This window comes from Flavobacterium cerinum (assembly GCF_024496085.1).
Lineage (GTDB): Bacteria > Bacteroidota > Bacteroidia > Flavobacteriales > Flavobacteriaceae > Flavobacterium > Flavobacterium cerinum_A.
In genome coordinates, this window is the sequence record NZ_CP101751.1 from 3,285,990 (window position 1) to 3,343,660 (window position 57,671).

Below are 57,671 nucleotides of genomic sequence, written 5' to 3' on the forward strand. Positions count from 1 at the left end.
TATCATTATTCTACTGATCAATATGTTTGGAGGCGAAAGTGCCCAACAATTGACACCCGTTTTAGAACAATTACAACAAGGCCAATCCACAGAGCAGGTACAACAACGGGAACTTACCCCTGAAGAAATAGAACTGGGTGATTTTGCCACTACCATCCTCGGATTTACCGAAACAACATGGGCTAAAGTTTTTCAGGAAAACGGTATGACCTATGAAAATCCCGGTATGGTCTTATTCACAGATAATGTTTCTACAGCTTGTGGTAGTGCAACTGCGGCTTCCGGACCTTTTTACTGTCCGGCTGATCGTAAAGTGTATATGGATCTGACTTTTTTCGAAGAATTAAGAACCCGATTCGGAGCCAAAGGTGGCGATTTTGCGATTGCTTATGTAATTGCCCACGAAGTTGGTCATCATGTCCAAACTTTATTGGGAACTTCCGGTAAAGTACGGAAATTACAACAAGGTCTTAGCCAAACAGCTGCAAATAAATTATCCGTTTCATTGGAATTACAAGCTGATTTTTATGCCGGATTATGGGCGCATTACAATCAGAAATATTTGGAGGAAGGTGACATTGAAGAAGCTTTAAGTGCCGCTCAGGCGGTTGGAGACGATGCTATTCAGAAAAAAATGCAAGGTCATGTTACCCCGGATTCTTTTACACACGGCACATCGGCACAACGAATTGAGTGGTTTAAAAGAGGCTATCAAACCGGTGATATCCGAAAAGGCGATACTTTTGCTGAATTAAACTAAAATCCGATTATCATTATACAATCCCGAAAATTAAACTATTGATTTTCGGGATTTTTTATTTTTACGAACCGCGTAACCATCCTTCTCTATCCAGACTGCGATATTGTATCGCTTCCGCAACATGAGCCGAATGTACGGCCTCAGATCCGTCAAGATCAGCAATAGTACGAGCGACTTTTAAAATCCGATCATAAGCGCGGGCCGAAAGTTGTAAGCGTTTCATCGCCAGCTCTAAAAAATGGAGTGATTCGTTATCCAAAGCACAGTATTCCCGTATTTGTCGGCTTCCCATTTGGGCATTATAATGTATGTTTTCATAACGTTCAAAGCGCCGGACCTGTATTTGTCGTGCAGCAGCAACTCTTTTCCGGATTTCCTGACTACTCTCGCTATTCCGGGTATCCGACAATTTTTCAAACGGAACCGGATTAACTTCAATATGGATATCAATCCGATCCAGTAAGGGGCCTGAAATTTTTCCTAAATAACGTTGCATTTCCATCGGCGAAGAAGCAATTAATGCATCCGAATTACTGAAATAACCGCCCGGACTGGGATTCATACTCGCCACAAGCATAAAAGAGGACGGATAGGTAATCGTAAACCGCGCTCTCGAAATCGTTACTTCGCGATCTTCCAACGGCTGCCGTAAAACTTCCAGTACTTCTCTTTTAAATTCGGGTAATTCATCCAGAAATAAAACACCGTTATGCGCCAGTGAAATTTCGCCCGGTTGCGGATAACTACCGCCACCAACAAGCGATACCGAAGAAGCTGTATGATGAGGTGCCCGGAACGGCCGTTGTACAATTAGTCCGAGATCTTTTACTTTACCGGCTACACTATGAATTTTGGTGGTTTCCAATGCTTCTTTCATTGACATGGGCGGTAAAATTCCCGGAAGTCGTTTGGCTAACATCGTTTTACCGGATCCCGGAGGGCCGATCAGAATGATATTATGACCACCGGCAGCGGCTATTTCAAGACATCGTTTGATACTCTCCTGCCCTTTTACATCGGCAAAATCAAATTCAGTAGTCGTTGAGGTACAATCTAATTCCCTTTCGTGGTCAATACGCTCCGGTTGTAATGTTGTAGTTCCCCGGAAAAAGTCGATGATTTCGGTTACATTTTCGATACCATAAACCGTAATTCCGTCAACAACAGCGGCTTCTTTGGCATTTTGTTTTGGAATAATCAGTCCTAAAAAGCCTTCTTCCTTAGCTTTAATGGCTATCGGTAAAATACCTTTGACAGGCAAAAGACTCCCGTCGAGAGACAATTCTCCCATGATCAGATAGGAAGCAATAGCATCTGAACTGATCTGACCCGAAGCTGCCAGAATCCCTATTGCGATAGGTAAATCGTAAGCAGATCCTTCCTTTCTTAAATCGGCAGGCGCCATATTGATTACAATCTTTTTTCCGGGTAACTGGCAACCGTTGTTTTTCAAAGCGGCTGCAATACGGTAACTGCTTTCTTTTATAGCATTATCGGGTAATCCGACCAAATGGTACCCGATTCCTTTATCAATATTTACTTCAATAGTGATCGTCGTCGCATCAACTCCAAATACGGCACTTCCAAAAACTTTTACTAACATGGCTTATAGATTATAATCTTAAATATAAGCTTTTTAATAAAACTTTGAAAATGGTTACTTTATCACTCTTGTTCTTCCTTTAACAGTTTTACCAATTTAAGTTTTTCTGTCAATTGAGTAAAACCATTCCATTTCGGGCAACTTTCTGCATAATCATATTGATGTTCACCATATCGGATTATATTCTGAGAGTAGGCCATACAAATCTTATACTCTTCGTACGTATCCAGATTGATTAATTCTATTTCATATGTTCGAATAAAATCAATCTCCCTTTTTGTAAGCTTCCGCCTGATCGTATTATAGTTCAAAAAAAACTTGTTATTGATACGTTCAATTACGATTTTCTCTTTTCCGGAATTAAAACACCCGCTATAATTATGTATGATCTCCAAACTTTCTCCGTTCTTCATTAAGTCGATCGCAAGATTATGATTTTCAATCGGTTTTACATTTACCTCATCAATACAAAAATCCAAATTGTAAATTACTTTATTAAAAAGTAAAAAGGAATTCGTTCTTTTCCAATCGAAATAGGTTTTGTATGTTATATAATATTTACCGTCGGGTAAATTGTAGTTATCTGAATGCTTATACTCCGTTATGATACTATCATTATAAACAATTTTATACTCATTATCATAAACCGAAGTAACTTCCTTTGCTTTACAGTATTCAAAGTTTATTACTAAGGTGTTTTGCGAAAAGATTGTATTCACATAGAACAGTAAAATAAAAATCAATATTCTAATCACTTTACTCCATTTTTACGATATACATTGATTTCGCTACCGGTTGCCGTGACAAAATAATTCCCGTCATACGAAAAACCATATGCTTTTAATTCATAATCATGGAAAATTCTAAAGCAGTCAACCGCGTCATCCTGATAGTAGATACTTTTAAATTTGGGTTCAAAAATCAAATCAACTATCGGCCATTCGGTTGCAAAAAAAGTAACCGAATCCCCATGTTTATTTAACAACGGAAGTCCGCCGCCATGAATACCGCTTACTCCTATTTTTTCGTCTTTCAGGATACCGATTCCCATTGCCCATAATTCATAAATATCCATCCATTCCCAGCTATCATCATTATCTCTTTCCTTTAATTCCAATGTAGCACAATCAATAACGCCCCGACCCTGACTCGAAATGACTAACAGCAATTCCGGATGATTTTTTGAAAAACCGACATTACTCAATCCACCAATTGCAAACTGTTTCATTTCCCATCCTGGTGGAACAGCAGTGATCTTTGTCCGATCAACTAATTTTTGAAGTCGCAATCTGTTTTCTGCTTCCGGGTTATTCTTATTCATATTACTTTTTTTATTCTTTAATTTAGATCCGAAACCTACTATTTCTTTTTCTCAATTTCAGGCAAATCTTTTTTATACTGTTCCGGATCCCATTTCATTTCCCAATAGGTAACATATTCGGCCAATGGCGGCAATCCGACTTGCGCTCTTCGCTTATCAACATTATCCGGATCTTCAAGCGGCAATACATAATGGTTGTTCGTTTTCATATTCCATCCTATCTGGGAACCGTAAATTTGTCGCTTTCCTTGTCGCAAAGCCACGCGATCTTCCAGTAAAGCCAGACTACTTCCCTTTGCTTTTTTATTTTTAACCGCTTTTCGCATAATCGGCAGGTATTTTTCCTGAATCGGTAAATCAGCATGTTGTACGACCAAAAACAAGGTACTGTTCGCGGCATCTCCGATTTCATCAGCGCCTAACCAACCATACCGATCTATAATGGCACTTACTTTTATGATGTTAACAGAATCACTCTGTCGCATGGATTTCCATAACGCTTTCATTTCGGCTGATTCACTACCGTATTTACTCTGAATATATTCAATCTGCGCTCTGTCTTTTTGATCATTTTCTCCGATGATTTGAAGTTCTTCCGACAATTCTTTCATCGATTTTGTTTGTGCCATAGACCACTGTGAAACTAACAATATAAGAAGCATAACTACTTTTTTCATAAACCTTTTCGAGTTTTTTATTATCAGATTAAAGACGTTTATTTCTAAAATTAAAAATACTACTATTTTTCTTATACTAATTTTGTTTAAACAGAATCTTACATTAAATACTATATTTTGATCATAATTATATCCATTACATTGTTTAAAATAAAATATCAAAAAAAATTACAAAAAATTAAATACATCGAACCAAATTTCTACATTTGGCCAGTTTTTATTCAATCATAATTATGGGATTATTTAACGCCATCATGGGCAATGCTTCAGAAGTAAGCACCGAAAAAATAGCTAACGAATTTGAGCCTATTTTAATTCAGGGAGAACACATTGAAATCGCTTTTAAAGTGATTCGCGATATGTTTGTTTTCACTAACAAACGTTTGATTCTTGTAGACAAACAGGGATTAACCGGTTCTAAAGTAGATTATCAGTCGATTCCTTATTCCAGTATCAAGAAATTTTCGAAAGAAAGTGCCGGTTTAATGGATCTTGATGCCGATTTAAAAATCTGGATTACCGGTGAAGCGGCTCCGATCAAAAAACAGTTTGGTAAAAACGATAATATCAACGCAGTTTACAAAATTTTAAGTCAGCATATTTTAAAATAAACAATATATCTGTATCATTCAAAACGATTGTAAAAAGCATTTACAATCGTTTTTTTTTGAAATAAAGAATTAGTCAGCCGTCCTCTCTATTTTTGACACATTAATTAATCATTCTTTTCCTGTCTGAAAAAGAGTGACGTTATAATCGGGATTTAATGTTAAATGATACTTTATGGCTTCTCCGAAAAAGGAATCATCCTCTACTAAAAATATTTTAAGAGCTTGCATAAACCGCTATTTAAAATGGCACATTTTGACAACAATTTACAAAATAATTCGCAAAAAGAAAGTTGTTTAATCAAAACATAATAATCTCTAAATATAAATGCCTCATTTCGGTTATTTAATAGCACATACTATCTTCATTAACCACCGTTCCGGCTCACTTAAGCTCAACCGTAACATCAAAAATTCTGAATCTTTTTATTAATCAAAAAACGATTATTTGTAATTTCTCTACGCTTTTACTTCAAAAGACAACGCTTGTTAATTTAACAAATTCGTGAGCCTTTTTTAATTTATATTTGAATATCTTTTAATTATTAAAACCCAAATAGTATATCGCATGAAAAAACAATTATGTATTACAGCTTTTGCTTTGTGCGCAATATTACTATTACATCAGGTAATCACAGCTACATAAATCCTAAAGACGAATGACGGAAGTATCTCTTACTTCCTGCTTCGAAAACAGGACTCGGCTGAATCTGATTAAAAAACCTATCCGCAAATCATCAACCAAACAAAATTATGAACACAAAAGCACAAGAATGGGCCGAAAGTTATTTTAGTCGATTAGAAAATGCGATTGAAACATTACGCGACCACGATCTGGTAAGCCAGGTTAATTTCATTAAATATCCCGGAGCTACAGATGAGCAAATAGCCGCGGCAGAAACAATAGTCTACGAAAAGCAGAAGGAAAACAGCGAAGACTATGATGCTCAGGAACCGGAAGAACCATTTGTTTTTAATCCCTATATGGCAGAATTTTACAAACGCAGTAACGGCCTTCATGTATCCTGGCATTCTGTTATTTTTCCGGAAGCCGAAGCTTTGGAATCCGACGGAGAAATTCCCGTAGCCAAAGATGATGATGACTTTAAAGAAGGATGGATATCCATTCTTCCGTCTGAAGCATTGGCCAGCCAAATGGGTTTTTACTTATACGGTGATCCGCAGGAAACGGAATTAGGTGAGTATTATACGGAAAACGGGGCATTATTTAACTATTTTGATGCTTTTAACTATTACCATGATTCCTGTATGGTACTTGAAAACGGTAATCCTACAATTGCTTTTGGTGACGACCACAGTGCTTCCTATGATACGCCACATGAATGTGACTTTGTTATCTATATGGAGTATGCGCTTTCTACGTTCTTCTCTGTGGAATGTCGTTCCCAGGAATTGTATTTTTCTGATACCAATACCGTACATCCCGAACTGGAAAAAATGGTAGCAACTCAGGATTACAGTAACCTTTTAGCCCTACTTAAAGATAATGAGCATACTGATATTGATGCGGTAATTGCTTTAGGCTATGAAGAAAAAGGCAATCAATATGTTCAGGAAGAGCATATGGAAAATTTACCGGAAGCCATTAAAGAGCGTTTAACTTTATTAATAGAATAATCATGAGTGCTAATTATCATGCAAGAGTCCGATCAATAGAAGAAAATATCATCACTTTTGAACTCTTTCTGGCGGATGATAGCTTTGCCAGTTTTGCCGATTTAGAATTTGCACTACGATTGCTGTGTAGTCCCGATAATATGTATAAATATGACGATGCATATAATCAGGTCGCGAATTGTCCGCTGGCCGAGGAAATAAGTTTAGACAACTACCTTGATGAAAACTGGATTGACAACAACTCCTATCGGTTTATAGCCGATGTTAAACTCGTAAGTCTTACTAATTTCCCGTTCGATGATTGGGATTATGACCGCTGGAGCAATGATATAACCATCGATCATAACGATACTCCTGATTTTACAGGAATGGAACAGGATCATCCCCGTGGCGTTGTATCCATAAAAGTTTTTAATCCCGAACACCTGCAACACTTTACACCGGGGACTACCTTTAGTACCGTAGCCTATTCCGTATTAAACATGGAACAAACACATTACGATTCTATCGGTGTCTGGATCTATGCCGATTAAAACAACCTTAACCCAAAAAACAAGATGAAAAATATACAATTTGCCCATTTTACTAAATTTAGTGACGACCCCAACTACCGCAAGATGGGAGGTAACATATACATAAGTCCGGATCTATACTCTTTCGGAATTAGCTATGAACTCGAAGACGATGAAGATTCACAATATCCATTAGAAGATCTATTAGATAAATTCTATTTATATGTTTCTGATTTTGAGAATGAGGAAACCTTTGCTGTTTCCCGCAACGTTACAATTGAACTAAGCGGTGAATTAGATGATGTCAGAGCTGCAACCGATGCTATTATAGGCAAAAGAGTCTATAATCAGGAATATGTTGACTCAGAAGGTGTAACCCGTGTAAGACTTGTAATAGAATAATAATGATCAATGAAAAAAGAATTTATACTATCACCTTCAAAAAAGAAATCTAAAATAGAAGGTTTTCCACCCCTAAAAAGCTGTCTGACTGATATAAAGGGTTTTAATAAAGTGCTGCTTCCTATTGTAAAGTTCGATGGGAGTGTGGTTAACGAAAAGTGGGAAGGTATTCCGTTTACCTTCATCATTCAGAATGTGGATGTAAGTCGTATCGATTTCCGGTTGGAAGAGGGCAAATATCAGCTATTGACGCCGCTTAAACTCAGAAAACTGGAAGCGTATGACGCATCGGATATTAAACGCGAGTACCTGCAAACCTCGGTAGATAAGATCGAAAAAGTAAGCTATAACCATGTTGATCAATATAGTAATGATGGTATGCTACAACATTCCGGGTCGTTTAGTCACGATGCCAACAGACGCGTCGCATATGGTTATGATCAAATTAACGGGAAGCCGATGCCGGTTACCAAAACGATACAATATTATATGGGTAACGGCGAATGGCTGGACTCGGAACTATACACTTACCAGTATGATGCCGATGGTTTTTATGAAATGACTACAATGCATCAACCGGCTCGTGACATAACAATGACCGAAAAAATACTGTACCAAAAGAACCGTAAAGGTTATACGGCATTCAAAGAATTGGCTCCGCACCATCTTCCCGCGGCAGATGAAAATCTGGGTGCTATCTACTCAAAGGTTCCTTTTTCCGCTGTTTTTAAAGAAAGTGAAACCGATTGGAATGTTAGCTTTAGTACTAATGGTTGGTATATTGACGGTAAAAAAGAAGCGGATTTCGTTGCCCGACAGGGAAAATTGATACACCTTCACTCCTTTGACCATTTTTATGATCTGTATTCCGGATTCCTTGAATACACCTGTAAAATTGAAAATCAGGACGAAATAAAGGTTGAAGTCAACGAAAAAGACGGGCTACCCTATTCCATTGCCTATTCTTTTAGCTGTCCGGAAGAAAACGATAAGTGGTCTTTAAAGTACATCGAAAAAAGTCCTACAAAAGTTATTATGGAGTGGAACGGCATCTGTACTCTTGAACATCTGGGCCATGAGATTGCCGTAACAAAAGAAGATCAATATGGCATTGAGCACTTTACACTTTCAGGACAACTTACCTTACAACAGGCAATAATGATGGTATTGACGCAAAGTTATTTGTGGTGGGATGACTTTGAACAGGAAAAATTTGACGATTGGCTTATGTATCCGTATCGTGTTAATCCTGTGCCGTTAAAATTTATATATACTAAAACCGAAAATGGTATTGAACGTGTTTTACAGGAGATAAAAATTGAAGATAACAAAACCGAAGGAACGCTACAGATAGGCAAACCGGACTGGCTACAAAGTAATGAAACCCCACGTGATCCCGACGGACAAAAAATGGAATTTGTAGCACAACTCGATCACAGTAATATGTTCGGAACACTATTCCTGTTTTATTCGGAAAAACACCAATTGGTATCACAAATATTTCAGTGTACCTAATTCATTCGATTGCAGCCTTTAGTAATCCTTAGTTTAAATTAATTTGTTTAAAAAAATTGCCTCTCGATTGAGAGGCATTTTTTTATTTTTTATACTTGGCTATTGCTGTTTCCATCCAGGCTTTATATTCTTCTGCATCCGGTGTATAACCTACCGGTTCAGACAAACGATTCTCCTGATTGTCCAGAATAATATAATACGGCTGTGCATTGGCTTTATAATGTGTAATCTGGAAATCACTCCATTTATTACCAATCGTTACGATTTCTTTTCCGGTTTCTTTTGAAACATACTGCTCGTTTTTCGGTAACTCTCGTTTATCATCTACATATAACGAAATCAGTACAACGTCTTTTTTCAGAATCGAAAGAATTCCCGGTTTCGACCAAACGAAGTCTTCCATTTTACGACAGTTAACACATGCAAATCCGGTAAAGTCCAGTAATACCGGTTTATTAACCGATTTGGCGTAAGCCATCCCTTTTTCGTAATCGGTAAACGCTACGATATCATGCGGACCTAATTTAGCGCCGTCCGGTAAAGCTTCCGTATTGGTTGCTCCTCCTCCTTTAGAATTTCCTACTCCATATGGACTTTCACTATAGGTCATCGGTGGCGGGAATCCCGAAATCAATTTTAACGGAGCACCCCATAATCCCGGAATCAGATAGATTGTAAAAGACAATACTAAAAGTCCTAAACCTAATCTTCCTACTGAAATATGCGATAGCGGACTATCATGCGGTAATGTAATCTTTCCTAATAAATATAACGCCAGTGTACCGAAGATCGCAATCCAGATCGCCAGGAATACTTCTCGCTCTAATAAATGAGTTTGTAATACTAAATCCGCATTGGAAAGGAATTTAAAGGCTAGAGCTAATTCCAGGAATCCTAAAACTACTTTTACCGTATTTAACCATCCTCCTGATTTCGGTAATGAATTTAACCAACCCGGGAACATCGCAAATAACATAAAAGGCAATGCTAAAGCAGATGAAAATCCAAGCATTCCTACAATTGGAGCAATACCGCCTTTAGAAGCCGCTTCTACCAATAAGGTTCCTACAATCGGACCGGTACAAGAGAAGGAAACAATTGCTAAAGCCAAAGCCATAAACAAGATTCCGATCATACCGCCTCTATCGGCCTGACGGTCCACTTTGTTCGCCCATGAATTCGGTAACATGATCTCGAATGCTCCTAAGAATGAAGTCGCAAATACTACTAATAGTAAAAAGAATATAATATTAAACCAAACGTTTGTTGATAAAGCATTTAATGCATCGGCTCCGAAAATTGCTGTTACCAATGATCCTAACAGCACATAAATAACGATGATTGAAACACCGTAAATAATAGCATTGCGAATTCCTTGTGCTCTGTTTTTACTTTGTTTTGTAAAGAAACTTACCGTCATTGGAATCATCGGGAACACACATGGTGTTAATAAAGCCGCAAATCCGGAGAAAAATGCAATGATAAAGATCGTAAATAACCCTTTTTTCTCTTCATGCTTACCGATTGGCTTAGCGGTATCAGCTGTTGTCACCGTTGCCGTTGCTGTACTGTCTACAGTCGGTGCAGCTACAGTAGTTGAATCTTCAGTTGTCGGTTGCGTCGCTTCGGAAGCTTCAATTTTTAAGGCCGGTAACGTAAAATCAAATATTTTATCCTGTTGGATACACGCTTCTTTACAAACCTGATACGATACGGCTACTTTGATCGTTTTCAGATTCGGATTAGTCACCTTTACCGTTTGTGTAAATCGTGCTTTATTTACAAAATAAAACTCGTCTACTTCAAAAATATCATTGAATACTTTTTTGTATTCACTTTCTTTTGTTTTTCCCGTCAGTTCAAAGTTTCCTTTTTGGTCCTTAAAGGTAAAAACCGTCGGTAACGCACCGCCATCGGGTGTGAACTGAGAATACATATGCCATTCGTTATCGATCGCTGCTTCGAATACTAACACAACTTCGTTATCGGATTTTTTCTCTACAGAAGTTTTCCATTTTACAGGATCCAGCATCTGACCCTGTGCACTTATAAAAGCAAAAAAGAGTAGTAATAAGGCGTTTAACTTTTTCATGTAATTTTTATTTGTCTTCGAATTACCAAAGCTGTAATTCTATTTTTATAATGGTATTAGTTGTTTCTTCAGTTGTAAACCGGCGGTCGGCTCGTTTTCCTACCACCCATATAATTTCATCTCCGGAACACAGCAGCCAGCAATTTTCTTTATCAATCAGTGAAAATTTTTCATCTTTAAAATATTTACTGATTTTTTTTCGGCCTGCCATTCCCGACGGGTAAAAATAGTCACCTTCCTTCCATTTTCGTAAAATGAGCGGTAATTTTAACTTATCTTTATCAACAAAGATAATTCTACTGTCGCCGTTGTCTGTAACATTTGTTACCGGGTACATTTTTATCCGTCCCTGCTCCAATGCTACTTCCTGATTTTCGGTTATTTCCAAATACTGATCCGTTATTGTTTTCTGTTTACTCAGCAATAAGAAGTCGCGATCTTTTAATAGCCTGTAATGTCCCGAAAAGACCTGTTTTCCGGATTGTGCTTCAACCAGATTGTAGATATCGTCCCAAGCAGTAAATCCATACGATTTCAGCCATTGGTATAAATAGGCTTTATAATTGGGTACGAGTTTTAGTTTTTCAATTGCTATCGATAATTGTCCGTCTTTTTCAGTTACCACCTTTTTATAAAGGCTATCAACTGCATCTTTGGTTAAGGTTTCCGCTTGTTGTAAATGATGCAACGTGTCCTGAAAACCCTGTAAAAAATTCGGATTCAGTTCTTTTAAAACCGGAACAACCTGATGTCGTAACCGATTCCGTACATATTTATCAGAGGCATTACTGCTGTCTTCCCTCCAATTTATTGCATTATCCCTGGCATAGTTTTCTATTTCAACACGACTAAACGGTAACAAAGGTCTTAGTGTTTGTCCGTTTTGTCCCGGAATACCGGTTAATCCATCCAATCCGGTTCCACGTGTCAGGTTGATTAAAAATGTTTCCAATGCATCATCCAAATGATGTGCTGTAAGCAGATAATCATACCCTTCCTCATCGATCAATCGTTGAAACCAATTGTAGCGTAATTCCCTTGCTGCCAATTGTATTGACAATTTTCGGGATGTTGCATATTCCTGAGTATTAAAGCGAATCGTTAGAAATCGGATATTTTGTTCTGTACAAAATTCCGATACAAAACGTTCATCTCCGTCGCTTTCATCACCTCGCAAACTGAAATTACAGTGTGCTACAGCAATTTCATACGGTAAAGCATGAAACAAATGTAACAACACCGTACTATCAATCCCGCCGCTGATGGCCAGCAATAACTTCTTCCCTTTCAAAAAAGGGTAATCGTTATCGAGATGTTTCTGTAAGCGCTGTAACATAATTTCTATTTAGTCTATTTCTTAATAGTGACACAAAGTTACAAAATGGAGGGTTTATTTTACAATTAATTATAAGTTGTTTCCAATACTTCCCGCATCGCTTTTGCTTTTAACAAGCATTCATCGTATTCCTGTTCCGGTATCGCTGCTGCTGTAATAGCACTTCCGACAGAAAAAGATACGTAATTTGTTGTTGCGTTGTATAAAATACTACGGATAACAACATTAAAATCAAAATCCCCGTCAGGTGTAAAATAGCCCAATGCACCACTATATACTCCTCTTTTTGTTTCTTCCAGTTCTTCTATGATTTTCATCGCCGCAATTTTCGGTGCGCCGGTCATACTTCCCATCGGGAAAGTCGTTTTCAGCACTTCTATCGGTGATATAGTATCTTCCACTTCGGAAGTAATGGTCGAAATCATTTGATGCACCTGTTTGAAAGTATAAACACCGCATAATTCCGCTACCTGAACACTTCCTTTTCGAGCCGTATGCGCCAAATCGTTACGAACCAGATCCACTATCATGATATTTTCCGAACGTTCTTTCGGGTTTTCGGCTAATGCCGCTTTGATTTCCGCATCTTCAAGCGCATTTTCATGCCGTTTTGCCGTACCCTTAATCGGTTGTGATAGCATCTTATTGCCTTCTTTCCGAAGATAACGTTCCGGAGATGCAGACATCAGATAGTGCTTATTATTTTTAAAAAATCCGGCAAACGGAGGTTCGGAAATCGCATTTAGTCGTTGGTAAACTTCATACGGATCAATCGCTACCGCTTCTGCAAAAAACTCCATACAGAAATTCGCTTCGTAAATATCACCTCGATGAATGTGTTCCAGCATTTTATTTACCTTAAACAGGTATTCCGACTTACTGATACGCTGTTGAATCGAAATGCTGTTCATCATTTTTTTATTCACCCGCTTAATATACTGAATTTCATTCCAATCGGATTCAATTTCATCATCACACATTCCCAGATATAAAATCTGAAGTTGATTTTCTTTTAATAAGAATACCTTTTTGGGCTGAAAAAAGAACAATTCCGGAAACTGTAAACCGTCGTAATTATTGGATTGTAATTGTTCCGTATCGTTTTTTAAATCGTAGGCTAAATAACCAAAAAGCCAATCTTTTGTCTGCGACTGATATTGTTTTAAGTCGTCAAAAGCATTGTCAGAATCCGTTTGAATGGCAGTAAAGGCATCTACGGCCAATATTGCATCATAACTACTGTATTCCTGCGGATATTCGTTACTATCGAGCCATACAATCTCTCTGAATTGTTGTGCCCAAAGCAATAATTGTGTTTTAAACAGAATCGGATCGGTTATTTCTTTTATCGTTGTTGTTCTCAATAGTCGGATTTAAGTTTTCAAAAATACAAAATCCCGCATTGTTTTATACGAAGACGGTTTGAAATAAGAAAGGGCCGTCTATAAAGAGACAACCCTACCGGTATTTATGTTAAGTCGTTAAAAGATCCTTTAAAAGAACAGATTGGACCAGCCTTCCCACCCGGATACAATTTCTCTGAGGTAATGATGGCAGTTGATTTTGGCATCACTGATATTTTCTTCTGCAACGGTAATGATTCCTTTTTCGGCTTGCGCCATATAATCGGTCACCAACATAAAAAAATCACTTGCTGAATTGGCATCACTATTATCAATAATCCTGTGAAGCTCGTTTTTAATTTCTAAATTTCCCATTTCCATAATAATCAAATCGTTTTTGCTTCATCCTTGTACAGATTGCCTGTACCCTTACCCTTTACAGCTGTGTAGCTATTTATTCATGGAGTACTAAAATCGGAATTTTAGAATGATACGACAATTTTTGAGTCAAACTTTGTTTGAACAATTCTTCAAAGAAGGAACGTTTGTAAGTTACCATGGACAGGATATCGATGTGCTGGTTATCCAGAAAGTCGTAAATGGTTTGTTTTACATCATCATCAGGGACGATAAAAAACTCCACCGGCTGGTTATCGAATTCTTTTCTCCAGGCAATGATATCTTCGTCATCGCCTTCAAAATTTTTGGTCTTTACTGCCAGACATTTAATTTTGGCATTAAACATTTTAGCAAATTTGATTACCTCATACAATGCTTTTTTGTCCTGTTCGCGAAACCGTGTCGTAAAGGCGATATTGCGAATAACATCAAATTTTGCTTCGTTAGGTACGCTTAATATATTCTTATGAACATTGGTAATTGCACTTCCGGTATTCGATCCGAAAAAGGTTTCCTGCCATCCGGAAGCTCCCGTAGTTCCCATCACTACTAAATCGATCGTTTCATCTTTTACCACTTCTTTTATCGAATGAATCAGATCGCCCTGTTTCAGGATATTACTCATTTTAATATATTCCAGATCGTTATCTTCAGCAATTTTTCTCAAGTACGGAATCTGGTCTTTAAAATTTTCAAATTTGTCCAGCTCAATCGTTTCAAACACTTCCACTATCGCTGTAGCGTGTCCTTCATAGGAAATCGGCGGTAAATCATAAACATGCAAAATGACTACTTCCGCCTGTAATTTATTAGCGAATTTTAAGGCGTACACAAATGCATTGTTGGCTGTTTCGGAAAAATCGGTAGGGAAAAGTATCTTTTTCATGATGTATGCGTTGAATTATTAGTTTCCATAAAGTTACTAAAAGAATTATAAAAAACATATTACAAAAACCAGTTTCACAATTATTTAACCCAGACCGATCCGCTTTTTATTAAACGGTATTTCTTTTGTACCTTTGCGCTCATTTAGCTTGCATTCACATGATTTTACAAGATACTATTGTAGCATTGGCTACTCCATCCGGAGCCGGTGCGATTGCTGTAATCCGTATTTCGGGAAAAGAGGCCATTGCGATAGCGGCTTCCGTTTTCCAATCGGTTTCCGGAAAAGACCTGAGCAAACAACGTACCCATACTTTACACCTCGGCCATATTGTTGACGGTGATAAGGTTCTGGATCAGGTATTAGTATCTTTATTTAAGGGCACCAATTCGTATACCGGTGAAAACACGGTTGAGGTTTCCTGTCACGGATCCACTTTTATTCAGCAGCAGATTATACAGTTATTGCTTCGTAAAGGTTGCCGTATGGCGAATGCAGGAGAATTTACATTGCGTTCGTTTTTAAACGGAAAAATGGATTTATCGCAGGCCGAAGCGGTTGCCGATTTGATTGCATCCGACAATGAAGCCTCACATCAGATTGCAATGCAACAAATGCGCGGCGGATTTAGTAACGAAATCGCTAAACTACGCGAAGAATTACTCAACTTCGCTTCCCTGATCGAACTCGAACTGGATTTTGCAGAAGAAGATGTCGAATTTGCCGATCGAACACAGTTCTATGAATTACTAAATCGAATCGAATTCGTTTTAAAACGACTGATTGACTCTTTTGCGGTTGGTAACGTAATCAAAAACGGAATTCCGGTGGCTATTGTAGGAGAACCGAATGTCGGAAAATCGACTTTATTAAATGCGTTATTAAATGAAGAACGTGCCATTGTATCGGACATTGCCGGAACAACACGAGACACTATCGAAGATGAATTAGTGATCAACGGTATTGGTTTCCGATTTATCGATACAGCGGGAATTCGCGACACGTCCGATTATGTCGAAAGCATCGGAATTAAAAAGACGTTTGAAAAGATGGAACAGGCACAAGTGGTTGTTTATCTTGTGGACAGTTCGTCGATTACCGGAGCCAATTTAAAAGCGGCTCAGGTGGAAATTGAAAAGATTAAAAATCAGTTTCCTTTAAAACCGTTATTAGTGATCGGTAATAAAGCGGATAAACTAACCGAGTCAGAAAAAGCGGTTATCGAAGCGGAAATTCCGGGTATTCTATTGATCAGTGCCAAAGAAAATTCCGGCGTAGAAACGCTAAAAGAAAAGCTGTTATCGTTTGTCAACACCGGTGCGTTGCGTAATAACGAAACAATTGTGACCAACACGCGTCATTATGATTCGTTATTAAAAGCATTGGAAGAAATCCAAAAAGTACAATGGGGATTGCAATCGAACCTTTCCAGCGACCTGATGGCGATTGATATTCGTCAGGCATTATTCTATTTCGGTGAAATTACCGGACAAGTAACAAATGATGAACTGTTAGGAAATATTTTTGCGAATTTTTGTATTGGGAAGTAACCCCGTAAAAGAATACATATCAAAACAAAAAACATTGTTATTCAAAGTTCTGATTTTAAAGTAGGACAACGTTGGCTACTATATACATATGGTTAAGGAATAGCAACGGCATTGTTAGTGCATAATGTAATCAAATAAACGTGTGGTTTGAATGCTGTACTCCACTTATGGAAGTATACGTTTATTTGTTTTCAAAAATATTTCCCAATTAAAGATTTTAGCTACCTTAAACAAGGGTTAGACAGTTTTAAAAATATTTCTAAATCGTTGATTCTTGTTTAAAAACTCTTTTAAGTGGCTCAACGCCGCAAATGTTATGTTTCAGCAAAACGATAGACTTTTTTATCGTCTACTGGAAAAATCTTCAAAATATCCTGACGTCAGAAGGCGGGAGCATATAGATGATAAAAATTGTTTTTTTTGAATATCTTAATTTTGTATAAACAATCTCGGTAATTCACACTTAATCGTAATATTTTTCGATTGTAAATACAAGATAAATTTTGGATACAAATTACCCTTAACTTAAGTAAGCTAATTATTTTCTTTATAGACTAAACTGTTTTATACTTTATATTTACTAATTTACGATCAAAATACCGAATTTGATCTCCACGAAATAAGTTTAGATTAAAGAAAAAGAGGAATTTATAATTTAATTACTAAAAAAATATAGTCTAAATTACAATTTATAGATTTTAAAAATGGAAAAAACAATAGAATTAACAGCCTTAATTAGCCATGCTATAGAGATTGTTAAAACAATAAATGATGAGTGTGAAAACCTTTTAGGTGATAAATTATTTACATATCATCAAGCTCAAATCGAAAAATATTATTACACTAATACTTTCATCCACAGAGATCATAAAGAACCTTTTTTCGATGTTTATTATCCAATCAAAGCAATTTGCAGAACAAAAGTAAATACCTTAGAATTACATGATTCTAACTCATTAAATAAGATATTTAATACTCATACAAAAATTGTAATATCTGGATCTGCAGGTAGTGGAAAAACGACACTAGTGAAAAGTATTTTTCTTAATACATGTAAAAATCGTCATCACATCCCATTTTTTATTGAACTAAGAAATTTAAATGGTTATTCAGGAACATTTGAAGATTATATAATTACAAAAGTTTTACATCTCAATATTAAACCTAATAGAAAAATATTAGAAAGAACTTTAAACTCTGGTAAATTTCTGTTTCTTTTAGACGGATACGATGAAATTTACTCTAACAATTTAGAATTAATTAATAAAGGGATAAATGATTTTATTGATAAATACAATAAAAATATTTTTATTATTTCTACAAGACCAGGTTGCGGAATTGAATATAACACTAGATTTTTTGAATTTAAAATCCAAAAGCTAAGTCAAAATGATGTAGAAGAATTTATTCGTAAGTTAATTCTTGATGAGGAAAGAATTAAGCAGCTTATTAATGCTATTCATTTGGAAAATAATATGAGTTATAAAGAATTTCTAAGCAGTCCTCTCTTACTCTCTATGTTTATAATTTCATTTGAAAACCATCCTGAAATTCCGAAGAAAAAAAGTGCATTTTATAACAATGTTTTTGATACTTTATATTCAAGACATGATGGAATAACGAAAAGTAGTTTTCCAAGAGAGAAAAAGACTAAGTTAGAGAGAGAAGAATTTAAAAAAGTCTTATCCACTTTTTCTTTTATCACAATGGGAATGGGTAAATATAAGTTTACCGATGAAGAACTTACCACATTTTTAATTAAAGTAAAAACTCATATGTCATATAACTATAGAATCGAAGATATGATTTTTGATCTACGGACCACTCTATGTATTCTATTATATGAAGGCTTGGAATATTCTTTTCCACATAGATCAATGCAAGAATATTTCACAGCCCTATTTATAAGTGAGCTACCTGATCAAAACAAAAACAAAGCTTATAAAAAGCTAAATTCATTACTCATTGAAAGCTCTAATGACAGAAGTTTTACATTTTGGAATTTATGTAATGAACTAGATTCAAGAGCATTTAAAAAAGCATTTATGCTACCTGAATTAAAAAAAATAAAAACTAAACTAAACAAAGAACTTCCAGATAATATAAAAATTAATGGTTTTATTGAAATAATACAGCCAACCTTGGTCAAAGACATCATTATTATAACCAACCTTAATGATAAAAACGAAATAGAAAAATTGGAAACTGCGTTAGTGAGAAAAAATAATTTCTATAATTCATTTTTAGACTTTTGTGACATATACGATTATTCACTTTTAACAAATTTTATTGAAAAATCTCAATATAAAGATAATTTTATTTCAATTTTATTAGAACAAAAAAAAAACAATATTATTCCCATAGAAAAAAACAATATTAAAATAAAAAGATTACTAATAAAAAGTGGAATAATCCAAATAATCGATACAATAAGTCAATCAATTGACAATAAGATAAAAGAAATTGAAAAAAAATTAGGAGAAAAAGAAATTAACATTAATAACTTATTAGATTTTTAGATCATCAAAAAATAAACTATACATATTTTAATTAACCTAGTCACACCTATTTGCTATCATAAGTGTATGAATCCCTAATTTATACCGGAAAAAATTTGCATTTTGTTAGATTCTGTAACATACATTATCCCAATCACGCGAATTTGGAATCTCCGTCAGACAAAATAGAACTTTAAATTCCAGTCTGTTGTTAGTTCGAGTAGTAACGAATAATCGATTGGTTTTTATTGATCTCAACAATAGTATTAGAAAGTAATTCAATACCTAAATCCGATTCATTATCAGAATAGTAGGCGGGAATTCTATTTTGCGTTTGCGTTTGTGCTTCTTCCCAGCAAGCTCCAAACCAATTGTCATAAATACTACTTTTTTCTTCATTGTATTCTTCAATCATCTCCTCCCATTCTTCTGTATCGTCTTCCATTTCTTCAACCATATCCATTACCTCTTTCACCTTTGAAAAGTATTCTTTCAATTCATTTCTCAAAAAACTAATGTCTTCCGTAATGGTTAAACCTCTGGCATTGGAGCCAAAAAATACAACCGACAGCCACTCTCTACTATATTCAAAATTGAAAGTTGCTATATCGCCTTTCTCATAGGTAGGCAGCATCATAATAGCCGTTCCATTGAGTATTTGCACGAGCTCTTCAGTGATTTTTGGACGCAATACAGCTAGTGCTGCTTTTAACAATGTATTTAAATCTTTGAGTTCTTTTAGCTGTTCCATTTTTTATCGGCTTTAATACATCGGATATTTATCTGTCGGAATGAAATCAAATCCTTTCAAACCAAATTCAGTGATCTTATTTTTCAACGTTTCGCTAACAATTACGCTGTGTAGCATGTTTTTAATTGTAAAAATATCCTCCTGAATGGTTTCTTCTTTCAGGACTAATTTATCTACACCTCTTATCTTTTTATCACTCAGCATAAACAACTCGGATTTATCATAGTCAACGCAATCAATTTCTTTATTAACTTTCATCAGGTAAATTTCCATCGATTCTTCCCATTTTATATGATACACCTTTACCGGTATAAACTCAAGGTTGGTAATGTTTAAAGACAGGAAAAAAGCTTTGGCTTTGGCAGAAATACCGTAACAACCAGAAATGAAATCGGTATCAAATTCGCCCTGATAATAGGTTTTCGGATAAGATTTCCCTTCCAGTGCCAATTCTAAATTACTATCTGCTTCCCAGCTTACATATTGATCCCCGGAATTGATGTTGTGTTTTATAAAATAGTATTGCATTACTTTTTTGCTTTAATGATAAATGAATCACATAGAATTTACGTCAGTTCCCGAAAGTAAGAAAAATACTTATTTTAACAATTGCTTTATTCTTCACCTCAATTTAATTTCTTAAAATCTAATGATGCATCTGTGCTAAAAATTCCAAATGAGTTTTGAAATCGAGTAATTCCATATTATTTACACTTCTATTTCCTCCTAAAGCCAAAGCAAGTTTGTAGCCGGCACATTTGTCGTGTGGAATATGTTTAAATTTGTCCATTACAGCAAATTCTGTTTTTCCGTTACAATCCTCTTTCCAAAAATTTGAAGCTGGTAAATCCCACTCTATTAACACATTAAAACTAGTAGAAATAATATTCTTTTCTCCTGTATGTATATTTAGAAAAGCGATATTCTTCCCGAAACTATATTCCTCCCACAGAAACAGACAACCGGTTGCAGTTCTTGCGAAAACTTGTGCTTTGTCGGATACTTCCGGAAAACGCCTTACAATTTCATTGTATTCTTTTGGATTTAATAAGGTAAATAATCCATTTTTATAGGAACAAAATCCATGTGCTTTCCATATATCGGTAATGATATCCGTTACGTCCTTGTCTGCCATTAAAACGCCTTCATATTCGAAAATCAAATCGGCATCCGCGAAAGCATAATTTTCTGATTGTTCCATAAATCCCATTAAGGATTGATAGATAATTTCAAATTCTGTCATTCTATTTTTGTCTGGATTATTTTATGTTATACATCACTTTCAGAAATATAACGGAAAGTCTAATATCATTTTTAAGAAATGTAATTTTAATTAATTTTCCGGATATAACAACACGTAAAGCGATAATAAATAGGAAGAATTAGAAAGCAACCGGGAAAAGAAACTCTTCGAAAAGTGGAGACACTATCAAAAGTGATATCAATACGTTATTTGCATTTCCTTTTTCTGTACCTTAGTATAGGTAAACAACTTATAATCTGCATTTTGAATATAAGTCGATCGTTTTTGTTCCTTTATTCGTTACTAGTGCCCTATCCCAAATTAGTAGTAATCGAAATACGCCTTTCCAAAATAACTTAACCTTAAAAATCACTATCATGAAAAACATTTCCCGAACTATTATTCTATCACTTTTAGCCCTTTGCGGACATTTTACGATATTATTCGGACAAACTTTAGAAAACAACACCCAAAATCTGGCTGTAATTTCATCGGCTCCTGTTAGTTATCGCGTAAATGTAAGCGGTAGTACTTTACATGGCTATTACAAAAAAGATTATAAATTAACAATCTATGGCGATTCCACGGCTATTGGTTATCGTGCCGATTGCGACAAAGATGATGATTGGTCGCATGCGAAAGTTCGCGGGACAACGCAATCTTCAAATAGCTTTGAAACAACCTATGGATGTGTTTTTAATCCCCATAAATTATACGGAACGGTTTTACCGGGTAACGCTAAGGGGCAATATCATTATGACAATTTAAAAAAACTTGGCGTTGGGATTGGTGACTTAACAATGACATACAAACTCAACAGTAATAATAAGGTTATCGATTCAGTTGTAGGTGTCGTATTCGATAGAGGTCCGCATAACCAACCCGGAGAATCAAGTGTCGCAGTCTGTAATAAATTCAAGCCATTGTTAGACAACAATCAATTTATTTATATTGTTTTTCCCAATACTGCTAAACATATTAAAAAAGTAATCGGAACCAAAGCTGATAACAAAACACTAAAGAGAAATCCCGAAAATGCTGACATTGACAAAGCGTATCTACTGATGTTGGCTGAAGAATCGGCAAGCCTTAGAAAGCAGCGAAAAGAAAACCTATTAAAAGAATTAAGCCAAATTCCGGTGAAGTCTAACTTCGATAATGCAACAGCCGAAGAAAAAGCAGCAGGAAAACTAAAACCTAAAAATAATGATCGTAACCTTAACGAGTAAGTCATGATCAAAATAGCATGCCAACTAGTTTTACATTTCCCGGTCACGCGATTGCGCGGATTTGCAATCCGTGTAAACAGAAATAACAGATCGCGTGGATTTGTAATCCGCGTTATTACTATTTAAAGTAAATCCGTTTTAACAGCTTGTATCCTTTCCATTATTCTTCAAAATCAGGACATTTTTTAAAACAGGTGCAAAATATTCTTTAACTTTGATACTATCAAATGATATTATCAAATTGAAATCTCCTTATTCAATTACAAATAAAACACTAATGCTTGTTACCGCTATTTCAGAAAAATTAGGGGAAATAAATGCTACCTATTTATATAAGCCGGCAACAGAATTAAGAAAGAAAAACAGAATTAAAACGATTCAGTCTTCTTTAGAAATTGAAGGTAATACTTTGACCGAAGAACAGATTACTGCTTTGTTAGAGAATAAAAGAATTATTGCCCCGCAAAAAGACATTGTAGAAGTTCAGAATGCCATAAAAATCTATGAACAACTCAATCAGTTTAATCCTTATCAATTGAAAGCTTTAGAAAAAGCACATGCGGTTTTAATGAACGGATTGATTGATCATCCTGGAAAACTAAGAACAACCAATGTCGGCATTGTAAAAGGTTCGAAGGTAGAACATATCACTCCCGGAGGAGCAATGGTAAAGGGTTTAATGAAAGACCTTTTTGAATATTTGAAAAAGGATACCGATTTAATTCTAATTAAAAGCTGTGTCTTTCATTATGAATTTGAGTTTATTCATCCGTTTATTGATGGAAATGGTAGAATGGGCAGGCTATGGCAAACGCTTATTTTAATGCAAAAATATCCCGTTTTTGAATATTTACCCGTTGAATCCCTAATCAAGCAAAAACAAACCGAATATTACAACAAGTTATCCGAATCTGATAAAAAAGGGCATTCAACACCTTTTATTGAGTTTATGCTTGAAATCATATTAGAATCGTTAACCGGACTTTTACAATCGCAATCCGTTATTCTACATACGACGGATCGGATCGATTTATTTAAAGAGAAGATCGGCAAAATCAAATTTACCAGAAAAGATTATATGCAGCTTTTTAAAAATATATCGGCACCAACCGCAAGCCGAGATCTGAAATGGGCTGTTAATGAAGGTATACTAACGAAATTCGGGGAATTAAGATTAACAGAATATCAATTTTTATAACAATGCAAGTACAAATCCTTAGTGATCTTCATTTAGAGTTCGGTAACCGGGCTGCTTTATCTTTTGACAAGGCTGATATTATTATTCTGGCCGGTGATACACATTTGGGAACAAAAGGTATCGAATGGGTTAAAAAACACATTCCGAATAAAACGGTTCTCTATCTTTTGGGCAATCACGAATATTATAAAGGTTCTTATCCGAAAACGCTACGAAAAATTCAGGAAGCAGCTCAGGATTCTACAATTCAGGTATTGGAAAACAGCTTTGTTGACATTGGTAATGTTCGTTTTCACGGTTGTACATTGTGGACTGATTTTTCAATTTTAGGTGATCCGATGCAATACGGTATGATTTGTCAGAGTAAAATGAATGACTATAAATACATCAAACGGGATCCTTCCTACTCCAAAATAAGATCTGTTGATGTTTATGGTATTCATCAAAGATCAAAAGCCTGGTTAAAAGAAAGTCTGACACAATCAGCTGGTTTAAAAAATATTGTGATAACACATCATGCGCCCAGTTTACAATCGATTCCGGAAGCTAATCGAAAAGATCCGGTTACAGCGGCATACGCTTCTGACCTTGAAGATTTGATTTTAGACCATCAGCCCTTATACTGGATTCACGGACATATTCATACGCCTACCCGCTATTGTATCGGAAAAACAGAAATCATTTGCAATCCGCATGGTTATCCGGATGATACTTATAATGGTTTTCACAACGAACTGATTCTTACTCTTTAAGCTTAGTTTGCGTTTTATTTAAATCAGTTTCTTTTCTTTTTGGAGTTCCTGAATTTTATAATATCCCTACTTAATGACTTATTATTAGGATTAAAACCGACAAGCTCTGTAGTCATCCACGGGTTAATATCGATACATCCGGCAATAATTTCATACGCTATCGCTCTAACCGGTTCCTGAAGCGCATCATGTTTATCGAATTCTTTTTTGATCACACCTAAAAACTCCCAGTTTCTGTCGGCTTTCAATTCTTCTTTATAAAAGCGCTTTATCTCAACGGTCAGAAGCTCTTTGTCTTCTATATTAGAAAAGTAGTTACTCAAACAATCACCGGCACTGAGTTTCTGATGCCATCCTTCCAATAACATTGTTTGTCCTTTTAAAGGCTGATTCATTTTTTTACGATAAATCAGTGATGCGCGAACATACTGTTTCTTTTTTATATAATCATCCGCAACCATTTCATAATAGCGATTTGCTTCTTTTTCCTGTTTTAGCAAAGCATACAAATCCGCTACTTTTTCCATTTCACCCAATTCTTTATAAATTTCTATTGCCTGTTTATATAGTTTCCCTTTTTCAAAACAATCAGCTGCCCGAGGTTTGTCTTTGCAATGTTTCAGATAGATTGCACCGGCTTCACCATAATAACCACCATCTTCCAAAACCTGAGCTGCTTTGAAATGGTTCTTCAATAATTGCAAATAAATTCCGGCTGCTTTTTTATATTCTTTACGCTTGATATGTTCCTCTGCCAGCTTCTCATATCGGTTTCTTAAAATCTCAAATTTGTCATTCGAAATAACCACATTTCCTCCGAAATTGTCATTGTTAGTTTCATTTTTTCCTAAAAAAGAATAAATAAACCGTGCCAGTAGAATAATAAAAAAAATAAAAAAGGTATTACTTCCTGCTTCACTTTCACCGGAAAAAAGTCCTATAATTAGCAATAAACCAACAATCGCTCCTAACAGGTATAAAAATTTACGAACATCCGGATCCATTTTAAACGTGCTTCCGATACCTTTACGAAATACATAACTTCCATTTCCGATACCCCTTCCACTTCCCGTTATATCGATCGGAATTCCAAGTGATAGCGCCTGATCCGGATGTTTCTCCAAATAGGCCAGTAGCTTATCGATTTCCCGTTGATTCCCTTTCATGATTTTATCCATATTAAAGGGCACATTTTTAGCATCAGGAGTTCCCGCCTGCTCTTCAATAGCTTCTGCCAGTTTTTCCTGATCCGTTTCAATACTATACGAACGAATTGTTTTAGGAATTAATACACCACCAGAAGGTTTATTCATAACAACAGTGGCTTCTTTCGGCATTTCCAAAAGCAAATTCCAGTCAACTTCCTGATCAAGTTCGATAAGGCCAATTTCCGGATGCATAACATAACCATCGGCACTGAATTGCTTTGTCCATTCGGCTTCAATTAACTCCGGAAAGACAATCGCGTTTTCCGGAATAAACAGCTTATTGTGTACACATTGCATATGACTGTTTTTTCCGATATCAGTCATTTTTACATTTTGTTGCGGTACCACCAAACAGCCGAATAATTCATTCGGTTTTTTACCCGGTAACGGATAGATACGCGTATTTTCCGGTTTAATTCCCAGAGTATAATAGATTTCCTGAAGCCATAGTTCCGCATCAGAACCTTTGATCAGTATTCCTTGCTTCGGATAACAGTTTTTATGAAACGGTTTTAACTTAAACTCCATGATTTAAAATCGTATTTATAAAAGGCGCAAAATAATACTTTTCAAATTCTTCAATTGTTATAATTTTTTGCTCCGCTTCTCCTTTAAAATAGTTTTTATTTCCGGCGAACCAGGTATCGGTAGCCATAGCCAGTTCAATATCTAATGTTGTAGGCATATAGATCGTAGGAATCTCTTCATTACTACTTTTAAAAATCAACATTCCCATTCCGTCCCGATATACTGCGCTACCATCCGGAAAAAGAAATCGGTTGAGCATTTTTTCATAAACCGCTTCTACCGCCGGTACATAATTCCGGTTACTAATTAAGTTTATTGCCGCAATACGAGGAAGCAACGTATTGATATTCAATAAATGTTTATTCAATTGCAGCTGTTTATCCTTCGTAATACACATCGGCATAAAATTTAGCAACACATTATGATCAATAAAGCTTTGTGTAAATCTTTTCGTTCTTTTTTGTGTATCTGAAAAACGTTGTCCCAGATATCTTTTTTGTGTTACTTCATCAACCATTAATTCGTCTTTGTCAACATAAAAATGTAAATATTCGTTATTGACTTCACTAAAGCAATAAAAACCGCCTTCTTCAACTAATCTGTAAGCATTGGCATCTCCTTTTAAAGCGATTTTTCTTTGGTGGTATTCTCTTGTATTCAGGTTAAGAATACTCAGATACATTTCTTTCCGATAAAATGCTCCGAGTATATATTCTCCATTTTTATTTATTTGCAATGCATAATCCCCGTTCTGTTTGACAGACAAATTGTTTAATAGCAACTCCATTCCTTTATGTATCCTGAAATAGTGCTCATCATCCGGTATAGTAACCTGCGTTTTAAATAACATTCCGGTACTTGTCAGCAAACAAAATTCGTCTTTCGGAAGCGGGAAAACAGCCATATATTTTCTAGGCGGCGGTAGCAATATCGGATACATTGTTTCCGGTAGTGTATCTCCTTTCCATATCTCCTTATCCGATTTTTTTGACTTCCCGGATTTCTTTTTAGTCCATAGTTCCTCTAAAGGCAATTCAATATGTTGTATTCTTTTACGCCCTCGGTTCTGAAGTCGGTCGAAATTTAGAATCCCTTCCGTTCCGGCTGTAATGATATATTTAATTTTATCGTGATTTTCACTTACTACCCGTCGCATATCGGCGGATGCCATAGCTTCTTCCGATGTGATTAAAAACACTTCCGAATGTTTGATATCGGTATTTTCATTGAGTATTTCGGACAATTCCGGTGCGACATCCAGTTTTGTTCCTAAGCTATCAAGTCCGTCAATAATGTCCTCAATCGTTTCGTAGGCTATTTCCCGATAACCGTTCCCCATAGCCACTATTTTACATTCGATATCGGTTTTAGGATGTTTGGCTATAGCCAATGCCGAAGCAAAAGCCAATATTTTTGGTGTTCCCCAATTTTTCAGCGAACAATCGATCAGTAAGAGTCGGAAAAATTTATCCGATTCCGGCGGCACTTCCCTTTTAATATATAACGCTTCATTATTAGCGATGCGCGACATAAAGATTTCATCTTCATTGGCAAATTCCGAAATCAGTAATTTATCAAAATCCCCTTTATTCGTAAGATCTGAGACGCCTCCCAAAGGCTGATGACTTGGTGTTGAATGATGTAACGGTATGTTTAATCCGCTCCAGATACGTTGAATCAAACTTCCGATCAAAAATGTTTTCGGTTCCTCGATCAGCTTGTCTATAAAACTATCGGATGAAGCCGGTATCGGTTCCAAATCTTCAATTTCCTGATCCAGTTCTGTGAGTTTCGGTACATTGGCAATTGCTGCCAACAACGTTTCCGTAGTCGGATATTTAATATTCAGGTGCGCCAGTGTCTGAAGATCTTTTTTAAGATTCGCATCACTTAACGAAAGCTTTCTTGCACTTTCTACAAGTAAATACTTATGCTCTTTATACGACAGCATTATACTTTGTGCCGTATGCGCTGCAACTCGATTATGGCAATTCTTAAAAATCGTTTGTAATAACTGTTTCCGTTTGTCACCTTGTTTGAATTCAGTCGGTAAGTCGGCAAGCGTTTTTAAAAAATTATGAGCATATGTAAACCCTTTCGGGTAGGTTGGTTCTTTTTTAACCGTATAACTGTTATTGATAATTTCAAAAACCTGAGTCAGCGATTCCGTTGCATTTGAATTCGTCGCTATTAATGCTAATAATAACGATCCGAACGGCGGAAATCCGTCAATTGCAAGTAAATCCAGTGTTTCCATCACAAACTGCTCGTAGGCAATCGTGTTTCCTTCCGGAATTACCAAAGCTTCAAAAACACTATCTGACGTCCTGATTTCGTTTTCCCATTCCCAGAAATAGTTTTCATAGGATTGAAAATATTGTTGCAACTTCATATTATCTTTCAGAATAAGTTAAACGAAATGAACTGATCGACAACGGCATTAATGCTTCTTTTTCGATTGTTATATAGGTATTGTTTTCCAGCCATAAAATCAACTGTTTATTATCCGGATCGATGCACTGCTTCAATACTTTTGTCAGCAAAGGCAATTGAAATTCAAAACCGGTCGGTAATAAAAAATCATTATACATCCAATACGATCGGCCGGCAACCGGTAATAAAGGCGTACCCAAAATCAACGGATTATGATCTACATCAACCCATTTTAACCGGTTTAGTCTTACTTTAGGCGCTGTCAATATGTATTCACCGGCTACTTTTTTATCGATCCATACCGCATAAGTGGGTTGTTCCTGTTGTGACGGCACTATTTTAATCGCAATCTTTTGTTCAATTCCAAAAAAATTATGATTTAAAGAAGGTAATGAAACCGGTAAAGCATATGCTAACGGCGACCATAACAGTTGCGGCATTTTTTTAACCGGTAATAAACTATCCTTTAAAAACAGCAGACCACTTTTAGCGTAATATACTTTACTATAGGGTAACCCTTTTATTAAAGCACTTTCAGCCTGTTCCGGATTAATTTCTTTAATCCATAACGAATCACCGTCGAAAGCCGCCTTCAGATTATCCCAATGCCTTATTTGGCCTACTAATTCTTTATGAACCGCGGGAATTTCGAGCAGAAAAGTAGTTATAATGTTTGCAGTATCGTCTGCCATAAGGTCTCAATCTCTTGTTGTATATATTGTTTTTGCTCTCCGTTTTTAATCCAGTCGCAACGGGTTTGTAAATAACGAAGCTTGTCTTTTACAATATTTTTTTCTTCAAAGGAAAGCGCATCCTCTTTCCATCTGGCTGTAAGCAATTGTACATCTTTGATTATTTCTTCCGGATTCGGTGTTTTATTGAATGCCGCCTGCGGATGTGTTGCTGTATTTGTATCTTTTTCAATAACCGTGTTGATCATACTTTCCAGTACTTCAATCTGTTCTTCCGTATCCCAAATATATTTAAGTACCCAAAGATCTGAAAGCGTAGCTTCTGTACGTCCGCACATTAATGCACTGGCGGCAATAAGGTTCTGTAATTTTACAGCCCGTCTGTCGGATACTTTAATTCCTGTATTTCTCAGGCTATGTACCAGATTCACATACGGTTCGCGTATCGCCTTAAGATCAACATTACGGCAAGCACTTTGTAATTGTTTTATTTCTTCGGCATCGATACTAACCGGATCTTCGGCAACCGAATTTTCCAGTTTCCATCCTGCTAACAATACTTCATACAATTGATCCGGATCGACATAATCACATTTTATCCGAATCAGGAATCGGTCCAGTAAGGCATTCAGCGCTTCATCTTCCGGAAGCACGTTACTGGCGCCGACAAACATAAGAGCAGGCAGTTTTTTCGTTTCTTTTCCTCTTCTGAAAATTTTCTCATTAAGTGCCATCAGCAAACTGTTCAGAATCGCTGAATTGGCGTTAAATATTTCATCCAGAAAGACCATTGAGGCTTCCGGCATCATCCCTTCTGTATTGGTAACAAGTTCTCCGTCTTTTAATTTCCGGATATCAAAAGGGCCGAATATTTCATTCGGTTCTGTAAAACGAGTTAGTAAATATTCGAAATTTTTACCCTGCGTTATCCTGTCGGACAAAGCGCGTACTATAGCACTTTTTGCCGTTCCCGGAGGTCCGAGTAAAAAGGCATTTTCGCGAGCGATCAATCCGATGCCTAATAAATCGATAATTTCATCTTTACCGATAAACGTGTTTTTAAGTTGCGATAAAGCTTTGTTTAATTTTTCTGCCGTAGCCATGTATTTTATATGATGGTGCCTTTAGGCACAATTAATTAGTTAGTAAATTCCCGCCACAAATCGTTTTTATAATCACCGATATTAGCCAGTAATGCGCTTTTTATTTCCGGCTGAGTGGTCCATTTTGTTGCTTTATTTTCAGTGATCCGATCCAGATAGAGCTGTTTAAGACACTCATTATTTAAAATTACCGTCAGATCCGGTATCGCAACCGTTCCGTCATGACCAATCCCGGAATACGGAAAATAGTTTAGTATTTCTTCCAATATTGCTATAAGCGGATCATTTACATCAACCGCTTCCAGTGCATATTTTATGGCCGGCAGAAAACGCAGACATAAATCGGCAGAAAGCATTACCGAAGCATCGATAGTCCCTTTATAAGGCGGAAGTAATGTTTGTAATTCTGTTATTTTATTTTCCCGAAAGAGGAACAATTGTGCCGCAATATATATCGTTTTAGCGCCCCATAATGCGGCGGTTTCCGAAAATAGCGGTGATTCAAAAGGATAGTCCGTGCTTTCTCTTTCGTATTCACCTTCTAAAAAGGCAATCGCATCCTGTTCGTCTTCATACGCTATCGTCATCAGCTTGTCATATAATATCACATGCTCTTTCGTTCGTAAATGATATAAAGTTTCCTGGAAAGGTTTATCGGGCAGTTTCATACTATTTTTCACCTACTAATGGTGCAAACGCAAATATATTATAAAAAATGAATAGGAATTTATTGAAATCCATTTCTGTAGTTTAGTCGGAGCAAGTATGATACCGAAGGAACCTCTTTCCTCTTTCCTCTTTCCTCTTTCCTCTTTCCTCTTTCCTCTTTCCTCTTTCCTCTTTCCTCTTTTTTCTTTTTTCTTTTTTCTTAATTACACTATCACCGTTTATTCCTTTGCATTGTTACTTTTCTGCCAGGGAAATTTACCTTCAATTTCAACTTCCAGCGACAGGCTTAAAAAGGTTCGGATTAATACGATTATCGCCAATGAAAGTACTCGATCCATTGTGGGTTCCGTGACAACAGTTCCAATGATATCCCCGGCTACTAAAATTTCCAAGCCCAGTAATATCGCTTTACCCAATTCCTGTCGCAATATTTTATATGAACGGGGTGCAGTTCCCTGAAGTGAAAAGATAAACTTTCCCATTGCGATTACACCTCCTATGATTATTGTGATAATACCGGCTATTTCAATTCCTTTTGCTACATATTCGATATATAATTTTATTTCCTCCATTTTCCTTTTTAATTAGAATATCAATTAAAAATACAAATAGTATTGAATAGAATCAAATTATTGCAATAATGGAATATATACAATAAACACTTAACTATACCGAATTGCAAAATATGATGCTTAAATCGGCTTCCTTTTACGGCTTTTTAGTAAACCCTTTACGTGTCATTTCGCCCCAGCCTTTGGTTCCCATTATTTTATCTTTATAGCCTACCAATGCGGCATAAACCGTTATCGGATGAAAATAAAACGGTTCGATCAAAGCTGCTAACAGTAACTTAAAAAAATCGGCTTGTTTCGGGTATTTATGATACGTCCGCTCTTCTCCGTATAATGCAATAACAGAAAAGAAGATTGCAAAAGTGTAGACAAACAATAACAGTAAAATAAAGAAATGCCAGTTTAGCATACCCGATATCAAAAAGAAAACCGTCATAACAAGACCGATAAATTCAATTCCCGGCGCCAGAAATTCAAACAAGGTCCAATATGGAATACTGATCATTCCTAAAAGTTTATAATTCGGATTCAGGAACATTTTTTTATGAAAACCAAGTGTTTCAATAGTACCTCTCATCCAGCGACTGCGTTGCTTTTTGAATATTTTAAACTCTTCCGGTGCTTCCGTCCAGCAAAGCGGATCCGGAATATAGCTCACCGAATACGGTAGTTTATTTTCCAGCATATAACGACGCATCCGAACCACCAGTTCCATATCTTCCCCAACCGTTTTGGTACTATAACCACCGGCCAATAACGCAATTTCTTTATCAAACGCACCGAACGCACCGCTGATCAATAGAAGTCCGTCCAATCGTCCCCAAGCCATTCTGCCCAACAAAAACGCTCGTAAATATTCCAATACCTGAATTCGGGACAGCATTCGATCCGGAACATTAACTTCGACCAAACGCCCGTTTTTAATCACACACTGATTCGCTATCCGAACCACACCACCGGTCGCAATGATACGCTTACCATATGATTCCAGGAAAGGTTTGGCCAATTTAAGCAGTGCGTCTTTATCCAGAATACAATCAACATCAATACAAACGACATAAGGATATTCGGCAATATTAAGTCCGGCATTTAGCGCATCGGCCTTTCCGCCGTTTTCCTTATCCACGACAATCAACTTCTTAAACGCTGCATTTCGGGAACGGTATATCCCTTTTATTTCTTTTGTTTTAATTTGCTGACGTACCTCTAAATCTGAAAGAATCAGATCATATTTTTTGATCAATATTTCCATTGAATTGTCCTTACTTCCATCGTTCACGACAATCACCTGATAGCTGTTATAATTTAAGGAAAGGAGTGATTTCACATTTTCTTCAATTGTAAAACCTTCGTTATAAGCCGGAGCAATCAGGGAAAGTTTAGGCGCCAATTCACTGGTAAGCAACACACTATAATCGACAAAACTGTTCTTTTTAAGGTATCCTCTTAATTCTTTTGCCGACAAATAGGCCAGTATCAGATATGATGACATGATCAATATTGCATATGCCAGAATAAGAATCAGGTAAATATCAAAAAACAAAGCGAGTTCGTTGTTAAAAAAAGTCATTAGCCTATATTGTTAAACAGTTAAGGTTTGCAATACGTTTTGCGCTTCATATTTTAGTGTTGTATTCGGTGTTTTTTCGGCCAACTGTGCCACATACGGAACTTTTTGCGTCAGTTTTAACTCCCGGATCAGTTTTAATCCAAGCGTTACTACGGTTGTATTCCGGGATTCCAATAAGAGTTCCGCGCCTTGGGTATCACCAATATCATGTTTTTTAAAGGCGGCTATGATATTCACCGTAGTCCAGTCATCAATCGGATACGGATGTTCGGCTAGATGCACAATTCCTTTAATTCCTTCGAGTTTGATACAAGCATTTATAGCTGTAATCTGCAACGTTTTATTACGCGCTTTCGAACAGATCAAAATCCGGTCAAAAGCGTCATTTACATTCATTTCCGCTAATTCGGTAATTCCTTTACACTGCACATCCCATTTCCTGCTTTTCAGTTTTTTAAAAGAATCCTGTATTAATCCCGACTCTGTATAAAATTGCTCCAGTTTCTGCGCATAAAGTCCGTCATAATTTTTATGGAGATTAAGGATTGATTCGATCATCTCTTCTCTGAAAAAGCGATCAGCGGCTTGTTTTGTGTATTCTTCTTGTTGCAAAACAGCGGGAATCGGAACTTCTTCAAACGTAATAGTGAACAGTAATTTATCGATAATCGTACTGTAGGCTATACTCCTTTTTTCCTTTTTAATATTACTGTTCCGGCTTTTTATAATGAGCAGATACAACAAAAAAGAGGCTGTTACAAACAAAATGGTGGCGCCTATTAAAAACGGCTCCTTCCACGTGTCGCTCATATAAAGTTCTTGTATATTGATCATATAAGAAGCGTTTCGTAAATAAGCTTTAATTCAATAATTAAACCTTTGCTTTTAGTAGTTTATTAATTCGCACCAACAGTACCGCCGGACTAACCGGTTTGGCCATAAATTCGTTGGCACCGATATCAAAAGAATCCAGTTCCGTTTGTTCCACACCGGATGAAGTGAGTATGATAATCGGAATGTCCGAACTGATGTGTTCTCTTACGTATTGCGTAATTTCCATTCCGCTTATACCGGGCATATTAATATCGGTCAACACCAGATCATAACTATTGTTTTCGATGGCGTCCAATGCATCTTTTCCGTCCGAAAACTGATCAACTTTATATCCTTTAGATTCTAAGAAAAAAGATAAAGATTTGCGTAGGATATCGTTATCTTCGGCTAAAACTATTCTCATTATTTACTTTTTTGGGGCTAAATTTTGGTCCGAAATTACACGTTGTACGATCAGACCAGCTGTATTTTATATTAATTCTTTTAAATAATCGACAACCTCTCCGATTCCGTTGTGAAGGGTGTTTATTTCATCCTCCATTACACCGGAAAAAGCATCCGATCCGGCTTCTGCTTCGATAACCGACAAACAGTTACTAAGATCCGCCAGCATAAACATATCCAGGCTGGATTTCATATTATGGGTCAGTCGCTTAATTCTGTCGCTGTCTTTAGCTGCAAAAGCTTCCTGAAGTTGTGCCACGTCGTTCGGAATTTTTTCTATAAAAAGTTGTATTATTTCCTTTCTGAAATTTTGATCACCACACGAAGTTTCATCAATAAAAGACAAATCCACTTTTCTTCTGCGGTTCAGTTTATTATCAGGACTTAAAGCCACTCGTATTGCCTCTAAAAGTACCGCCTGTTTAAACGGTTTCGGCACATAGGCATTCATTCCGGCATCATAACAACGTTCCTGTTCACCTATAAGGGAATGGGCTGTCATCGCTACAATCGGAATAGTTGAATTCATTTCTTTTCTGATATATTCCGTTGTCTGATAACCGTCTTTAACCGGCATCTGAAGATCCATTAATACTAAATCGTAGGTATTTTTAGACAAAAGCGCGATACCTTCTTCGCCGTTTTCAGCGATGTCCAAATCAAAACCGAAATTATGGATGACACTTCGAGCCAGTTTCTGGTTTAAAACATTGTCTTCGCAAAGCAATATTTTAAGTCTTCCCAAATGTTCTTTCTCTTTTTCATCTGCTTTTACTTCAATCGAATCCGCTTTTTTATAAGTCAGCGTAAAGAAAAATTCAGAACCTCTTCCAACTTTACTTTTCACCTGAATCTGGCCCTCTTGCAATTCAATCAACTGTTTTACAATACTTAGTCCGAGACCGGTTCCGCCAAATCGACGTGTCGTACTCTCTTCCGCCTGCGTAAAACGTTCAAAAATGGTTTTCAACTTATTCTCCGGAATACCGATACCGGTATCTTTAACCGAGAATTTAAGTTCATAATGATCTTCCGTTTCCTCGATCAATTTTACCGCAACGGTAACATCTCCGTCTTCTGTAAACTTAAGCGCATTACCCACAAGGTTTACCAATACCTGATTCAGTCTTCCCTGGTCGCCTATTACATATTCCGGTAAATCGGCATCCAGATAAAGGTCAAATTCGATATCTTTCGGAACCTTAACCTTTAACAGACTATAGACATGCTTTAGTGTTTTTCTTAAGCTAAACAGCTCATTTTCAATTGTTAAATTTCCGGATTCAATTTTAGAAAGATCCAGAATATCATTGATAATCAATAGTAGATTTTCTCCGGCTATCTGAACACTGTTTATATAATCGTGTTGTATTTTATCCAGTTGGGTTTGTGCCAGAAGATCCGTAAAACCGATTATGGCATTTAACGGTGTTCGGATTTCATGGCTCATGTTCGCCAGAAAGCTATCTTTTGCTAAAACCGCTCTTTCCGCTATTTTCTTTTGAGCAGCGAGCTCTAAGTTTTTCGTTGTCAGTTCCAATTGGTTGATCACGTGTTTTGCGACAATCGAAAGTGCATTCCGTTGGTTTTCGTTTAGCTCTTTCGTCACATGATCAATTGCGCAAATCGTTCCGATATTATACCCATCCGGTGTTGTAAGCGGAATACCGGCATAAAACCGGATTTTAAAACCACCGGTCACATTCGGATCGTCTTTAAATCTATCGTTTAAAAAAGTATCATTTATTTCAACCATTTTGGTTTCCATAATGGTATACTGACAGAATGAAATTTCACGCGGCACTTCCGTTACTCCGATACCGATTTCCGATTTAAACCATTGCCGGTTTTCATCTATAAAAGAGATATGAGCGATAGGCACTCCACAGATATAAGAAACCAATTTTGTGGCATCATCAAAGGCATTATCCGGTAATGAATCCAGGATATTATAGCGTTTTAAAGCGGCTAAACGCTCCAGTTCGTTATTCGGTATAGGGAATTGTAGATTATTCATTGTATTTCTGGGGAAAATGCATAAATACAAAAATAATCTGACATAAACGTTACAAAACAGACAGGTTAATGTCTCCTTTTCGCCTTAATAAACAACAAATAACAACACTTCTCAAAATGCCTTTGCAAAACATTTAAAAAGTCTCAAAAAATACAATATTTTAACATAATAAAAGATCCTGTACTATAATACCGGTGTTTTATCATTTTCATTTATCTGTGATAAGCTTTTCTCAATCAGGCACTCAAATAAAAATTAAAAATATTTCAATTAATAACTTTTATATCGTAATATTGCAATATAAAAAAACAGATAATGGGCATTACTAAAACAGCTATATATACAGACGAACAAAACAAACTGGCTTCACTACTAAAAGTTTTGGGACATCCTGCAAGAATTGCAATACTGCAATATATAATCAATCAAAAAGCTTGTATCTGTAATGATCTCGTTGAAGAATTAGGCTTAGCGCAAGCCACCATATCACAGCACCTGAAAGAATTGAAGAGTATCGGGATTATTAAAGGAACTATAGAAGGAAAATCCGTTTGCTATTGCATCGAAGAGAAGGTTTGGAAACAAATTCAGAATGAACTTAATCTCTTTTTCAATCAGGAAATCAAAGTAAATCAATGCTGTTAAAGCATTTTTTTGAACACAAACATCGTAATATTGCTATTTAACAATAATTATAAACATCATTTAAAAATTAAACAACTATGAGATTATCAGACATCAAAGAAATTTTACCCGCATTGGATAATGTTGAATTTCAATTAGAAAACGGAACATTTGTACCAGAACATTTCCATGTTACGGAAGTAGGTATAATTACAAAACATTTTATCGATTGCGGCGGAACAACCAGAGATGAAAAAGTTGTAAACTTTCAACTATGGAGTGCAAACGATTATGAACACCGTCTAAAGCCTGCGAAATTAGTAAACATCATCAAATTATCGGAAGAAAAATTAGGCATTGAAGATGCCGAAATAGAAGTGGAATATCAAAGTGAAACAATTGGTAAATATGATTTGGATTTCAACGGAAATCACTTTATACTGAAAAATAAACAAACCGCTTGTTTAGCTCAGGAATCGTGTGGCATTCCTGTCGAAAAACAGAACTCCGATTTGAATACTACTTGCTGCTCTCCTGATTCTGGATGTTGTTAAATAGTAACAATAAAGATTATGTATCAGAAACTTACCGAAATCGTTAATCATAAATTGGATAGTAACAACATCACTGAAGAGCGCAAAAAAAAATTACTGCCTTTGATCGATTTTGTACAGCAAAAAGTAAACAACAGGCAGGATATAAACATCATTTTCATTTGTACACACAATTCCCGAAGAAGTCATTTATCACAGATTTGGGCACAAGTTGCATCTGCTCATTATAATATCCCAAATGTACATTGTTATTCGGGTGGTACAGAAGAAACAGCATTATATCCCAAAGTTGTAGAAACACTAAGCAATCAGGGGTTTACCATTTTCAAAATCGCTGAAAATCATAATCCTGTTTATGCTATAAAATATAGCGATAATGCTTTACCTCTAATTGGTTTTTCAAAAAAATACGATAATCTTTTTAATCCTGTATCTGCATTCGCCGCTATTATGACCTGTTCACAGGCTGACGGCGGATGTCCTTTTATAGCAGGTGCAGAAAAAAGAATACCGATCACATATGAAGACCCTAAAATCTCAGATAATACACCTGAACAATTAAAAGTATATGCCGATAGAAGTTTACAAATAGCAACAGAAATGTTCTATGTTTTTTCAAAAGTCAATTTATAGCCGATGCAACCGAAATTAAAATTCTTAGACAGCTACCTAACATTATGGATATTCCTTGCAATGGCAACAGGCATCGGATTAGGGCATTTTTTCCCAAATATTCCAAAAATTATGGATGCTTTATCTGTAGGCACTACAAATATCCCTTTAGCAATTGGCCTGATACTAATGTTGTATCCGCAACTAGCCAAAGTGGATTACACATTATTACCACGGGCATTTAGGAATAAGAAAATAATCGGCCTGTCCTTACTTCTGAATTGGTTTGTCGGTACTGTATTGATGTTTGGATTAGCCGTTTTGTTTTTACGGAATGAACCTGATTATATGTCAGGCCTGATACTGATCGGTTTGGCAAGATGTATCGCTATGGTAATCGTTTGGAGTGACTTAGCCAAAGCCAACAGAGAGTATACAGCAATGTTAGTTGCCCTAAACAGTATCTTTCAAATAATAAGTTACAGCTTTTTAGTTTGGCTGTTCATCAACATATTGCCGACAAAATTAGGTTTGGCCAATTTCAATGTAAGCGTATCGATGAAAGATGTTACGGAAAGCGTACTGATATACCTGGGAATTCCCTTTCTTGCCGGCTTTGTTAGTCGTTATACATTGATAAAATCTAAAGGTGTAGAATGGTATAATAGAAAATTCATACCCGGAATAGCGCCAATTACATTGTATACATTACTGTTTACAATAGTATTTATGTTTAGTCTGAAAGGCGATAAAATAATGGAACTTCCAATGGATGTATTAAAAATAGCAATACCTTTAATCCTCTATTTTGTACTGATGTTTTTTATGAGCTTCTTTATCAATAAAGCACTAAAAGTTCCTTACGACAAAAACGCATCAATCGCATTTACAGCCACAGGAAATAATTTTGAATTGGCAATAGCCGTTTCAATAGCGGTTTTCGGCATTCATTCTCCACAGGCATTTGCAGGTGTTATAGGTCCTTTAGTAGAAGTTCCGGTTCTGATACTACTAGTAAGAGTAAGCTTATGGTTGAAGAAAAAATATTATTCTTAGCGACAATACAATAGCTTTCAGAGATAATAACAAAGAGCTAAAACATCATTTTCACAACATAAACAATTCGTTTTTACTGCATTTATAACCCAAAATACCCTATAACAAAAACGATTTTGTTAAATAAATAAATTATCTTTATGCTCCGTTTTTATCACATCTTTCAATCCGACTAAATCACTCTGTTATGAATATTTCAGCTACAAAAGAACCCAAAAACCTAAATCCGGTAAAACCGATACAAATTACTCAGATTAATTTTAAGAGTATGGAACTTTCCGATACGGTACGAACTAGCGATCCTTTGGAACCAATGGTTTCTGCCGAAGTTCGGGAAAATGTTAACGGTCAGTATATCGATATTAAGATTATCGTTTTAGTTCCGAAAACCCTGTTGGGCGGTGAACCCATTTCTCTTTTTCAGGATTTGGAATCCAAAGAAAACGAACTGAAATTTGTGGTAAAATGCAATAGTACCGAACTCGTTGCCGGTGACTATTACTCCTGGTATGTTAATTATCTTCATCCGCTTAAAGACAGTACGATTAAGATCGACACGATTACAACCCGTATTATTGATCTTATTCCCGGCGATGCCAATCCAAGAACTTCCAGAGGAACTGTGACACATGTATTACAAAGCTAAAACAATCGAAAATCCTTACGTGTTTCTGAAAGACACCCTATGATTTCTCAAAACAAGTTAGCGGTTACTTTTATAGCCCTTTTATTGTCAAATCTTCTTTTTTCACAACAGCAATCGCATTTGGATGCTGTTCTGAAACAGAAAGCACAACAGTATAAGGAACAACCTTATTTTTATAAGGCGCAGCAGTTTTTCATTGCAAAAAACTGGGATTCCACTTTGGTTTATTCGATGAAACAACTGGCTTTGCGCAACAATAATGAGATAGCTGATTATTGTCATTATTTCCGTGGATTTAGCTTTAAAAACAAAGGACTTAATGAAGAAGGCCGTAAAGAGTTTGAAACCATCACAAAAAATTTCCGGTTCAATTATAAAGTCAGTCTTTATTTGGGTGAAATAGCACTTGAAGAAGGAAATTATCAAAAAGCTATTGCTTATTTTAAAGAAATAGACAAGCTTCCTCAAACCGGGCATTATGATTTTAAAAAAGGTGTTGTTTACCATAATATAGGATTATCCTATCTGCATCTGAACAACTTTAAAGATGCAGATCACTATCTTTCTGAGGGATTTTCCTTATTACAGGCTGAAAAAGATACCGTATCGCTAATCGGTGCCTATATGAGTATCGCTAATTTATATTACGAACAATATAAGGATGATATGGCCATTCCGTATTTTAAAAAAGCATACGATTTTTCAAAGAAGACAAACAATCCGCAGTTAAAAATGAATACGGCTCTAAATATGGCTGTTGTGGCGGAAAATAATAAGGATTTTACCAATGCTCTGATTTATCGGAAAGAATACGAAAACTGGCGGGATTCACTTAATGATCAAAATAAAATATGGGCCATTGCCGATCTGGAAAAGAAATTTATGGTCACTCAGAAGGAAAAAGAGATTGATATTCTGGAAGCCGAAAATAAACTTAAAATCGCCGAAAGAAACGGTTTTTTCTATTCTTCTGTCCTCCTACTTATTCTATTTGGGACGGGTATTTACTTTTACCGTCAAAAAAGCAAAACCAACAAAATTATATTATCACAAAAAAACGAACTGGATGAACTCAATGCGGCAAAAGATCAGTTGTTTTCAATCGTCAGTCATGATTTACGATCCTCTGTAAACGCATTAAAAAACAGTAATAATAAACTTTTGACCAGTCTTGAAAAGAAAGAGTATAACGAACTTGACAAGCTATTACATCATAACAACTCCATTGCGAACAGTTCCTATAATCTATTGGACAACCTATTACATTGGGCGCTGATGCAAACCAAACAATTTTATTTCCACAAAGAATCCGTACATCTGCATTCGATCGTACAACAGGTAGCCTATAATTATACTCCGTTAATGACCGATAAAAATATTCATTTTGAAAATCAGGTTCCCAAAAGTATTTTTGTATTCGCCGATCAGAGTTCATTAAAAATAGTTTTGCGCAACCTTTTGGATAACGCCATTAAGTTTACCCGCGAGAAGGATCATATTACAATTACAGCAACAATTTCGGACGATTATTGTACACTTATTGTAGCCGATTCCGGAATCGGGATAAAAAAAGAGTTTCTGGAATATCTGAATAGCGAAACCGATACCGTTTCAAAAAAAGGAAATCATGAAAAAACCGGTACCGGTCTGGGAATGCAATTATGCCGAAGTATGATCAAAAAAAATGATGGTCAATTTCATATCGAAAGCGAGGAAAATAAAGGAACTGTAGTTCGTATACAATTACAAAAAGTAAAGAAAAATGAATAATGTTAGCGTATTGATCATTGAAGATACTCCGGCGGAAAGTGATGCTTTGGTGAAAGTGCTTACCGAAAATAATTATACTATTGCCGGTGTAGCCCGAACCTTTAGTGAGGCTTTATCGCTGTTTTATCAAAACACAGTCGATATTGTCATTATTGATGTCTTTTTAAACGGAAATCCCGACGGTATTGCTTTTGCCGAAACGATCAACATCACTCCTTCTGCATCAAAACCTTTTGTTTTTCTTACGAGTTCTAACGATCGTCAGATTTTTGAGCGGGCTAAGCTCACAAAACCTTTTAGCTTTCTGCTTAAACCTTTTAACGAACTGGAAATTTTATATGCGCTGGAAATAGCCATCGAAAAGTTTTACGAGCAAACTGATGTTTTTTTAAGTGAAGATCAGGATACCGTGATTAGCAGTGATTCTCTTTTTATCAAAAAGAAAAATGCTCTTAAAAAAGTACGCATCGACGACATCATTTATATTGAGGTGGAAGAACGGTATTGCAACATTATTACCGAACACGAAAAGTTTGTGATTATGATTTCCCTTACCCGATTGAGCGAACTACTGGAAAGCAGTAAGTTTGTGCGTACGCATCGAAATTATATTGTCAATACCGGCAAAATCGAAGCCATTATGCTTACCGAAAATCTTGTCATCTTACAGGGTAATCACAAGGTAACGCTAAGCGACAAACACAAGGATTTTCTAAAGAAATTCAATATCCTGAAATAAACTTTCCCTACAATATTTAAACGCTTCCCATCCGGAAGCGTTTTTTATTTGCTTTTTCCATACCGGGATTTTTCAACTTCATGTCAATAATTTTCCCTCTCATACCATTTCTTTAAAAAAGCCTTTATAACACCTGTAATTTTAATATCAGAAAACAAAAGAAAGCTAGCAGATTTTGTGTTTCCGGGCTTAATCAGAATCCTTTTTCATACAAGCTATGGAACTGTATTTTAATAAGCCAACCGATAGAAAACACAGGGATGTATGCCGAAAAACCCTAAAAAAGAGTAGGCCGCTATAAAACCAACAAAATCATGTCAAAAATAGCAATAGTAGAAAATGGTGCCGTATATGAAGGATACGACAACATAAACGCAGTCGATTGGTGTAGTCCGTCCTTTTTAGGGTGTAGTGCTTGTGTAACAGCCTCAGCCGTAAAAGGGACAGTAACCATTATCGTCGGATTAAGAACCCCTTTCGGAAATGTAAGTAAAGCTTTTAATCTTAATGCAGATGTAAGCTACACATGGCAGCCTTTATCGAAATTTAAAATCACAATCAACATCACTAACTTTAATGAAGCCGGTGGTGTTTTTAGTTTTGATATGGGACTAAATCCTTGTATTGATATACCGTTATTAGGATGGAAATGTTTTGTATTTAATCAGCATTTTGATGTTCCGTTACTTCTTACCGGTATCCAAAACGATATCGACGACAGTCAATTTGCCAGTGTTCTGGCTTTCCATTCCGGAAACGGATTTAACGATGCCAGCGGTTCGTCTTTATTAAAAGGTGATATTTACAACGATTACCTGAATCAGAGTAACGTTGTTGTTACAATACCTCCTTTCTGCGGACCAACCATGCCTTGTATACCAACCATGCCTCAGATCTGTAATGTAACGAATACTAACATACCTACGATTCCCGTAGCGTCTTGTATTCCGATACCTACAAGACAATGTGTTCCAACAATCACTTCGTGTGTAACCGGAATACCTTTTATTTGCAGAGGTGCTGCAACCGATTATCCGACTACTTTACTACCGGGTTGTCAACACGTTACTACACTGTTACCGGGATGCCAGTCGGGCGAAACACTGGACATGCAAACCAATGCAAACGATATACCAACACTTCCGGTAGCTTCTTGTATTCCGACAAGACAGTGTGTACCAACAATTACATCTTGTATTACAGGAGTACCGTTTATTTGCAACAGTATCGCGCAAGGTGGCTATCCGACTACTTTATTGCCGGCTTGTCAACATGTGACAACACTATTACCGGGTTGTCAGTCCGGCGGCGTAAAAGGACTACAGGCTAATGCTAATGAAAGTGCCGCAAATACAGCTGCGATTCCGACACTTCCGGTAGCTTCTTGTATTCCGATACCGACAAGACAATGTGTACCGACTATCACATCTTGTATTACAGGAGTACCGTTTATTTGTAACAGCATCCCACAAGGTGGTTATCCGACTACCTTATTACCGGCCTGCCAACATGTAACGACTTTGTTACCCGGTTGTCAATCCGGCGGTGCACAGACTGAAAATGCAGCTGTACCAACACTACCGGTGAGTCAATGTGTAAATACCGCTTCTTGTTATCCGACATTATCTTGTCTTCCGACAATTAGCTGTACCGGAATTCCATTTGTTTGTTAATACTACTTTGTTTTCTTTACCGCAGGGCCTAAACCCTGCGGTAATTCTTTAACCCTAACTTCCCTGATTATGCAAATAACACCTGAAAACATATACCGCTTTTTACACAAACGCCAACTTATTGACAGTGCTGCCGTTGTAAAGGGAAATTTTACGGTACTACCGGCCAATACCCGAAATAGGATTTTGAAAGTAATAATTCAAAAAGAAAATTCAGTATTTGTTAAGCAAATGGAAAAAGATCCGGTTTCTGTAAGTCAGTTTCAAAGGGAAATAAATGCCTATGCTTTATTTAAAAATAATCCCGAGTTTTCAAATCTGGCAAGCCTTGTCCCCGATCTGCTTGATTATGATGATGACAATATGATTTTAATTACACGACTATTGCCTGATGCCAAAAACGTATACGAGTATTATATGCTCTCTCAAAATTTTGATACGAACCTTGCCCGAGAGCAAGCCAATATACTAGCTGCCTGCCATATTAAACCCAATACCAACACCGATATTTCCGGCTTTCCGAAAATCTTACCCTGGGTACTCCGGTTGGATCAATTTAATGCTTCTGATTTTTTTGTAGGCAACCAGGCCAGTACCGAAATAATACAATTGATTAAGGATAACAGCATTTTACAAAACGCACTTATCGATCTGGCTGCTTCCTGGGATTATACGCATCTTATTCACGGTGATATCAAATGGATCAATTTTCTGGCTGTAGCCAACAACGATACAACTGTTACTCAAAAACTAATTGATTGGGAACTGGCCGACATTGGCGACCCGCTTTGGGATGTAGCCGGACTTTTACAATCGTACATTTCAGTATGGGTTTTGGGCTTCGACAATAATAATCCTTACAGCAACGAACTTCCGGATTATATGAAACCTTTTGATATGAAAAAATTACAACCTTCCGCTCAGGCATTCCTTCAGGAGTATGTAACATTACAACAATATCCCGAGGAATATCACAGCTATTTTTATGATAAAGTAATGCGACTCATGGCAGCCCGAATCATTCAAACCAGTGTTGAAGGCACTACTTACAACAGTAAAATTGATGCTAATTATATGCGTTGTATTCAACTGGCTTTCAACATCATGAAAAACCCAATGGCCGCTCTTGACGAGCTGTTTAATATAAAAATGTTTCACCATGTTTAACAATAAAACAATAGTAAAAGAATTATCCCGGCTAATTGATCAGATCAAAATAACGGAAACGTATATCGATTTCAGAGGAAAAAAGCACCTTATCACTAATGGCAATACCATTACACTACTGACCAATTTGCTCTATTCGGGATGCTATATGCTAAAAGAAAAATACCAATCGGAATCCTTAAACTATCCGGAGCCGTTTAAGGAAGATAATACTGATTTTATCAATCTTCTTTCACAAAACAATCAGAGCCGGGAAACAACAGAACCGGGATGGAAAGTGAACGATACCTATCCTAACGGTTATATTGCGATCAGTAGAAACTCCGAAAACAGAATCACTCCATTATCTGCTATAAAGGCACAAGACCCTGAAAAACAAACCGTTTCCGTATTTTTCCCGAAAGAAGACCGATACCGGCAACCTACTTTTTATTATGCTTTTAGCAATACATTTATCGATACGTCAAAAAAACTGGTTCGCATTTACTGGAATATTACTGACAAAGGTGCGCCGGTATTACTTCATACCATTACAACAACGTTAAACCACTATAATATCCCGTTTCTTTTTAAATGCCTGAATCGTCCCGATCTCTATTTTCGTCGTGATGCCGCTGTTTTATATCTGGATGATGATCATATGCCTCTAATGACACTTATTCTTCCGGAAATAGCCAAAAAAGTAAAAAACTATCTGGAAGATGATGTTCCGCTTTTCTCGTTTCGTTACAGCAAAGGGATTGGTATCGCTGAAAATCCGGGTATTCAGGAAAGCTTTGGTATGAATCGGATGACTTTGGTAGCCGAAGCAGTACTTCAGGCCACTTTAAAACAATCCGCTAACGATGTAACCATCCGGGAAATTGCCGCGGCATTTCAAAAAAAGGGTATTAGCCCATCTGCCCCACATCTCAATAAAGGATCAAAAATCCTGTTCAATTAAACCTAAACATTATGACCCCTACTAATAAAGATATTTACCTTGACACCGCCTGGGATATAGCCTGCGAGCTTATGAAAAGTGCTATATGGCATCATGATTCCTGTACCTGGCAAGGTTATTCCATGGAAGCCGTTAACGGAAAATATGAAGGCATTATTAAAACTTTCGGACCTGATATTTATTCCGGAACATCCGGTATTGCTTTATTTTTAACGGCCTTATACTCGGAAAAAAAAGATCCTGTTTTACTCAAAACAATCAAAGGTGCTGTTTCTCAAATCCAATCCATTATGGCAGATGCTCCTAATCATGGTTTTTACTCCGGAAAACCGGGCATAGCCACTGCATTGATCAAAATCGGAAAAACATTAAACAAAAAGGAATGGGTTAAAGAAGGGATTACTTTACTTGAAAGTATCCCTGTTACTTCATTACAATCGTATGAAATAGACGTTATCAGTGGCGCTGCCGGTACGATTCCGGTACTTCTGGATGTTTATAAAACGTATCATAAACCGATACTTCTGGAAAAAGCAAACGCACTTGGTTTGTTATTATATAATTCGGCTGAAAAAAATAAGGATATATGGTCCTGGGCAACTGTTCCTTCTCAAAAAAATCTGACCGGTTTTTCTCATGGATCATCCGGTGTTGCATTAGCACTGCTCCAATTACATGAGGCTACTCAAAATCCGCAGTTTCTGGAAGGTGCCGTAGGCGGTTTTAACTACGAACGACAATCCTTTGATGCTGTTCAGCATAACTGGCCTGATTTTAGAGACGGTGTGACCACATCGCTAGGCAATGTTTGCGGTATGGCCTGGTGTCATGGTGCACCGGGTATAGCACTATCCCGACTAAAAGCCAATCAGATAAAACCGGATACGGCTTTTAAACAGGAAATGCACATTGCTCTTTCGACTACAAGAGATAATTTATATCGCAATCTGATAGATAATCTTAACAACACTAATTATTCGTTATGCCATGGTATTGCCGGTAATGCTGAAATATTAATGGATTGCGGTACCGAGCATTATTCGTTGGCCGAAACGGTTGGTAAAGCGGGTATTTATAAATATAAAGACAACCGATTGCCCTGGCCAACCGGTGTTAATTCCGGACAATATACGCCGGGACTTATGATGGGAATTGCAGGAACCGGCTATTTTTATCTCAGACTTTTTAATCCGGAAAAACACAAATCACTTTTGTTGCCGGGATGTTAATAAATTCCCTTTTAACAGTCGTTGAATAACCCGTTTTTAAAAATTATTATATCAGGTAATCGTTAAAGTAAATTTACTATACGGTTACCTTTTTTCTATAATAATCCTATTTTTTTCGACTGCTATTCGTACGCTCCCTAACCGGTAACCGCTGTAACCGCAATAGCGCTCCGCCTTTCACCTATAAAACTGAATTTCAATACTTATATACAAAAAATACTGAATTTAATAAATATTGTTAGATAAAATTAGTTTATGTTTTTTATTACAAAAAAATGTTAATTTAGGGAGCCCAATAATAATTCTCTAGTCTATGAAATTTACAGTCCGAATAGTATCATTCATAAGTTTACTACTCCCGGTGGTAGCGCTATATTCTCAAACTCCAGGAGGAATTGCCAAACCTACATTATGGATAAAACAACAAGACAATCTCATTGCGAAAAAAACAGATACCTCACATTATTTTAATTTTAATCCGAAATATAGAATCGAGGGTAAAACTTCAAATGACTATAAAAATAAACTCAGCAACCGCTATTCGTTATTTCTCGTATTCCGATCGGAAGAAAAAGAAGAAATGTCGGTGGCAACTCTTAAACTGGGAAGTCAAACCACTACAATTTCAAATAAAAAAGTAGCAACCGACAAAAGCCTTGACTTTAAAAAAGTAAATGCCAAAAACGGAATTGTACTGAGTTACTTCGTCAGTCAGCAAAACAACGGAAAAAAGACGCCTAATTCCCTGACTCTGGACAACCTGAAAAGCTTAACCAATGCTACTTCCGGACATGACTTAATGGAACTTTTATATTATCCTAAAGTACTAAACGCTTTAGAAAAGAAAAAAGTAGAATCCTACCTTTCTGTAAAATACGGAATTTCATTACTGAGCAATACGGATTACATCGACTCCTACAACAATAAAGTATGGGATTATGAAAAGAATTCCGATTTTAACAATCGAATTACCGGTATCGGAAGAGACAATAACTCCGGATTATACCAAAAACAATCCGGAAATGCTGAAAAAGAAGGCTTGTATATCGGTTATGGTACTATCGATAGTACCAATGCAGCCAACAAAACGCAGATTGCCGACAAAACGTTTATGCTATGGGGTGATAACGGCGGGAGTACGGCTCTGAAAAAAAACAAAAACGAGGCCGGTATCAGTAAAATAAAACGAATCTGGAAAACGCAAAATACGCCATCGGATTCTATTTCGACAACCGTTCTGATTCATCCGAAACAAATGCAGATGGATCAAAAAACAGAGAATCAGGAAGAAATATGGTTAGCTGTAGCTCCAAACGATTCGGGTAATTTCGATTATACTACAGCTAATTATTATCGGCCAATAGCCACAAAAGAAGCCACTTTATACTATAAAAATGTTTTTTGGGATACTGACAAAAGCGGAGGTGACTTGTTTACGTTTATCAAAGCACCGTCATTTTTTGTCGTTTACGATGTTATGGAACCGAACTGTGATTTAGCTCAGAACGGTAACATAAAACTAAAAATTAACGGCGGACAAGCTCCTTTTTCAATCCGAATTCAGGCGACAAATTACGCCAAACATTTTACAACAGATCTGGATCGTCTGGATCTGAAAGATATTCCGAATGGTCAATACAATGTTAGTATTACCGACAGTAAAGGTCGTACTCAAACGGATTTAATCGAGATGACGACAATAGCGGAAACCGATTTATCAGTGGCTTCGGAATGGTACCTGGATAAAAACAATGAAGTCGAACTTTTCCCGATAACACCGCATCAGGATGACTATACTTATGAATGGTCGTTTAACAATGGTATTGTATCCGATAAAAAGCGATTTACAGCAACTGAAGCCGGTTCTTATACTCTTCTGGTTAAAAACAGTAATGGTTGTACAAAATCGTTTCCGCTAAAAGTAAAGGCTCAAAATGATTTATCGGAAGGCAATCTGATGTTATATCCGAATCCGATATTATCCGGCCAGCCTTTTACGCTGCGTTTTGCTTTACAGGAAATAAGTGATGCCGAAATCCTGACATATGATCTGAACGGTAAGCTACTTCGTTCTAAAAACCTCAATGCGATTAAAAATCTGGAATATCAGGATACGTTATCGGCTACCGGAACCTATCTGATTATCGTCAATCTGCAAGGCACATCTAAAGTCATCAAATTAATTGTAAAATAATCCGTTTCACGCTTCTTCTAACCCTTTTTAAGCCCCATCCATTATGTCAGAAAGATACTTCGGAATAAACAAGAAAATTGTAAAAACAGTACACGGAATCATGCTATTTGCCATGCTGCACAGTAGTTTTGTCGCACCGGCCCAGCAGTTACTCTTTGCTTATTTAGACATACAGTCGGAAGCAAAATCTATAACTTCTAAACCCGCAATAAATCCGGTTTCCCAAAAGGATGCTAATCGTGCTGTCACTCCTGCTCTATCACAACCAAAAGAAGCACAAACAATCAAACGTCTTACCAATACGGAAGCTGTTGTTATCGATAAAACCGAAGCTATTTCGGATCCGGAAAGAAAAGAAAAAGCAGCGTTAATTGGAACTTCAAACGAATTTCCGTTGGATGATCCTTCCGACAACTTATTTAAAATTGAAATCGATAAACAAAAATTAAGTGCAAACGACAGAGTATTTCTAACCTATGATCTTTATGGTGTTAGCGATCTGAACGGTGTTTCAAGAAGTATTAACGACCGACTTTCGACCGGCGGATATATGATTAAAAAACAAAACGGATGGTCACAACAAACAGAAGAACTGGATCCGTCCTGGCTGGAAGAAGGCAGTAATAAAATCATGTTTAACACTCCCAAAGGTGCCAATCATACTTATAAAATCAAGAATGTCGCCTTTAAAATTGAAAAGGGAGATGCGAATCTGCTTCCGAAAATAGTGATCCAAACCAAAAACATACAGTATCAAAAAGACAATACAATTTATATAAAAGGATTTGTAAAGTCCGATAAAGCCATTAAAAAGATACTGGCAGGAAAATCACAACTGGAAGTTCGTTCAAACGAATTTGAAGGTTTCATAACACTTGATAACAAAAATACTGTCAACCCTTTTATAACAATAACGGCTTATAGCGCTGAAGGCTCCGTTGCCAATGAACTTATTTCAATTGATCATCTTACAGAAGCCGATGCTATACTGACCATCGAAAAAGAACAAAGCACCGGTAACTTCGATGCAAAAGCATTTACCCCGTTGACCTTTTCGGTTTCCGATGCCAAACTAAGACTATCCGACAGTAGTATGGCGGTTACTAAAACCATATCCATCAGCGCTTTGCGAAAAGTCGACATTGCTCCTTTAGCATCCGGAATGATTAATGTGACCAAAGGCGAAACAGCCTATCGTTTTCTTCCGGACGGAATGAAGTTTAACAAACCGGTAAAAATTGAAATCGCTTATGATCCGCTTTTACTTCCATCCGGATATAGTCCGAAAGATATCAAAACATTTTATTTCGATACCGACTCAAAACATTGGGTAGCTGTAAAAACGGATAGTATCGATTATAAAAATCATATTATAATTGCCGAAACGACCCATTTTACGGATTATATCAACGGAATCATTCAAGCTCCGGAAAGTCCGCAAACCGCTTCGTTAACGCCTACTACAATGAGTGATATAAAGGCAGCTGATCCATCGGCACAAATAACATTGATCAGTCCACCGCAAGCGTCTCAGAAAGGAGATGTTAATCTTGCTTATCCTATCAAAATTCCGGCCGGTAGAAACGGTATGCAACCGCAACTGACTGTTCAATATAACAGCGAATCCGGTAATGGCTGGCTTGGAAAAGGATGGGATTTGAATCTGCCCGCATTAAGTATTGATACCCGTTGGGGAGTTCCGATATTGGATAAAGTCAAAGAAACGGAAATTTATTCCTTAGGCGGAGAACAACTTATGTTTCCGGATAATTACCTGCCCAATCGCCATCAGAATGTCGGTAATCTTATTACGACTGAACAACAGGATCGTAATAACAGCGGCACTAAAATCTTTGCAACGCGAAAACAAAGTTTTTCCAAAATTGAACGCTTCGGTACTTCTCCTAGTACTTACTACTGGAAAGTAACCGGTACTGATGGGGTTATCAGTTGGTATGGCGGTAAAACAAGTGTTGATCCTAATGCCGTGGTATATGCAGCCGGCGGAATTGTACATTGGGCATTATATATGACAGAAGATACCTATGGTAATAATGTCCGCTATTATTATGATAATTATACCATAAGCAATCAAAATGGGATAAACAGTAATTTAAATGGCGGTGTTGTTTTTAATCCTTCCCGGATCACTTATACCGGAAAAGACGATCAGGACGGTAATTATGAAGTACAGTTTATCAATGAACAAAACATTACACGAACCGATATCAATATCAGCGCGCGATTAGGTTTAAAACAAATTGAACCTTACCGACTGGATAAAATTGATGTTTTGTATAAAGGGGCTACCATTCGGTCTTACAAGCTTAATTATACAAACGGAAAGCTTGGCAAATCATTATTAAAAACGATGTCGGAATTAGATCGTGACGGCAAACTGTTTTACAGTCATACCTTCGATTATTACAATGATATCGCACAAGAGAACGGAGATGTTTATTTTAATGCAGGTATTGATCATAATATATGTAATGATGAATATGTCCCTTGTATTGATACCGACGGCGATGGCATTTGTGATGAAAATGACAATTGTCCTGATATTCCCGGAACCCATGCAAATAACGGATGTCCGGGTAATCCGAATACACAATGTGCAGAAGTATCGTTCCCGGTTCCGCTAAAAGATATTGTATACCGTTATAAGCTGGATTCTCCTTATCATGGCGGACTTGATTATAATGTATGCAACTTTATTCCGGTGAGAATTAAAAATTTCCGAATCGGTAATAATGCTCCGATAGCCGCGAATAATCTGTATCTGACACATTATACTCCGGCCGGTATTACCAATCTTTGTACCGCTACGCAAGAGGAAACAACCGCTATCCGAAACAGCAATTTTGACGCTGATGCCACACAATGGTTTACGCAGCTTTTTAGCGGTATGAATGTGAGCAACGTTCAGGCCGTAAATAAATCCGTTTTATTAAAAATGTTCCGTGATAATCAAAACAATCTGGTACGCGACACCTATTATCAGTTTGAACTGTCCCTGCTATCTCCGATTCCTGATTTAGATTTCGGATATGCGCTGGAATATCGCAATATGAATACCAGTACGACATTCACTACAATCAATCCGCTTCACCCGCCGATTTCCTCTATCCATTCCGCAGCCGGACAACCGGTTTATATAAAAGTAAACAACGTACTGCTATCGCCTGCTCCTTATGATTTAAGAAACAATTTAGCTGCTTTTATCAATGATTTCAGGCAACAATATGGAGCTGCGGCCGAAATCACAACAGAAGATCCTACCTTTAAGATTAATATTAAACTGATGAATCCCCAGTCGCCTTTAAGTACAATTCAGATTGGCGATAATGTCTATTATTTTATTCCGTGTAAAGGTTTCGAAAGAACGACACAACCCGGAAATAATGCAGATGTAACGGTTTCCAAAAAAGCAGTACCGCAAAACGGATCGGCTTACGCCAACCACTTCCGAAACCTTAACAGTGCTTCTCATTTTGAATTTCAGGCATCTGTTCCGGTTGGAGATCCCAACTGCCCGTCTTTATTAAACATTGATTTTTTGATCAGCGGAATCATGCCTTCATTTAACAGTGCTTCTGCTCTTTTAGGAAGTACCAAATCCACCAGTTATACCGCGGGCGGCTATATCGGTGTGGGGATCGGTTGGAACAAAATAGCAAAAACAACCACATTTGGTGTCGGCTATAATCATAGTTGGGATAAGGGAGAATCGTTATCATCACTAATCGATATCAACGGTGATGGGCTTGATGATATTGTTACCAAAGAAAACGGTAACATTTATTATAAAGCACACCGGATTACCCGAACGTATAACGAAAACAACGAACCGCAGATCACCCATAGTTTTGATCCCAAGAAAAAAATTAACGGAATCAATGAGTTTTTCAGACAGGAAGGTGAATCTTCGAGTAAAAACTTTTCAATCAGTGCCGGATTTGCCGGTGTAGGTGCCTTTGCCGGACTGGATAATTCCAAATCAAAATCAAAAGTTGACATCTATTTTACGGATGCCAACGGTGATGGTCTTCCGGATGTTGTACGGGACGGTAAAGTTTATTTTAACCGACTGGATGCCAACGGAAATCCGAGTTTTATCCCGGACAGTAAAGGGACACCAAACCTGGTAATCACTGCTGCTATAAAAGATATCGAAATTCCGGCAGAATATTTTGAAGAGGAAATTCCGATGCCGAATCACGATGTGGTTAAAGTATGGGAAGCTCCCGCTGACGGTACAATCAAAATTACAAATGCTATTGCATTAGAGGATACTAATAAGGAAGCAATGGTTACAATTGAAATGAAAAAAACGGAGCCTGATCCATTGTATTGTTATGAAACAAATGTCTCAGTAAATTCTAACAGTCTGATTAATAAACGATATAGTTACGATTTTGGTTTTCAAGGTTTCGCTGCTTACCTGGATCCTAATCCTATTTCTTATCACCCTACAAGAGTAGCTACTTTTAAACTTGGAAACACCTCTTATACAGTTCCTAATGATCTTTATCTGACCCATTTCAAAAACGGAGCCGAAACGCTCTTACTATGCAGCAGTCCGATATCAACCTATTCAAATTGTGTGCGTAACCCTGATTATACCAGTACGTTGTTACCGTGGCTTATGCAAGGACCGTTATTACCTTATTTAGATGCCAATAGTAATCTTGATACTTATATTAACCATATGGTAACTACGGCGGCCTATCTGGAACAATGTAACGGCTCTAATATCTATTTTCAACATATCGGTGATTTTGGATTTAGCTTTTCTTCTAATGTATATATTAAAACAACCTTTGAATCAAATACTATTTTTACCGATGGCTTTATTCCAACATTTTGTATTAGAAATAATGAACAGGTAGGTGGTATATCGCCAGCTTATGCACAAAAATCGTTGCACGAAGGATATAACGTTAATCCCATAAAAATAAATAATATACCGCTACAAGGAACTTTTAATCTTTCAATAAATAATGCTGTAGGTGTTGAAGCCCTTAAAGCTGAAATTGAAAGAGTAACCGGAGGCCAGGTGACCATTTTTGGAACCCAATATGCAGTGCGGCTAAACAATGATCTGATTGATCCCAGACTACGAATAAAAATCGAGAATACGCCTATTCAGCTTAATACCATCACAATAGAAGGAGTTACATTTAATTTTACTTCCTGTTCACCGTCAGGACCACCACAGAATACAACACAAACTGAAACTTGCCAATTATACGGTACACTCTTAAACAACGCCAATACTTCCGTAAATAATGTTATTGTCTCGCAAAATGCTACCTGTAATCCGGATCAGGGTCCGTTAAAAGTAAAAAAAGGAGATCGGATTTATTTCCGTGTGCATTCTATCGATACCGGAAATCCAAAGGTAAACTGGAATCCTAAAATAGAATATACAGATACTACTCTGGCTAACACGATCGACCAAAACGGACAAACGCCTTATATAAGTTCTTATTCTGACGGCTTTATCCTGTCGCATGAAAATGAAACTCCTTTTACCGGAAATGGTACAGCCGAGATTTCATGGGAACCTTTTACCGTTAACAATCCTACCGATGAGGTAACTTTTGAAATCACCAAAAAGGTACTTAGCGGTTCCGAAGGCGATAACCAACAAAGTTTTTACGATCAGATTCCTGAAATTCCGGTTTATAAAAAAGTGTGTGCTCCGGGTAGCTCCACATTGGTTTCGCCGGCTATAAATGCTGTAGGAGGTGTAAATATCGCGTCGATTCCGGTAACCGGCACTACTACACTATCGTCGAATCCTACTGTAACGGTTTTCTATTTCAGAGTCAAATCATCTTCAAATGTAAACTGGAAACAGTTGGAATGGAAACCTAAAATGATACAACGGACAACCGAACAGGTTATCGGTGATTCCGGAACCAGCGAAGGAACCTTAACCGGACAACAAACGAAATATCCGATACCGGATTATTCCATCTATAAAAGCTATAAAAATTCGAAAGCCTACAATCAATATAATCTTTCGCAAGCCAATTCCGGATCAGCTACGCTAACGATTTTACCTAGTCTTTCCGGCGTATTTGCATCAGGTGATAACGGAAAGTTATTCTTTGTAGTCAAAAAAGACGGTGTTTTTAAAGGCCGAAAACAAGTAACCGTTGCAAACGGCCAGGTGACTTATGACAACACCACTCCTATTGATCTCGGAACAGCCGGTTCTTCTAAAATTGAAATCGGTTATTATATCGACAACTATAACCTGCCGGATGTAACGGCTTCCATAATGGAAAAGATAGCCGCAACCAATGCAAAACTGGCTACAATAACATCACAACAAGGTAATACCGACATTTTTAAAGAGAATGTCAACCTGTTTCAAAAACCGAATCCGAAATTTGGTCCTATGTATCGCCAGTGGGGTCAATTCTTATACAATCCGAAAGCCGTATCCAATGCGTTACCGCTTACCGGTTTACCCGGATTTTTAATCAAAGAAAGTGCACTGGTAATAAGCGAACAGCAGGCTAATGACATTCGAAATGCAGTCGATGCCATTAACAATCTGAATCTGGGTCAGGTCAATTTGGGCGGTCCGGAAGACGATACTAATGCAAATGCATTTGAAGGAATATTAGAAAACTTTGAAACGACATATGCTTCACTTTACAATACCGCTTTTTTTGCAGCCCAACCGTCCCGTTATTACGAGAACAATACTTTTGATGACCGATGGATCGGGATGCACCAGGAAAGCTATGCCGCTATGTTTGCATCACGTGCCGCTAAATTAAATCAATCGTTTGAAGGTTTTAATGATCCGGATGACGAATCGGAACAAGATGTTTTACAAACCGGTGCTTACTCAATAGCGCGTTATAGCAAAGGTACCGGTAAAAATATTGCCGGTGGCGGAAGTGTAGGCGTTGCACCTGGATTTTCAGTCGGTATCAGCGGTTCCAAATCGCCTAACGGAAGAAGCTATTCGCTGACGGATTACGTCGATATGAACGGCGACCGTTATCCGGATTTGGTAACTAAAGATAAAATTCAGTTTACAATGCGAACCGGAGGTCTCTACTCAGGTTCTGTAAAAGACGGAAACATTGCCGGTGATATCGCTAAATTCGAAAGTAACGGATGGGGTGTTTCTGCCAGTGGTACCTACTCGGAAGAAGCCCGGGAAAACAGCAACAGTAAAGGCGATTCGCAAAATAAAGGTTCCGGAAAAACCACCGGTGACCGAAAAGGAATGTCAATCGGTAAACCTACTTTTGATCTTTTCAGCGGTAGCGGTTCAGCAGGTATCAGCGGAGAATTTACAAAAGGAAAAGACAAAACCGTACGACTATGGGCGGATGTGAACGGTGACGGATTGGCCGATCTTTTGGAACAAAATGGTCCTATAATGGTTGTCAAGCTTAATTTCGGAACCAATACATATCAAACGTCCCAATATTCGGAATGGGCAACTTTTGACTTATCAAAAGGATCGTCATCTGCTTTTGGCGGCGGAGTCGGTTTTAACTGGAAAGTAGCCAGTATCGAAGCGGGAGTTTCCGTGGGTAAAACAGTAAGTCATACCGAACAGAACCTGATTGATATCAATGGTGACGGTCTTTTGGATCTGGTTATTTCTCATCCGGACAGCGGACTGAAAATCAGACTTAATCAAGGTAGTAGTTTAGGCCCGCTTACGGCATGGTCCGACTTTAAACTTCAAAATAGCGCTACAAGTGTTAAATCCTCTTTAAACGCCAGTGGTACAATTGCCTGGATATGGCCGATAATCATTCCTTTGTGCTGTACGATACCACTTAAAATTCCGGCGATAACAGCCAGTGCATCGACTTCACAATCAACCGGTAGAACTACGAAAACGATTTCTGATTTTGACGGTGACGGTTATCCGGATCTGATCGAAGAAATCAGTAGTACTAAAATTCGGGTACATTCTTCCCGTATCAGAAGAACCGATATGCTTAAATCGGTTACAAATCCGTTAGGCGGTAAATTTACAGTAGACTATAAAGTCGAAAAAACATCTTATGAAAATCCAAATGCCAAATGGGTAA

At 37.0% G+C, this 57,671-nt stretch carries 46 protein-coding genes (2 of these 46 cut by a window edge); 24 read left to right on the plus strand and 22 right to left on the minus strand.

What is annotated here, in order from left to right; genetic code table 11:
• Positions 1 to 760, plus strand: partial view of a KPN_02809 family neutral zinc metallopeptidase gene (ypfJ, locus tag NOX80_RS14825; protein ID WP_256550576.1) — the 3' portion only. Its footprint begins 95 nt before the window's first position; 760 of the gene's 855 nt are visible here — the last part of the coding sequence; its start codon lies off the left edge, out of view; the stop codon is at positions 758 to 760.
• Between the two features lie 61 nt (positions 761 to 821).
• Here the strand turns inward: ypfJ and NOX80_RS14830 are convergent, their stop codons facing one another.
• From NOX80_RS14830 to NOX80_RS14845, 4 genes are all read right to left on the minus strand, one after another.
• Positions 822 to 2,363, minus strand: coding sequence for a YifB family Mg chelatase-like AAA ATPase (locus tag NOX80_RS14830; RefSeq protein ID WP_256550577.1), 1,542 nt, complete (start codon positions 2,361 to 2,363; stop codon positions 822 to 824).
• A gap of 62 nt (positions 2,364 to 2,425) precedes the next feature.
• A complete protein-coding gene (locus NOX80_RS14835; RefSeq protein ID WP_256550578.1) occupies positions 2,426 to 3,118 on the minus strand; it encodes a hypothetical protein in 693 nt (230 codons plus the stop codon).
• Entirely contained in the window at positions 3,115 to 3,684 is a 570-nt protein-coding gene (locus NOX80_RS14840; RefSeq protein WP_256550579.1) for a hypothetical protein, read from the minus strand. The genes NOX80_RS14835 and NOX80_RS14840 overlap by 4 nt, the downstream gene beginning before the upstream one ends.
• 38 nt (positions 3,685 to 3,722) lie before the next feature.
• The gene (locus NOX80_RS14845) at positions 3,723 to 4,361 is read right to left on the minus strand and encodes a DUF6624 domain-containing protein (protein ID WP_256550580.1); all 639 of its coding nucleotides are present in this window, start codon (positions 4,359 to 4,361) and stop codon (positions 3,723 to 3,725) included.
• Positions 4,362 to 4,594: 233 nt separating this feature from the next.
• Between NOX80_RS14845 and NOX80_RS14850 the strand changes: the two genes are divergently transcribed.
• From NOX80_RS14850 to NOX80_RS14870, 5 genes are all read left to right on the plus strand, one after another.
• Positions 4,595 to 4,972: a PH domain-containing protein gene (locus tag NOX80_RS14850; protein WP_256550581.1), complete on the plus strand. Its 378-nt coding sequence runs from the start codon at positions 4,595 to 4,597 to the stop codon at positions 4,970 to 4,972.
• Positions 4,973 to 5,722: 750 nt separating this feature from the next.
• Entirely contained in the window at positions 5,723 to 6,607 is an 885-nt protein-coding gene (locus NOX80_RS14855) for a hypothetical protein (RefSeq protein ID WP_256550582.1), read from the plus strand.
• 2 nt (positions 6,608 to 6,609) lie between these two features.
• Entirely contained in the window at positions 6,610 to 7,140 is a 531-nt protein-coding gene (locus NOX80_RS14860) for a hypothetical protein (RefSeq protein WP_256550583.1), read from the plus strand.
• Between the two features lie 24 nt (positions 7,141 to 7,164).
• Positions 7,165 to 7,521 (plus strand): hypothetical protein, encoded by a 357-nt coding sequence (locus tag NOX80_RS14865; RefSeq protein ID WP_256550584.1) that lies wholly within the window; start codon positions 7,165 to 7,167, stop codon positions 7,519 to 7,521.
• Between the two features lie 9 nt (positions 7,522 to 7,530).
• Entirely contained in the window at positions 7,531 to 9,036 is a 1,506-nt protein-coding gene (locus NOX80_RS14870) for a hypothetical protein (RefSeq protein ID WP_256550585.1), read from the plus strand.
• An 82-nt stretch (positions 9,037 to 9,118) separates the two neighbouring features.
• Here NOX80_RS14870 and NOX80_RS14875 read toward each other — a convergent pair whose 3' ends face one another.
• The 5 genes from NOX80_RS14875 to NOX80_RS14895 all read right to left on the minus strand — a co-directional run bounded on the left by NOX80_RS14875 (position 9,119) and on the right by NOX80_RS14895 (position 15,092).
• Positions 9,119 to 11,128, minus strand: coding sequence for a protein-disulfide reductase DsbD family protein (locus NOX80_RS14875; protein WP_256550586.1), 2,010 nt, complete (start codon positions 11,126 to 11,128; stop codon positions 9,119 to 9,121).
• A 22-nt stretch (positions 11,129 to 11,150) separates the two neighbouring features.
• Positions 11,151 to 12,464 carry a tRNA lysidine(34) synthetase TilS gene (gene tilS / locus NOX80_RS14880; RefSeq protein ID WP_256550587.1) on the minus strand — a complete coding sequence of 438 codons (1,314 nt, stop codon included), beginning with the start codon at positions 12,462 to 12,464 and terminating at the stop codon, positions 11,151 to 11,153.
• 65 nt (positions 12,465 to 12,529) lie between these two features.
• Positions 12,530 to 13,828 (minus strand): anthranilate synthase component I family protein, encoded by a 1,299-nt coding sequence (locus NOX80_RS14885; RefSeq protein WP_256550588.1) that lies wholly within the window; start codon positions 13,826 to 13,828, stop codon positions 12,530 to 12,532.
• Positions 13,829 to 13,957: 129 nt separating this feature from the next.
• A complete protein-coding gene (locus NOX80_RS14890) occupies positions 13,958 to 14,182 on the minus strand; it encodes a hypothetical protein (RefSeq protein ID WP_256550589.1) in 225 nt (74 codons plus the stop codon).
• Between the two features lie 79 nt (positions 14,183 to 14,261).
• Positions 14,262 to 15,092 carry a universal stress protein gene (locus NOX80_RS14895; protein ID WP_256550590.1) on the minus strand — a complete coding sequence of 277 codons (831 nt, stop codon included), beginning with the start codon at positions 15,090 to 15,092 and terminating at the stop codon, positions 14,262 to 14,264.
• A gap of 158 nt (positions 15,093 to 15,250) precedes the next feature.
• Here NOX80_RS14895 and mnmE point away from each other — a divergent pair, with 158 nt between their 5' ends.
• On the plus strand, positions 15,251 to 16,642 hold the full coding sequence (gene mnmE / locus NOX80_RS14900) for a tRNA uridine-5-carboxymethylaminomethyl(34) synthesis GTPase MnmE (protein ID WP_256550591.1): 1,392 nt from the start codon (positions 15,251 to 15,253) through the stop codon (positions 16,640 to 16,642).
• A gap of 704 nt (positions 16,643 to 17,346) precedes the next feature.
• Positions 17,347 to 19,161 (plus strand): NACHT domain-containing protein, encoded by a 1,815-nt coding sequence (locus NOX80_RS14905; RefSeq protein ID WP_256550592.1) that lies wholly within the window; start codon positions 17,347 to 17,349, stop codon positions 19,159 to 19,161.
• Positions 19,162 to 19,351: 190 nt separating this feature from the next.
• Here the strand turns inward: NOX80_RS14905 and NOX80_RS14910 are convergent, their stop codons facing one another.
• From NOX80_RS14910 to NOX80_RS14920, 3 genes are all read right to left on the minus strand, one after another.
• The gene (locus NOX80_RS14910) at positions 19,352 to 19,891 is read right to left on the minus strand and encodes a hypothetical protein (protein ID WP_256550593.1); all 540 of its coding nucleotides are present in this window, start codon (positions 19,889 to 19,891) and stop codon (positions 19,352 to 19,354) included.
• 12 nt (positions 19,892 to 19,903) lie between these two features.
• A complete protein-coding gene (locus NOX80_RS14915) occupies positions 19,904 to 20,419 on the minus strand; it encodes an imm11 family protein (RefSeq protein ID WP_256550594.1) in 516 nt (171 codons plus the stop codon).
• A gap of 118 nt (positions 20,420 to 20,537) precedes the next feature.
• Positions 20,538 to 21,134 carry a T6SS immunity protein Tdi1 domain-containing protein gene (locus NOX80_RS14920; RefSeq protein WP_256550595.1) on the minus strand — a complete coding sequence of 199 codons (597 nt, stop codon included), beginning with the start codon at positions 21,132 to 21,134 and terminating at the stop codon, positions 20,538 to 20,540.
• 377 nt (positions 21,135 to 21,511) lie between these two features.
• Between NOX80_RS14920 and NOX80_RS14925 the strand changes: the two genes are divergently transcribed.
• The 3 genes from NOX80_RS14925 (at position 21,512) to NOX80_RS14935 (ending at position 24,313) form a co-directional block, all read left to right on the plus strand.
• On the plus strand, positions 21,512 to 22,363 hold the full coding sequence (locus NOX80_RS14925) for a hypothetical protein (protein WP_256550596.1): 852 nt from the start codon (positions 21,512 to 21,514) through the stop codon (positions 22,361 to 22,363).
• A 241-nt stretch (positions 22,364 to 22,604) separates the two neighbouring features.
• Positions 22,605 to 23,561, plus strand: coding sequence for a Fic family protein (locus tag NOX80_RS14930; protein WP_256553021.1), 957 nt, complete (start codon positions 22,605 to 22,607; stop codon positions 23,559 to 23,561).
• 2 nt (positions 23,562 to 23,563) lie between these two features.
• Complete coding sequence (locus NOX80_RS14935; RefSeq protein WP_256550597.1) at positions 23,564 to 24,313, plus strand: metallophosphoesterase; 750 nt, start codon at positions 23,564 to 23,566, stop codon at positions 24,311 to 24,313.
• Positions 24,314 to 24,336: 23 nt separating this feature from the next.
• On the opposite strand, the gene NOX80_RS14940 is transcribed toward NOX80_RS14935, so the two are convergent.
• The 10 genes from NOX80_RS14940 to NOX80_RS14985 all read right to left on the minus strand — a co-directional run bounded on the left by NOX80_RS14940 (position 24,337) and on the right by NOX80_RS14985 (position 36,383).
• Positions 24,337 to 26,049 (minus strand): hypothetical protein, encoded by a 1,713-nt coding sequence (locus NOX80_RS14940; RefSeq protein WP_256550598.1) that lies wholly within the window; start codon positions 26,047 to 26,049, stop codon positions 24,337 to 24,339.
• Complete coding sequence (locus NOX80_RS14945; protein WP_256550599.1) at positions 26,039 to 28,441, minus strand: hypothetical protein; 2,403 nt, start codon at positions 28,439 to 28,441, stop codon at positions 26,039 to 26,041. Before NOX80_RS14945 ends, NOX80_RS14940 begins: the two co-directional genes overlap by 11 nt.
• A 1-nt stretch (position 28,442) precedes the next feature.
• The gene (locus tag NOX80_RS14950; RefSeq protein WP_256550600.1) at positions 28,443 to 29,174 is read right to left on the minus strand and encodes a hypothetical protein; all 732 of its coding nucleotides are present in this window, start codon (positions 29,172 to 29,174) and stop codon (positions 28,443 to 28,445) included.
• Positions 29,147 to 30,277: an AAA family ATPase gene (locus tag NOX80_RS14955; protein ID WP_256550601.1), complete on the minus strand. Its 1,131-nt coding sequence runs from the start codon at positions 30,275 to 30,277 to the stop codon at positions 29,147 to 29,149. The genes NOX80_RS14950 and NOX80_RS14955 overlap by 28 nt, the downstream gene beginning before the upstream one ends.
• Positions 30,278 to 30,312: 35 nt before the next feature.
• Complete coding sequence (locus NOX80_RS14960) at positions 30,313 to 30,945, minus strand: hypothetical protein (RefSeq protein ID WP_256550602.1); 633 nt, start codon at positions 30,943 to 30,945, stop codon at positions 30,313 to 30,315.
• A gap of 219 nt (positions 30,946 to 31,164) precedes the next feature.
• On the minus strand, positions 31,165 to 31,518 hold the full coding sequence (locus NOX80_RS14965) for a DUF1622 domain-containing protein (protein ID WP_256550603.1): 354 nt from the start codon (positions 31,516 to 31,518) through the stop codon (positions 31,165 to 31,167).
• 136 nt (positions 31,519 to 31,654) lie between these two features.
• Complete coding sequence (locus tag NOX80_RS14970) at positions 31,655 to 33,088, minus strand: glycosyltransferase family 2 protein (RefSeq protein WP_256550604.1); 1,434 nt, start codon at positions 33,086 to 33,088, stop codon at positions 31,655 to 31,657.
• A gap of 12 nt (positions 33,089 to 33,100) precedes the next feature.
• Positions 33,101 to 33,922 (minus strand): hypothetical protein, encoded by an 822-nt coding sequence (locus NOX80_RS14975; RefSeq protein ID WP_256550605.1) that lies wholly within the window; start codon positions 33,920 to 33,922, stop codon positions 33,101 to 33,103.
• A gap of 37 nt (positions 33,923 to 33,959) precedes the next feature.
• Complete coding sequence (locus NOX80_RS14980) at positions 33,960 to 34,325, minus strand: response regulator transcription factor (RefSeq protein ID WP_256550606.1); 366 nt, start codon at positions 34,323 to 34,325, stop codon at positions 33,960 to 33,962.
• Between the two features lie 66 nt (positions 34,326 to 34,391).
• Positions 34,392 to 36,383: an ATP-binding protein gene (locus NOX80_RS14985; protein WP_256550607.1), complete on the minus strand. Its 1,992-nt coding sequence runs from the start codon at positions 36,381 to 36,383 to the stop codon at positions 34,392 to 34,394.
• 315 nt (positions 36,384 to 36,698) lie between these two features.
• On the opposite strand from NOX80_RS14985, the gene NOX80_RS14990 reads away from it, so the two are divergent.
• From NOX80_RS14990 to NOX80_RS15050, 13 genes are all read left to right on the plus strand, one after another.
• Positions 36,699 to 37,028: an ArsR/SmtB family transcription factor gene (locus tag NOX80_RS14990; RefSeq protein WP_256550608.1), complete on the plus strand. Its 330-nt coding sequence runs from the start codon at positions 36,699 to 36,701 to the stop codon at positions 37,026 to 37,028.
• A 77-nt stretch (positions 37,029 to 37,105) separates the two neighbouring features.
• Positions 37,106 to 37,561, plus strand: coding sequence for a DUF6428 family protein (locus NOX80_RS14995; RefSeq protein WP_256550609.1), 456 nt, complete (start codon positions 37,106 to 37,108; stop codon positions 37,559 to 37,561).
• 18 nt (positions 37,562 to 37,579) lie between these two features.
• Positions 37,580 to 38,194 (plus strand): arsenate-mycothiol transferase ArsC, encoded by a 615-nt coding sequence (locus tag NOX80_RS15000; RefSeq protein WP_256550610.1) that lies wholly within the window; start codon positions 37,580 to 37,582, stop codon positions 38,192 to 38,194.
• A gap of 3 nt (positions 38,195 to 38,197) precedes the next feature.
• A complete protein-coding gene (gene arsB, locus NOX80_RS15005) occupies positions 38,198 to 39,229 on the plus strand; it encodes an ACR3 family arsenite efflux transporter (protein WP_256550611.1) in 1,032 nt (343 codons plus the stop codon).
• A gap of 187 nt (positions 39,230 to 39,416) precedes the next feature.
• Positions 39,417 to 39,875: a hypothetical protein gene (locus NOX80_RS15010; RefSeq protein ID WP_256550612.1), complete on the plus strand. Its 459-nt coding sequence runs from the start codon at positions 39,417 to 39,419 to the stop codon at positions 39,873 to 39,875.
• Positions 39,876 to 39,914: 39 nt separating this feature from the next.
• Positions 39,915 to 41,645 carry a tetratricopeptide repeat-containing sensor histidine kinase gene (locus NOX80_RS15015; RefSeq protein WP_256550613.1) on the plus strand — a complete coding sequence of 577 codons (1,731 nt, stop codon included), beginning with the start codon at positions 39,915 to 39,917 and terminating at the stop codon, positions 41,643 to 41,645.
• Positions 41,638 to 42,384, plus strand: coding sequence for a LytR/AlgR family response regulator transcription factor (locus NOX80_RS15020; protein WP_256550614.1), 747 nt, complete (start codon positions 41,638 to 41,640; stop codon positions 42,382 to 42,384). Before NOX80_RS15015 ends, NOX80_RS15020 begins: the two co-directional genes overlap by 8 nt.
• Before the next feature lie 314 nt (positions 42,385 to 42,698).
• On the plus strand, positions 42,699 to 44,057 hold the full coding sequence (locus NOX80_RS15025; RefSeq protein WP_256550615.1) for a hypothetical protein: 1,359 nt from the start codon (positions 42,699 to 42,701) through the stop codon (positions 44,055 to 44,057).
• Between the two features lie 69 nt (positions 44,058 to 44,126).
• A complete protein-coding gene (locus NOX80_RS15030) occupies positions 44,127 to 45,224 on the plus strand; it encodes a phosphotransferase (protein ID WP_256550616.1) in 1,098 nt (365 codons plus the stop codon).
• Positions 45,217 to 46,167 carry a T3SS effector HopA1 family protein gene (locus NOX80_RS15035; protein ID WP_256550617.1) on the plus strand — a complete coding sequence of 317 codons (951 nt, stop codon included), beginning with the start codon at positions 45,217 to 45,219 and terminating at the stop codon, positions 46,165 to 46,167. Before NOX80_RS15030 ends, NOX80_RS15035 begins: the two co-directional genes overlap by 8 nt.
• Before the next feature lie 11 nt (positions 46,168 to 46,178).
• A complete protein-coding gene (locus NOX80_RS15040; protein WP_256550618.1) occupies positions 46,179 to 47,396 on the plus strand; it encodes a lanthionine synthetase LanC family protein in 1,218 nt (405 codons plus the stop codon).
• 313 nt (positions 47,397 to 47,709) lie between these two features.
• Positions 47,710 to 49,590 (plus strand): T9SS type A sorting domain-containing protein, encoded by a 1,881-nt coding sequence (locus NOX80_RS15045; RefSeq protein ID WP_256550619.1) that lies wholly within the window; start codon positions 47,710 to 47,712, stop codon positions 49,588 to 49,590.
• A 43-nt stretch (positions 49,591 to 49,633) separates the two neighbouring features.
• Positions 49,634 to 57,671 carry the 5' portion of a toxin TcdB middle/N-terminal domain-containing protein gene (locus tag NOX80_RS15050; protein ID WP_256550620.1) on the plus strand. 4,319 nt of this gene lie beyond the right edge of the window, so only the first 8,038 of its 12,357 coding nucleotides appear in the window; the start codon lies at positions 49,634 to 49,636; its stop codon lies beyond the right edge, outside the window.

Coding starts and splice junctions, on each gene's coding strand:
- NOX80_RS14905 (WP_256550592.1), top strand. CDS start 17,347: ATGGAAAAAACAATAGAATTAACAGCCTTAATTAGCCATGCTATAGAG.
- NOX80_RS15025 (WP_256550615.1), top strand. CDS start 42,699: ATGTCAAAAATAGCAATAGTAGAAAATGGTGCCGTATATGAAGGATAC.
- arsB (WP_256550611.1), top strand. CDS start 38,198: ATGCAACCGAAATTAAAATTCTTAGACAGCTACCTAACATTATGGATA.
- NOX80_RS14840 (WP_256550579.1), bottom strand. CDS start 3,684: ATGAATAAGAATAACCCGGAAGCAGAAAACAGATTGCGACTTCAAAAA.
- NOX80_RS14965 (WP_256550603.1), bottom strand. CDS start 31,518: ATGGAGGAAATAAAATTATATATCGAATATGTAGCAAAAGGAATTGAA.
- NOX80_RS14860 (WP_256550583.1), top strand. CDS start 6,610: ATGAGTGCTAATTATCATGCAAGAGTCCGATCAATAGAAGAAAATATC.
- NOX80_RS14970 (WP_256550604.1), bottom strand. CDS start 33,088: ATGACTTTTTTTAACAACGAACTCGCTTTGTTTTTTGATATTTACCTG.
- mnmE (WP_256550591.1), top strand. CDS start 15,251: ATGATTTTACAAGATACTATTGTAGCATTGGCTACTCCATCCGGAGCC.
- NOX80_RS14830 (WP_256550577.1), bottom strand. CDS start 2,363: ATGTTAGTAAAAGTTTTTGGAAGTGCCGTATTTGGAGTTGATGCGACG.
- NOX80_RS15040 (WP_256550618.1), top strand. CDS start 46,179: ATGACCCCTACTAATAAAGATATTTACCTTGACACCGCCTGGGATATA.
- NOX80_RS15020 (WP_256550614.1), top strand. CDS start 41,638: ATGAATAATGTTAGCGTATTGATCATTGAAGATACTCCGGCGGAAAGT.
- NOX80_RS14870 (WP_256550585.1), top strand. CDS start 7,531: ATGAAAAAAGAATTTATACTATCACCTTCAAAAAAGAAATCTAAAATA.
- NOX80_RS14940 (WP_256550598.1), bottom strand. CDS start 26,049: ATGGAGTTTAAGTTAAAACCGTTTCATAAAAACTGTTATCCGAAGCAA.
- NOX80_RS14950 (WP_256550600.1), bottom strand. CDS start 29,174: ATGGCAGACGATACTGCAAACATTATAACTACTTTTCTGCTCGAAATT.
- NOX80_RS14925 (WP_256550596.1), top strand. CDS start 21,512: ATGAAAAACATTTCCCGAACTATTATTCTATCACTTTTAGCCCTTTGC.
- NOX80_RS14980 (WP_256550606.1), bottom strand. CDS start 34,325: ATGAGAATAGTTTTAGCCGAAGATAACGATATCCTACGCAAATCTTTA.
- NOX80_RS15030 (WP_256550616.1), top strand. CDS start 44,127: ATGCAAATAACACCTGAAAACATATACCGCTTTTTACACAAACGCCAA.
- NOX80_RS15035 (WP_256550617.1), top strand. CDS start 45,217: ATGTTTAACAATAAAACAATAGTAAAAGAATTATCCCGGCTAATTGAT.
- NOX80_RS14935 (WP_256550597.1), top strand. CDS start 23,564: ATGCAAGTACAAATCCTTAGTGATCTTCATTTAGAGTTCGGTAACCGG.
- NOX80_RS14995 (WP_256550609.1), top strand. CDS start 37,106: ATGAGATTATCAGACATCAAAGAAATTTTACCCGCATTGGATAATGTT.
- NOX80_RS14990 (WP_256550608.1), top strand. CDS start 36,699: ATGGGCATTACTAAAACAGCTATATATACAGACGAACAAAACAAACTG.
- NOX80_RS14845 (WP_256550580.1), bottom strand. CDS start 4,361: ATGAAAAAAGTAGTTATGCTTCTTATATTGTTAGTTTCACAGTGGTCT.
- NOX80_RS15045 (WP_256550619.1), top strand. CDS start 47,710: ATGAAATTTACAGTCCGAATAGTATCATTCATAAGTTTACTACTCCCG.
- NOX80_RS15015 (WP_256550613.1), top strand. CDS start 39,915: ATGATTTCTCAAAACAAGTTAGCGGTTACTTTTATAGCCCTTTTATTG.
- NOX80_RS14955 (WP_256550601.1), bottom strand. CDS start 30,277: ATGGCTACGGCAGAAAAATTAAACAAAGCTTTATCGCAACTTAAAAAC.
- NOX80_RS14895 (WP_256550590.1), bottom strand. CDS start 15,092: ATGAAAAAGATACTTTTCCCTACCGATTTTTCCGAAACAGCCAACAAT.
- NOX80_RS14920 (WP_256550595.1), bottom strand. CDS start 21,134: ATGACAGAATTTGAAATTATCTATCAATCCTTAATGGGATTTATGGAA.
- NOX80_RS14910 (WP_256550593.1), bottom strand. CDS start 19,891: ATGGAACAGCTAAAAGAACTCAAAGATTTAAATACATTGTTAAAAGCA.
- NOX80_RS14915 (WP_256550594.1), bottom strand. CDS start 20,419: ATGCAATACTATTTTATAAAACACAACATCAATTCCGGGGATCAATAT.
- NOX80_RS14850 (WP_256550581.1), top strand. CDS start 4,595: ATGGGATTATTTAACGCCATCATGGGCAATGCTTCAGAAGTAAGCACC.
- NOX80_RS14975 (WP_256550605.1), bottom strand. CDS start 33,922: ATGATCAATATACAAGAACTTTATATGAGCGACACGTGGAAGGAGCCG.
- NOX80_RS14890 (WP_256550589.1), bottom strand. CDS start 14,182: ATGGGAAATTTAGAAATTAAAAACGAGCTTCACAGGATTATTGATAAT.
- NOX80_RS14985 (WP_256550607.1), bottom strand. CDS start 36,383: ATGAATAATCTACAATTCCCTATACCGAATAACGAACTGGAGCGTTTA.
- NOX80_RS14945 (WP_256550599.1), bottom strand. CDS start 28,441: ATGAAGTTGCAACAATATTTTCAATCCTATGAAAACTATTTCTGGGAA.
- NOX80_RS14855 (WP_256550582.1), top strand. CDS start 5,723: ATGAACACAAAAGCACAAGAATGGGCCGAAAGTTATTTTAGTCGATTA.
- NOX80_RS14960 (WP_256550602.1), bottom strand. CDS start 30,945: ATGAAACTGCCCGATAAACCTTTCCAGGAAACTTTATATCATTTACGA.
- NOX80_RS15010 (WP_256550612.1), top strand. CDS start 39,417: ATGAATATTTCAGCTACAAAAGAACCCAAAAACCTAAATCCGGTAAAA.
- NOX80_RS14865 (WP_256550584.1), top strand. CDS start 7,165: ATGAAAAATATACAATTTGCCCATTTTACTAAATTTAGTGACGACCCC.
- NOX80_RS14875 (WP_256550586.1), bottom strand. CDS start 11,128: ATGAAAAAGTTAAACGCCTTATTACTACTCTTTTTTGCTTTTATAAGT.
- tilS (WP_256550587.1), bottom strand. CDS start 12,464: ATGTTACAGCGCTTACAGAAACATCTCGATAACGATTACCCTTTTTTG.
- NOX80_RS15000 (WP_256550610.1), top strand. CDS start 37,580: ATGTATCAGAAACTTACCGAAATCGTTAATCATAAATTGGATAGTAAC.